Genomic DNA, 52,839 nt, shown 5'->3' with positions numbered 1-52,839 from the left:
AGAAGAGTTTCTTGTGTGGAACATGAGAAAGACACCGTCCTTTTCAGTCTTTCTTTTATTTTATTACAGGGGAATTGATATTTTAAGGGAAAAATAAAGGCTGTCGAGATTTTCTCGACAGCCTGAGGATAGACAGATGTCTATCCTTTTTTGTATGTAAGTTAGAGCGCTTCTCTCTCAGCAGGTTCGATGAAATTTTGGAATTTTTCAATGAGCTGTGATGCTTTTGTTCCTTCAACTACGATCAAATATTCCTTTTCATTATGAGCCATGCGGAACGTTTCAAGCTCAATTAAGCTTTTGATTTTGCACATCGTTTTCTTTGAATAAATATAAACCTCGTGGCTTCCGGAATGGCACATTTTATAAAGATGAATCAAATTTCTTAAAGTAAAGGCCTGTGCGGCTACTTTCAGAGACTTGATATTTTTCATGATCTTTCTCCTCCATCGATTGTTGTCTTATATAGCCTAAGTTCCCAAAGTTGACAAGTCGTAAACCTATTTTTGCACATTTATGATTTCCATTGCAGCGCACCGCCTCCGATGCGTTTGACACCGCGGATGGAGCTTAATTCATCCATCAAGCGGAGAAGCGCCTTGTCTTTCTGCTTTGCTTCAATCATGAAATCAATATTCGTTCCCCATTGCCTAAAGCGTTCCAACAGCGGCAGCAAAAAGTTGGCGTCAACATAATCGGCATGGCTGCGTATCGCTTGCTCCGATTTTGGGGAAGACAAGTGAACCTTTGGCTGAAGGCCGATCCGCTCCCACGTTTTGATCATGCGGGGCAGTGCTTCATTCAGGTCGGCGTGATCGTCTGGATTGGCGTAAAAATGATGAAAGTCAAAGACAAACGGAACATCCTCCTGCTCACAGACCTGAAGCGTTTCTTCCGTTGTATATGTTTTATCATCATTTTCAAGTGTCATCCGCTCTTTGATCTCCTGCGGTAGCTGTTTTATATTTTGATGAAATTGTGCAATGGCGGTGTCTTTATTTCCGTAAGCGCCGCCAATATGAATGTTGATAACGGAGCGATCAGCAATGCCCATGGCCTCAAGCATGCGGTAGTGATACGCCATATCGGTTACCGCATTTTTGGTGAGGGATTCCTTCGGGCTCGTAAACAGAGTGAATTGATTAGGATGAAAGCTTGTTCGCAGTTGATGGGTTTTAACAAGCTCTCCAATCTCCCGAAACTCTTTTTGAAACGGTGTTACAAAATCCCACATCACGTCGGGATGCGTAGCCAGCGGCACAATCGAACTGGAAAAACGATACAAAGGAATGCCGTGGCCGATGATATAGTGAAGGGTTCTCATCGTATTGCGCAAATTGGCTTTTGTCACAGTCAGAAGCGCTTCTTTTCTTTCAGTCTTTGAAAGCTTTGAATAACGCGCGAATGTCAATGTTTTAGCGGGAGACGCATCCCAAAGGCTCATCGCATTTGAAACGAACCCGAATCTGAAAATCATAGGAACTCTCCTTTATAAGAAATAAGATAATGCCCTGCCGAGCCATTCCGCCGGGCGCTGCCTGAATGTGCGCTTGCTGAAATCCTCCATCGTCAGCCGCTCCGACTTTTTCATATCCTCCTCAATCGTGGCATAGACTTCACTTGTAAACGCTTCGTCATCAATTTCGACATTCACCTCTTCATTTAAAAACATGCTTCGTTTATCGAAGTTGGCTGTTCCGATTATGCTGAGGTGGTCGTCTATGATGAGGGCTTTTACATGATAAAACCCTTGATAATAACGATAAATAAGACAGCCGGCATCCAAGAGCTCCGAATAATACGTAAAAGCCGCTTCTCGTACCAGCGGATGGTCTGATTTCATCGGTACAATGATTCTCACGGATACGCCGTTTTTTCTTGCGTTAATGAGGGCCTCTTGAAGCGGTTTTGATGGAATGTAATAAGGCGTGCAAACCGTAAGGCGATTCTTCGCTTGGGCAATATTGGCCAAGTATTTGTTTTCAAGGGAATAACCGTCGGTCGCATATATCTTGTGAGAAATAGTCCCTTGCTGAAGCTTTGGCCAAACATCCGAACCCAGTTGGATTCCGGTATTTCGTTTTAGATCAGAAGCAAAAAGCGTTTGAAGATCATGTACGCCTTCTCCCATCATGCGCAGATGATAATCCTCCCAATTGCCGAACTTCGCCTTCTTTCCAAGATATTCTTCGGCGATGTTAAACCCGCCGATATAACCAATTTTTCCGTCTATCACTGTAATCTTCCGGTGATTCCGTTTTTGCATGTGAAAAAAGAAAAAAGGAAAACGGGGACGATTCATCACATGGACATGGACGCCGGCATTTTTCATCGTCTGCAGCGCCGTTTTTTTAATTGCCCGGCAGCCAGCCCAATCCAGAAGCAAATAAACGGAGACGCCAGCTTGGGCTTTTGTTTTCAGCAAGGTATACATATTGTGGCTGACCTCATCATTTTTCATAATAAAAAACATCATGTGAACAGAAGAGGCGGCCTGGCGAATATCATTCATCATCCGCTCAACGAGATCAGCGCCGCAGTGGATCAATTCGATGTCACTCTTCTTTTTTGAAAAAACAGGCTCGTACGCCTTTTTTCTGTATCCGGCACGGCCCATGAAGATATCAAGCAGAATCAAGGCAAAGAAAATAACGACAATGATCATAATCACGATAAATACCTTCATACCGGCACTCCTTTCCGTAGTAAAGGTAGTGTGCCCGAACAGCAGGAATTTAATTATTGACTGAACACTCATTCATTATTTATCATAAAGATAATCTTATACAGATTCGGGGGTAGGGGATCGCGGTCTTTATCAGTAAAAAGGGGGAATTGGAATGAGCGGCTTTCTCATCGCAAATGCATTATTATTTCTGATTGTAACCGCTTACGCTGTCTATTTGTTTGTGTACTTGGTCAAAACGAGACTGGCCTATATCAAGTTCGGCCAGAAAGAACAATTTGATCAACGGTTCAAGGAACGGCTTCACGCCATATGGGTGAATGTATTCGGACAGAAAAAACTGCTCAAGGACAAGAAAAGCGGAATCATTCACGTCATGTTTTTCTACGGATTTATATTGGTTCAGTTTGGAGCTATTGACTTTATCATCAAAGGACTGGCTCCCGATCGGAATCTGCCGCTTGGCCCTGTCTATCCCGCCTTCACCTTTTTTCAGGAAATTGTTACGTTTCTCATTTTAATTGCTGTTGGGTGGGCATTCTACAGACGTTATATCGAAAAGCTCGTGAGGCTGAAACGCGGTTTCAAAGCCGGACTCGTTCTCATTTTTATCGGAGGATTAATGCTGACCGTTCTGCTTGGGAACGGGATGAATCTGATTTGGCATGAGCATGGGCTTTCTTGGAGCGAGCCAATTGCCTCAGGTATTGCGTTTATGCTTAGCGGTGTCGGGAAAACAGGCGCGGCGGTGATTTTCTATATCGCATGGTGGATCCATCTCTTATTCTTGCTTAGCTTTTTAGTGTACGTGCCTCAGTCGAAGCATGCCCATTTAATCGCCGGCCCGGCAAACGTCTTTTTCAATAGAATGGAATCTGCCGGAAAACTTGAAAAAATTGATTTTACCGACGAAACGAAAGAAAGCTACGGAGCAGGAAAAATTGAGGATTTCAGACAGTCTCAGCTGCTTGATCTGTACGCGTGTGTCGAGTGCGGCCGCTGTACTAATATGTGTCCTGCAACAGGCACCGGAAAAATGCTTTCTCCGATGGACTTGATTTTGCGTCTCAGAGACCATCTCACGGAAAAAGGCGCTGCCGTCACCTCGCGCTCCCCATGGGTGCCCGCAGCAGCGTTTCGGCATACTAGAGGCAATCAGCTGGCTGCTTCGTCAGCGGGCAGCGGATCGCAGGAAGCCGCAGCGGCGCTTGATTACAATCCAAGCTTGATCGGCGACGTCATCACAGAGGAAGAAATTTGGGCATGCACCACTTGCCGAAACTGTGAGGATCAATGCCCGGTCATGAATGAGCACGTGGATAAAATCATCGACCTCCGCCGCTACCTCGTACTGACAGAAGGAAAAATGGACAGTGACGCCCAGCGCGCAATGACAAGTATTGAGCGGCAGGGGAATCCGTGGGGACTCAACCGCAAGGAACGTGAAAATTGGCGTGACGAGGCGCCGGATGTTGAGATTCCGACTGTAAAAGAAATGAAAAAAGAAGGAAAAGAATTTGAGTACCTTTTCTGGGTAGGTTCCATGGGGTCTTACGACAACAGAAGCCAGAAAATCGCAATTTCCTTTGCCAAGCTGCTCAATCACGCGGGCGTGTCCTTCGCGATCCTCGGCAATAAAGAAAAAAATTCAGGAGACACGCCGCGCCGCCTCGGAAATGAATTTTTGTTCCAAGAGCTGGCTGAGAAGAATATTTCTGAATTTGAAAAAAATGATGTCAAAAAAATCGTTACGATCGATCCCCATGCATACAATTTATTTAAAAACGAATATCCGGATTTCGGATTTGAAGGCGAGGTTTATCATCATACAGAAGTGCTGGCCGAGCTTGTGAAAAACGGAAAATTAAAGCCGCAGCACCCGCTTCATGAGACGATTACCTTCCATGATTCGTGCTATTTGGGCCGGTACAATGAAGTCTATGATCCGCCGAGAGAGATTTTGAAAGCCATTCCGGGCGTGCAGCTTGTTGAAATGGAGAGAAACCGGGAAACCGGCATGTGCTGCGGAGCTGGCGGGGGATTAATGTGGATGGAGGAAGAAACAGGCAACAGGATTAACGTCGCCAGGACAGAGCAAGCGCTCGCAGTCAACCCATCGGTGATCAGTTCTGGCTGTCCGTATTGTCTCACAATGCTTGGGGACGGCACAAAGGCGAAGGAAGCCGAAGACCAAGTCAAAACGTACGATGTCGTCGAGCTTCTGGCTCAATCCGTTTTAGGCGCTGATCTGAAAATGGGGGAGAAGCAATGAATTTTTCATTATCAGAAGAACATGAGATGATACGAAAATTGGTGCGCGATTTTGCGAAGCATGAGGTGGCCCCGACAGCGGCAGAACGAGACGAACAAGAACGCTTCGATCGCGAGTTGTTTCGGGAAATGGCAAATTTGGGGCTGACGGGAATTCCGTGGCCTGAAGATTACGGCGGAATCGGAAGTGACTATTTAGCCTACGTCATCGCGGTGGAGGAGCTGTCAAAAGTGTGCGCCTCCACCGGAGTGACGCTTTCCGCCCATATCTCTCTTTGCAGCTGGCCGCTGTTTGCCTTTGGGACAGAGGAACAGAAGACAGAGTACTTAACACAGCTGGCCCTCGGAGAGAAAATCGGCGCATTCGCTTTGACCGAAGCAGGGTCTGGCTCTGACGCCGGCAGCATGAAAACAACTGCTGAACGAATCGGCGATGACTATGTGTTAAATGGTTCCAAAGTGTTTATCACAAACGGCGGCGTTGCTGATATTTACATTGTTTTTGCCGTCACCGATCCCGAGAAAAAGAAAAAAGGCATTACCGCTTTTATAGTAGAAAAGGATTTTGAAGGATTTTTTACAGGCAAGAAAGAAAAGAAGCTGGGCATCCGTTCTTCACCGACAACGGAAATCATGTTCGAAGATTGTGTAGTGCCCGCATCAAAGCGTCTCGGAGAAGAAGGAGAAGGCTTCAAAATCGCGATGAAGACGCTTGACGGAGGCAGAAACGGCATAGCTGCACAAGCCGTAGGCATCGCCCAAGGAGCGCTTGATGCGGCGCTTCAATATGCAAAAGAGCGAAAGCAATTCGGAAAATCGATCGCCGAGCAGCAGGGCATCGCTTTTAAACTCGCGGATATGGCGACAATGATAGAAGCTTCAAGGCTATTGACCTACCAGGCTGCGTGGTTAGAATCATCGGGCCTCCCATATGGAAAAGCTTCCGCCATGTCCAAACTGATGGCTGGAGATACGGCGATGAAGGTGACGACCGAAGCCGTGCAGATTTTCGGCGGCTACGGCTATACAAAAGATTATCCGGTGGAACGCTATATGCGTGATGCAAAAATCACGCAAATCTATGAAGGCACTCAAGAAATTCAAAGACTGGTCATCTCCAGAATGCTCGCGGATTAACGGAAAACATCTCTCAGTCGGATCACTCTTGTAAAATTATTTAAATTAACACTGTTAAGGGTAGCATATTCTGTTTTATTTTGTTTATAATGAGAGGTATGGTTTGTATAAGAACGATACAAAATCGCTTTCATTATTGATAAAACAGATACATATAAGTAATAGAAAGGGAGTGTCCGACCTTGGGTATCAAACAATATTCACAGGAAGAGCTAAAGGAAATGGCTTTAGTTGAAATCGCTCACGAATTATTTGAAGAACATAAAAAACCAGTTCCTTTTCAGGAGCTTTTAAATGAAATCGCATCTTTGCTCGGCGTGAAAAAAGAAGAGCTTGGAGACCGCATCGCTCAATTTTATACAGATTTAAACATTGACGGCCGCTTCCTGGCGCTTTCTGACCAGACGTGGGGACTTCGCAACTGGTATCCGTATGATCAGCTTGATGAAGAAACTCAGCCGACAGTCAAGGCGAAAAAGAAAAAAGCGAAGAAAGCAGTCGAAGAAGATCTTGATCTTGACGAGTTTGAAGAGATCGACGAAGACGACCTTGATTTGGATGAAGTTGAGGAAGAACTCGATCTTGAAGCCGACGATTTTGACGATGAAGATATTGATGAAGACGACGATGATCTTGAGATCGAAGAAGATATTATTGATGAAGATGATGAAGACTATGATGATGAAGAAGAGGAAATTAAATAGTATCAGATTTCATCTTCAAAACGATCTTGACTTTCATAGTCGAACTATGTAGTATGTATTTTGGGCTCTTCAAAAACGAAGAGAGAACATAGTACGTTATGCTCCCTTTCAAGAAATTGAAAGGGAGCTTTCTTATTTTCACCCCTCATTTTTCTTATAAATCATTTAAAAGGCTAAATGATTTTTTATAAAATAGTACATTTTAAAAATGTAGCTAAGAGCGAAGAGAGGAGTAAACGAAATGACGAAATATATTTTTGTAACCGGGGGAGTTGTATCCTCACTTGGAAAGGGTATTGTAGCAGCTTCATTAGGGCGTTTGCTGAAAAACCGCGGACTGAACGTGACGATTCAGAAATTCGATCCATACATCAACGTTGACCCGGGAACAATGAGCCCGTACCAGCACGGTGAAGTATTCGTAACGGATGACGGCGCTGAAACAGACTTGGACCTAGGTCACTATGAGCGTTTTATCGACATTAACCTGAATAAATTCAGCAACGTGACAACAGGTAAAATCTATTCAACAGTTCTTAAAAAAGAACGCCGCGGAGATTACCTTGGCGGAACCGTACAGGTCATTCCGCACATCACAAACGAATTGAAAGACCGTGTTTACCGCGCGGGGAAAGAGACAAACGCAGATGTTGTCATTACAGAAATCGGCGGTACTGTCGGAGACATCGAATCACTGCCATTCCTTGAAGCGATCCGCCAAATGAAGAGCGATATCGGCCGTGAAAACGTAATGTACATCCACTGTACCCTCGTACCTTACATTAAAGCTGCTGGTGAATTAAAAACAAAACCGACACAGCACAGCGTAAAAGAATTGCGCAGCTTGGGCATTCAGCCAAACATCATCGTCGTTCGTACAGAAATGCCGATTTCTCAAGATATGAAAGATAAAATCGCGCTATTCTGCGACATCGATACAAAAGCGGTTATTGAATGTGAAGATGCGGACAACCTTTACTCCATTCCGCTTGAGCTTCAAAAACAAGGGCTTGATAAGCTTGTTTGCGAGCACATGAAATTGGCATGCAAAGAAGCGGAAATGTCCGAATGGAAAGAGCTTGTTAACAAAGTCAGCAACCTGTCTCAAACGATTACAATCGGCCTTGTCGGCAAATACGTTGAGCTTCCTGACGCATACATTTCTGTTGTCGAGTCTCTCCGCCATGCGGGCTATGCGTTTGACACAGATGTAAAAGTGAAATGGATCAACGCGGAAGAAGTGACAGAAAACAATATCGCAGAGCTCACAAGCGGAACAGACGGCATCATTGTGCCGGGCGGATTCGGAGACCGCGGTGTTGAAGGCAAAATCGTCGCGACAAAATACGCGCGCGAAAATAACATTCCGTTCTTGGGCATTTGCTTGGGCATGCAGGTGGCGTCTATTGAATACGCACGAAATGTATTGGGCTTAAAAGGCGCTCACTCAGCGGAAATTGATCCGTCAACTCAATACCCGATCATTGATCTTCTTCCTGAACAAAAGGATGTTGAGGATCTTGGGGGGACGCTTCGTCTCGGCCTTTACCCTTGTAAGCTTGAAGAAGGCACGAAAGCCTTTGAAGTGTATCAGGATGAAGTGGTGTACGAGCGCCACCGCCACCGCTATGAGTTTAACAATGAATTCAGACAGCAAATGGAAGAGCAAGGCTTCGTATTCTCAGGCACAAGCCCTGATGGACGCCTTGTTGAAATCATCGAGCTGAAAGACCACCCTTGGTTCGTGGCTTCTCAGTTCCACCCAGAGTTCAAGTCAAGACCGACAAGACCTCAGCCTCTATTCAAAGGCTTTATCGGAGCGTCTGTCGAAGCTGCAAATCAGAAGTAATAAAAAAGACTTGCCGTTTGTCAAAAGCGGGCAAGTCTTTTTTATTTGTTTCCGGCAAGTTCCAGCATGTACAATAAGATATTATGCATACTCTTGCAGAATTTCTTTTAGTGTAAACGATAAAGCGTGATAGACATACAGTGCTGTCATTAAAGAGGGAAACCCGTAACGGGTGCCGTCTTCATCAGGCACAAGCGGCATTTTTAATTTAGAATCAATATGCACATCACAATACTGTTCTATTCCCGCACTGTCTTTGGCTGCGGGCGATACGCATACGACTCCCGCACCTTTTTCATAAAGCTCTTTTGCGAGCGCCTGTTCTTCGGCTGTGCCCGTCCCTGAGCAAAACATCAGCACCTTGTCGCTTTCTGTCACTTCCTCAGCGCTTTCTGGAAAGGCTTTGACAGATGGGAAGGGTTCTTTGCTTTCGGTGGCCTCATAAAAGACGCCCTGAAGCTCATTCGCTCCGTATAAATAAATGGAATGCCCGCTGATCACCGCTTGAGCAAGCAGCCGCGCCCCATCTTCAATCGCGTCAGATTCCTTATCCTGAATGCGGGAAAAAATACCTGTTAACTGCGTCGTGAATATTTTCAACATAAGTGAATCCTCCTTTATAACGTACAATATCAGTATACAACAAAAGAGAAAATGCTCAGAAAATGTCGTAAAGTAGACTATTATAATTAAAGGAAATAGGAAAATCAAACAGAATACATACAATACTGCTTACTTTTGACGAAAATCATAATATTGGGGTGTAAAATGATGAATGAAAAAATTTTAATCGTTGATGATCAATACGGCATTCGTATTTTGCTAAATGAAGTGTTCAATAAAGAAGGCTACCAGACGTTTCAGGCTGCGAACGGCCTGCAGGCGCTTGACATTGTGACAAAAGAACGGCCCGACCTTGTGCTTTTGGACATGAAAATTCCCGGCATGGACGGAATCGAAATCTTAAAACGGATGAAGGTCATTGACGAAAACATCCGGGTCATTATCATGACGGCATACGGAGAGCTCGACATGATCCAGGAATCGAAGGAATTGGGCGCTCTGACGCACTTTGCCAAGCCGTTTGACATCGACGAAATCAGAGACGCCGTCAAAAAATATCTGCCCCTGAAGTCTAACTGACAAAAAGAAGAAACAAATGAATCATGTCATTATGTTGCCGATTTGTCGAAAAGTTGGTATCCTAGTTATGGAGAAAAAGCGATCTGAGTATTTACATATGACAGCAATATATGGGTCATGCTAGGGTGGAAAGCTTTTTTCGCTAGAAGACAATCAGGCTACATAAGGAGGACATTCGACATGCCTTTAGTTTCTATGACGGAAATGTTGAATACAGCTAAAGAAAAAGGGTACGCTGTAGGACAATTTAACTTAAACAACCTTGAGTTTACTCAAGCGATTTTACAAGCAGCTGAAGAAGAAAAATCTCCAGTGATCCTTGGTGTTTCCGAAGGTGCGGGACGCTACATGGGCGGCTTCAAAACAGTCGTTGCTATGGTAAAAGCACTTATGGAAGAGTACAAAGTGACAGTTCCTGTTGCGATTCACTTAGACCATGGTTCAAGCTTTGAATCTTGTGCGAAAGCGATTCATGCAGGTTTCACATCTGTAATGATCGACGCTTCTCACCATCCATTTGAAGAAAACGTAGCAACAACTGCTAAAGTTGTTGAGCTTGCTCATTTCCACGGAGTATCTGTAGAAGCTGAGCTTGGGACAGTAGGCGGACAAGAAGATGACGTTATCGCTGAAGGCGTAATCTACGCTGATCCTAAAGAGTGCCAAGAGCTTGTTGAGCGCACTGGCATCGACTGCCTTGCACCTGCATTAGGTTCTGTTCACGGCCCTTACAAAGGTGAGCCAAACCTTGGCTTCAAAGAAATGGAAGAGATCGGAAAATCAACTGGTCTTCCGCTAGTTCTTCACGGCGGTACTGGAATTCCGACTGCTGACATCAAAAAATCAATTTCACTTGGTACAGCTAAAATCAACGTGAATACTGAAAACCAAATTTCTTCTGCAAAAGCTGTTCGCGAAACATTGGCAGCTAAGCCTGACGAGTACGATCCACGTAAATACCTTGGACCAGCTCGTGAAGCGATCAAAGAAACAGTTATCGGTAAAATGCGTGAATTTGGTTCTTCAAACCAAGCTTAATTCAATTGGAACTTTTTATAGCCGCCTGACAGCTTGACAGGCGGTTTTCCGTCTATCTTTAGAAAGCGCAATCATATTCGCAGTTCAGAAAATTTCTTAATCAGGGAGGCTTTTTGAAAATGTTATTCTTTGTTGATACAGCCAATATCGATGAAATTAGAGAAGCGAATGAATTAGGAATTCTCGCCGGTGTAACGACGAATCCTAGTTTAGTAGCAAAGGAAGCTAACGTATCATTCCACGACCGTCTTCGCGAGATCACAGACGTCGTGAAAGGGTCTGTAAGCGCAGAGGTTATTTCTTTGAAAGCTGAGGAAATGATCGAGGAAGGAAAAGAACTGGCGAAGATCGCTCCGAACATTACGGTGAAAATCCCAATGACGTCTGACGGTTTAAAAGCGGTAAGAGCACTTACTGACTTAGGCATCAAAACAAACGTTACATTGATCTTCAATGCCAACCAGGCGCTTCTTGCTGCCAGAGCGGGGGCAACATATGTATCTCCATTCCTGGGACGTTTAGATGACATCGGCCACAACGGGCTTGACCTAATTTCAGAAGTTAAACAGATTTTTGACATTCACGGCCTTGACACGCAAATCATTGCAGCGTCAATCCGCCATCCGCAGCACGTGACAGAAGCTGCTCTTAGAGGGGCTCATATCGGCACAATGCCGCTGAAAGTCATTCATGCGCTCACGAAGCACCCATTAACAGACAAAGGAATCGAACAATTCCTGGCAGACTGGAACAAATAATGAAAGGGGCGGCAAACAGCTGTATGCCTGTTTGCCGCGGCCTTTGTATTTCACCGACCTGATACAGCGGATCTTCAGATGCTGACGCCGCTTTACAGAGAAGGAATCATTGGGCTGCAGAAGCTGATATCGGAATGAAGGGTATGCGTACTGCTTTTGCCGGATGACGACGATGTCTCTCGAGCCGGCGGGTCTCTGTGCATCTTTTGAAACCTGTACCCCCCAAAGCTTCGCTATTTTCTTCCTGATATTTTACAATGTGTTGTATTCTTTCTCTTCGAATTGGCTAGATTTTGGACATGAGCTTTATTTGCAGAGACAGAATAAAATGACATTTTATTTAGCTCCGCAGCTATCTTCTTATGGAAGGAGACTATCATGGAAAAGTTGAATATTGCCGGCGGTGACTCGTTAAACGGTACAGTACATATCAGCGGCGCTAAAAACAGCGCTGTTGCGTTAATACCTGCAACCATTTTGGCAAATTCCGAGGTGACAATTGAAGGGCTTCCAGAGATTTCAGATATTGAAACGCTGCGTGACCTGTTAAAGGAAATTGGCGGCAACGTGCATTTTGAGAATGGGGAAATGGTTGTTGACCCTACGTCGATGATCAGCATGCCGCTTCCTAACGGGAAAGTAAAAAAGCTTCGCGCGTCATATTATTTAATGGGGGCGATGCTCGGCCGCTTCAAGCAGGCGGTCATTGGATTGCCTGGCGGCTGTCACTTAGGGCCCCGTCCGATTGATCAGCATATCAAAGGCTTTGAAGCACTCGGAGCTGAAGTAACCAATGAACAAGGCGCCATTTATTTGCGAGCTGAAAGGCTGAGAGGCGCACGGATTTATTTAGATGTCGTAAGCGTTGGGGCAACGATTAACATTATGCTTGCCGCTGTTTTGGCAGAAGGGAAAACGATCATCGAAAACGCTGCCAAGGAGCCTGAGATCATTGACGTCGCGACATTGCTTACTAGCATGGGCGCCAAAATCAAAGGTGCGGGCACCAATGTGATTCGAATCGACGGCGTGAAGGAGCTGCACGGCTGCAAGCATACGATCATTCCGGACAGAATTGAAGCCGGGACATTTATGATTGCAGGGGCTGCAATGGGCAAGGAAGTCATTATCGATAACGTCATTCCCACTCATCTAGAGTCGTTAACGGCAAAGCTGAGAGAAATGGGCTATCATATCGAAACAAGCGACGACCAGCTTCTCATTGTCGGCGGGCAGAAGAACTTAAAGCCGGTTGACGTCAAAACCCTCGTATACCCGGGGTTTCCGACTGATTTACAGCAGCCGATGACGGCGCTTCTGACAAGGGCGAAAGGGACGAGTGTCGTCACAGACACCATCTACTCGGCAAGATTCAAGCACATTGATGAGCTGAGACGAATGGGTGCCAATATGAAAGTAGAAGGCAGATCTGCCATCATCACAGGTCCTGTCGAGCTTCAAGGCGCAAAAGTGAAGGCGAGTGATCTGCGTGCCGGAGCCTGCTTGGTGGTAGCCGGACTGATGGCTGATGGTGTCACGGAAATTACGGGACTGGAGCATATTGACCGCGGTTACAGCAGCCTTGAGAAGAAGCTTGAGGGGCTTGGAGCGACAATTTGGCGTGAAAGAATGACTGACGAAGAAATAGAACAGCTTCAAAATTCATAATGGTTTCTTGTGAGAGGAGATCGTGTTGAAATGGAAAGAAGTTTATCAATGGAATTGGTACGTGTAACCGAAGCTGCAGCATTGGCATCAGCAAGATGGATGGGCCGGGGGAAAAAAGATGAGGCTGATGAAGCGGCAACAAGTGCAATGAGAGACGTTTTTGATACAGTGCCGATGAAAGGGACCGTTGTAATCGGTGAAGGGGAAATGGACGAAGCGCCGATGCTGTATATCGGGGAAAAACTCGGAAACGGGTACGGCCCTCGCGTTGATGTCGCAGTTGACCCTCTTGAAGGCACAAACATCTTAGCAAGCGGCGGCTGGAACGCGCTGACGGTGATCGCGGTCGCAGACCATGGCACGCTTCTGAATGCTCCTGACATGTATATGCAAAAAATCGCAGTCGGTCCGGAAGCGGTGGGCTGCATTGACATCGAAGCACCTGTCATTGACAACCTTAAAGCGGTGGCAAAAGCGAAAAACAAGGACGTTGAGGACGTCGTTGCCACAATTTTAAACCGAGAAAGACACGAAAAAATCATTTCCGAGCTTCGTGAGGCCGGCGCCAGAATCAAATTGATCAATGACGGCGATGTCGCAGGCGCCATCAACACGGCTTTCGACCACACGGGCGTTGATATCCTGTTCGGATCAGGCGGCGCTCCTGAGGGTGTGCTTTCCGCTGTTGCGTTAAAAGCACTCGGCGGAGAAATCATTGGTAAACTTCTTCCGCAAAGCGAAGAAGAAATCACTCGCTGTCACAAAATGGGCCTTGATTTAAGCAAAGTCCTTCGCATGGAAGACCTTGTGAAGGGTGATGACGCGATTTTTGCAGCTACAGGGGTTACTGACGGCGAGCTGTTAAAAGGAGTTCAATTCAAAGGCTCTGTCGGTACAACTGAAAGCTTAGTTATCCGCGCAAAATCGGGTACTGTCCGTTTCGTTGACGGCAGACACAGCTTGAAAAAGAAACCAAATCTTGTAATCCGTCCATAACAAACAGAAAAAGCGGGTGTGAGCCCGCTTTAACTTTTGCAGAAAAGCGTCAACTCTATCAATTCCGTGTCAAAACCTTATTTCAGTTGAATAATTTTTTGAAATAAGGTAAAAATAAAGAGTGCTGCGAATTTTACTGCGTAATACCTTCTTTTAAGCACTAGGAAAGTTTCAATTTCTACCGCATACAGACGATATAAGTATTGATCTTCTCATGTTTTTGTCCTCGCTTCCTTCAAAACTCATTAAGACAATCCTTTTAACAAAAGCGCCGATCATGGGTGGAAGTGTTACCGATAGAAGTTCCTTTATGTTAAAAAAAGAATGTGCTTTGGCGGATGTTGTGCAAAAGCAGCAGATGACATGTTCAGAGTAAGATATTGACTATGAAAAGCGTGGTGTTTTTATGAAAGACGTATCTATTTCCTCTTTGGAAAATATGAAATTGAAAGAGCTTTATGAACTTGCAAGACATTATAAAATCTCCTATTACAGCAAACTGACAAAAAAAGAACTCATTTTCGCCATTCTGAAAGCGAATGCAGAACAGGAAGATCTGCTGTTTATGGAAGGCGTTCTCGAGATCATCCAGTCTGAAGGTTTCGGATTCCTGAGACCGATCAACTACTCTCCAAGCTCAGAAGACATTTACATCTCAGCTTCACAAATCCGCCGTTTCGATTTGCGGAACGGAGACAAAGTATCTGGCAAGGTTCGCCCGCCAAAAGAAAATGAGCGTTACTATGGACTTTTGCACGTTGAAGCAGTAAATGGGGATGATCCCGAATCTGCAAAAGAGCGTGTGCATTTCCCGGCTCTTACGCCACTTTATCCGGATCGTCAAATGGTGCTTGAAACAAAGCCGAACTTCTTGTCTACAAGAATTATGGACATGATGGCGCCGGTTGGATTTGGGCAGCGCGGATTGATTGTTGCGCCGCCGAAAGCCGGAAAAACGATGTTGCTGAAGGAAATTGCCAACAGCATTACAGCGAACCAGCCTGAAGCAGAGCTGATCGTGCTTTTAATTGACGAAAGACCTGAGGAAGTAACCGATATCGAGCGCTCTGTAGCTGGGGATGTCGTCAGCTCAACGTTTGATGAAGTGCCGGAAAACCATATCAAAGTGGCCGAGCTTGTGCTTGAACGTGCGATGCGTCTCGTGGAACACAAAAAAGACGTCATTATCCTGATGGACAGCATCACACGGCTTGCCCGCGCCTACAACTTAGTGATTCCGCCAAGTGGAAGAACGCTTTCCGGGGGGATTGACCCAGCGGCGTTCCACCGTCCGAAACGCTTCTTCGGGGCTGCGAGAAATATCGAAGAAGGCGGCAGCTTAACCATCCTTGCTACGGCTCTGGTCGATACAGGTTCACGTATGGATGATGTCATTTATGAAGAATTCAAGGGAACAGGCAACATGGAACTCCATCTTGACCGCTCTCTTGCCGAGCGCCGCATCTTCCCTGCCATCGATATCCGCCGTTCAGGAACGCGCAAAGAAGAGCTGCTTGTGCCTAAAGAGCATCTTGATCGTTTATGGTCTATCCGCAAAACGATGTCTGATTCACCTGATTTCGCCGAAAAGTTCATGAGAAAAATGAAAAAAACCAAAACAAACCAGGAATTTTTCGATATTCTCAATCAAGAATGGAAACAGGCAAATCTATCATCTGCAAGAAGGTAAATTGTATTTGCAAAAGAAGTAAATCACTGATATAATTTTCTCATATGCGTTTCGGACAATGCTCCGAAATAATAACTCTGTTTCCACACGGGATTCAGGGCGGAAGGAGATGGATACGATGAAAGCAGGAATTCATCCTAATTTCAAAAAAGCAACAGTTAAATGCGCTTGCGGAAATGAATTTGAAACAGGCTCAGTAAAAGAAGAGGTACGCGTTGAGATTTGCTCTGAATGCCACCCATTCTACACTGGCCGTCAAAAATTCGCTTCTGCTGATGGTCGTGTTGATCGCTTTAACAAAAAATACGGTCTTAAGTAATAATAGATTTCTCAACAGGCAAGCAGCAGTCTTGCCTGTTTTTTATATTGTCTAAAACACAGCTGGCAGAGAGAGGGGAGCGAAGCCTATGTACATAATGAAACAAAGCGGGTGGCTTGAGCTGATTTGCGGCAGCATGTTCTCGGGGAAATCTGAAGAGCTGATCAGAAGAGTGAAGAGAGCAACTTATGCCAAGCAGGAAGTCAGGGTATTTAAGCCTGTAATTGATAACCGATACAGCGAAGCTGCTGTTGTCTCCCATAATGGAACATCGATGACGAGCTATGCCATTTCGTCTGCTGCGGACATTTGGGATCACATCAGTGAAAGTACAGATGTGATTGCGGTTGATGAAGTGCAGTTTTTTGATCAGGAAATTGTTGAGGTTTTATCATCTCTTGCCGATAAAGGCTACCGTGTGATAGCAGCAGGCCTTGATATGGATTTTAGGGGAGAGCCGTTCGGTGTCGTCCCGAATATCATGGCGATTGCGGAAAGTGTGACAAAGCTGCAAGCCGTCTGTTCTGTTTGCGGATCACCGGCGAGCAGAACACAGCGCCTCATTGACGGCAAACCTGCTTCTTATGATGATCCGGTCATTTTGGTTGGTGCATCTGAATCATATGAAGCAAGATGCAGACATCATCACGAAGTCCCAGGAAAATCTAAAAAATAGTCCAAAACATGGGTATAAAGATAGAATGCACCGGCTAAAAACACCGGTGTTTTTTTTATATTCTGATAATATCCAATTAAAAAATTTAAATAAGTATATTAAAAAATTAAGTAATTTTCTTCCCTTGAATTTTGATTTTGACAGGCATACAATAGCTTACGTAATGTAAATAGTTTTGAGACATTGTTCGAATAATTGTCACAAAGTCGCATAAAGATCATGATCGGTCATATTTTAGATGGGTTATTACTTAACTTGGTTAACTATTTCAAGAAAGAAGGAGATTTGCTTGAATAACATAAAAAAAACGAAAGAAGGCCACTTAGAAACAACTCTTAGAGGAAAAGAAGTTTTATCTATTCCTACTTTAAATAAAGGCGTTGCTTTTTCACTAGAAGAAAGACAAGAACTCGGCTTAGAAGGACTTCTGCCGCCAACTGTACTTTCTCTTGATCAACAAGCACAACGCGCGTACGAGCAATTCCAAGCGCAGCCTGACCGCCTTCGTCAAAATGTTTACTTAAGTGATCTTGCAAACCGTAACGAAGTTCTTTTCTATAAATTGCTGAAAAACCATCTTCGCGAAATGCTTCCTGTTGTGTACACGCCAACAGTTGGTGAAGCGATTCAGGAATACAGCCATGAATATAGAAGACCTCAAGGAATCTACTTGTCAATCGATAACATTGACGGTATTGAAAAAGCGTTTGAAAACCTTCATGCGACAGCAGGCGATATTGATCTTATCGTTGCTACTGACTCCGAAAGCATTCTCGGTATCGGTGACTGGGGTGTAGGCGGTATTAATATCGCAATCGGTAAATTGGCTGTTTACACTGCTGCAGCTGGTATTGATCCTAGCCGTGTTATCCCGGTTGTGCTTGATGTCGGTACGAACAACGAAAAACTTCTAAACGATCCTTTATATATTGGTAACAAGCATGAACGTGTTCAAGGTGAACGCTACGAAGCTTTCATTGACGCTTATGTAAAAGCTGCATTGAAATTCTTCCCTAAAGCGCTTCTTCACTGGGAAGACCTTGGCAACAAAAATGCACGCAACATCATGAAAAAATACAATCATGAAATCCTGACATTTAATGATGATATTCAAGGTACTGGCGCGATTACACTTGCAGGTGTGCTTGCCGCTATGAAGAAAACCGGCGCTTCTATTAAAGATCAGCGTGTTGTTATCTTCGGTGCTGGTTCTGCTGGTATCGGTATTGCTGACCAAATCCGTGACACAATGGTGCTAGCCGGATTATCTGAAGAAGAAGCTAACAAACGTTTCTACACACTTGATTACAGAGGCTTGCTGACTGAAGACATCGAAGGCATCCTTGATTTCCAAAAACCTTACCTTCGCAATGCGGATGAAGTGAAAGACTGGAAGCGCGATGAAAAAGGTCAAATTCCATTCGATGAAGTGGTTCGTCAAGCGAAACCAACGATCTTAATTGGTACTTCAGGGGTTTCAGGTGCATTCACAGAGGAAATTGTAAAAGAAATGGCATCTCACGTAGACCGTCCGGTTATCATGCCGATGTCTAACCCGACTCACCTTGCTGAAGCTGTTCCTGAAGATCTGTTCAAATGGACTGACGGAAAAGTGCTTATTGCAACAGGAAGCCCATTTGACAATGTAGAATACAACGGTGTTTCTTATGAAATCGGACAATCTAACAACGCATTCGCGTTCCCTGGCCTTGGACTTGGTTCAATTGTAGCTGAAGCGCGTATCATTACACCTGCTATGTTTGCTGCAACTGCTGATGCGATTGCTGAAATGGTTGATCTTGAAACACCTGGAGCAGGATTGCTTCCAAGCATTGATAAGCTTCAAGAGGTTTCTATCCAAGTTGCGATTGCCGTTGCTGAAGCAGCAATTAAAGATGGCGTGGCAAATCGTCAGCCTGAAGATGTGAAACAAGCGGTACTTGATGCAATGTGGACACCTGAATACAAAAAAGTCATCGCGAAATAATTAGCGAGTAAATTTTTCTGTCCGAGGGAAAGCTTTTTGTAAAGCTAAAGTATACGGACATAGGATTTGGAGGAGAATATTTTGAGCATCTTAGATATCTTAATCCTCCTGGCGCCGATCTTCTTTGTTATCGTGCTGGGTTGGTTTGCAGGACATTTTGGAAGTTATGATGCCAAGTCGGCAAAAGGGGTAAGTACGTTAGTAACGAAATACGCACTTCCAGCTCACTTTATCGCTGGTATTTTGACAACTTCCAGAAGTGAATTTTTATCACAAGTACCTTTAATGATTTCTTTAATTATTGGGATTGTTGGTTTCTATATCATCATTCTTTTGGTTTGCAGATTTATTTTCAAGTATGATTTAACGAACTCATCTGTATTTTCTTTGAACTCTGCACAGCCGACATTCGCATTTATGGGTATCCCGGTATTGGGAAGCTTATTCGGAGCGAATGAAGTTGCGATTCCGATCGCGGTCACAGGTATCGTGGTTAACGCGATTCTTGATCCGCTCGCGATCATTATCGCTACTGTTGGTGAGTCTTCTAAGAAAAACGAAGAGAGTGGCGACAGCTTCTGGAAGATGACAGGAAAATCAATCCTGCATGGTCTTTGTGAGCCGCTTGCAGCTGCTCCGTTAATCAGTATGATCTTGGTGCTGGTTTTCAATTTCACTCTTCCTGAGCTGGGTGTTAAAATGCTTGATCAGCTTGGAAGCACAACATCTGGTGTTGCTCTCTTTGCTGTCGGTGTTACCGTTGGTATTCGTAAAATTAAACTCAGTATGCCGGCTATCGGTATTGCGTTACTAAAAGTTGCGGTTCAGCCTGCATTAATGTTCCTGATTGCTCTTGCTATCGGACTTCCGGCTGACCAAACAACAAAAGCAATCCTTCTTGTTGCATTCCCTGGTTCTGCCGTTGCAGCCATGATTGCGACTCGTTTCGAGAAACAAGAAGAAGAAACTGCAACTGCGTTTGTGGTCAGTGCGATTCTGTCATTGATTTCACTTCCAATCATTATCGCGCTTACTGCGTAACAAAAAAAGCTCCCTTTACGGGGAGCTTTTTGCTTTAGGTTTGAAATTTGAACAGTGACAGCAGCGGTTTTTTTCTTGTTTTGGTTTTTTCAGAAGCAGCAGCGGTCTCGGGGATCGGCTGAGCGGTGAATTCTTTCATTTGTGAGGTCAGTGATTGCAGATCTGCAAGAATATCATCGATTTCTCTGCGGTGCTGAAGCAGCTGGTAAGATACACCTTCATCGGCTTTTTGTTTCAGCTGGCGTTCCAGTTCCGACATCCTTGCCATCAATTCACTTTCGTCCTGCCTTTGCTGTAAAAGGGTGTCCAGCTTTTGTTCAAGCTGCTCGATTCTTCGTTCTGTGTCGCTATTTGTTTTTTGGACAAAAAAGCCTGTGCGCTTTTTAGCGCTTTTCGGCAGATGAATATCCTGAATCGCCGTGCCTTCAGAGATTTGTTTTTGAACGGATTTTAGAACCTTCACGTCTTCTGCCGTGAACGAATAGTGTCCGAGCTCATTGCGTTCGGCCGGAAGATTCAGCTGCTTCACCCACCGCTGCACCGTTTTTGCGGAGACGCCGAGTTCACTTGCTACCATATTTGTATTCATGATCCCATACCTCCTTTTAAGCTAGGTATTCGACCATAGAATGCGGTTCCCTTCCCGTTAGACAAAACAAGAAAAGATTCGGCAAAGAAAGTGGGTATCTCCTTTTTTTCTTCAAAAACTGTTATTGTTCATACAGTTCTAATGGAAGCTGGTCAGGATCAAAAAAGAAGGTGAAACGCTTGCCGGTCAGCGGATCTGTTCTGATTGGCTCTGTTTCGATTCCTTTTTCATGAAGCTCCTGAACCGCTTTATCCAAGTTGCCGACTGTAAAGGCGAGGTGGCGCAGGCCTGCGGCTTCAGGCCGGGTTTGTCGTTCGGGCGGATCGGGAAACGAGAACAGCTCAATGACATACGAGCCGTTAAGCGACAAATCAAGCTTATAGGAGCCGCGCTCTTTGCGGTACGTTTCTTGAATCACCTGAAAACCAAGCTTATGTACGTAGAAAGCTTTCGACTTTTCGTAATCTGAACATATGATTGCAATATGATGTATGGATTTCAGCAACATCATCCCTCCTCGAATTCCAGTATAGCAGAGGGAGCTTTTCCAGCTGGGATTGAAATGCTTTTGACTGGGGTTAATCACTATACTATAATGAGAATGTTACGCACAGGAAAACAGAGGTGAAGACCGTGTTAGACCGTTTAAAATCAATTGAAGAACGATACGAGAAATTAAATGAGCTTTTGAGCGATCCAGAAGTAGTCAACGATCCGAAAAAGCTAAGAGAATATTCAAAAGAGCAATCTGATATACAAGAAACAGTTGACGTATATAGACAATACAGAGATGCGTCAGAACAGCTGGCTGATGCAAAAGCGATGCTTGAAGAGAAGCTGGATGCTGAGATGCGCGACATGGTGAAGGAAGAGATTTCTGAACTTCAGAAGGAAACGGAAACACTGTCAGAACGGCTGAAAGTGCTCCTGATCCCGAAAGATCCTAATGATGATAAAAACGTTATTATGGAGATCCGCGGAGCCGCGGGAGGCGAGGAAGCCGCTTTATTCGCGGGCAACCTGTACAGAATGTATTCCCGTTATGCCGAGCTTCAGGGCTGGAAGACAGAGGTCATGGAAGCGAATGTAACCGGAACAGGCGGCTACAAAGAGATCATCTTTATGATTACGGGAAGCGGCGCGTATTCTAAACTCAAATATGAAAACGGCGCCCACCGCGTACAGCGTGTTCCGGAAACAGAATCAGGCGGACGCATCCATACATCCACTGCAACAGTAGCATGTCTTCCTGAGGCAGAAGAGGTAGAGGTTGACATCCATGAGAAGGATATCCGCGTCGATACGTTTGCTTCAAGCGGACCGGGCGGACAAAGCGTTAACACAACAATGTCTGCGGTTCGTCTGACTCACTTGCCGACAGGTGTAGTTGTATCATGCCAGGATGAAAAATCTCAAATTAAGAACAAAGAAAAAGCAATGAAGGTTCTCCGTGCCAGAATCTATGATAAATTTCAGCAGGAAGCCCAGGCTGAATATGATCAAACACGGAAATCAGCAGTCGGATCTGGTGACCGCTCTGAGCGTATCCGCACATACAACTTCCCGCAAAACCGTGTGACGGATCACAGAATCGGTTTGACGATTCAAAAGCTTGATCAGATTCTTGAAGGAAAACTTGACGAAGTGGTTGAAGCGCTGATTGTTGAAGATCAGGCAAGCAAGCTTCAGCAGTCGGAAGGTTAAGATGAAGACGATATTCGAAGCCCTGAAATGGGCTTCTTCTTATTTAACCGAAGCGGGAAGAGAAGAAAATGCTGCCGAGCTCCTATTGCTTTATGATACCGGAATGGAGAGAAGCAAACTGCTCGCAAGCTTACAGGAACCGATTGGTGAAGACGAGCTGTATCGCTTTAAGCGTCACGTTGAGATGCATAAAGAGGGCGTGCCGGTTCAATACATTATAGGAAAAGAGTTTTTTTATGGACGGGAATTTATGGTGAATGATGATGTGCTGATCCCGCGGCCGGAAACTGAAGAAGTTGTCTTTCATTTGCTTGAAAAATATCGGAGTGTCTTTTCTGAAGACGGCAAGCTCGAAGTTGTTGACGTTGGTACAGGGAGCGGCGCAATAGCCGTCACGCTTGCGCTTGAAAACCAAAACTTTTCTGTGTCGGCGGTCGATATTTCGAAAGAGGCGCTGCAAGTCGCCTCTGCCAATGCAGAAAAACTCGGAGCAAATGTGCGCTTTTATCAGGGCGATCTGCTTGAGCCTTTTATTAAGGCGGGAAAAAAAGCGGATATCATTGTCTCAAACCCGCCATATATTTCAGAGGAAGAACTGGCTGATCTATCGGAAATTGTCCGTTTTCATGAGCCGCTGCACGCGCTCACCGATGGCGGAGACGGGCTGAAATTTTATAAGCGGTTTATGGAAGACATTCCGCTTGTCATGAAGGATAAAGTATTTGTCGTTTTTGAAATCGGCTGGAAACAGGGAGCGGCGGTCAAAGACCTGATCCTCAAGGCGTTTAAGGGGGCGGAAGTGGAAGTGCTGAAAGATATTAATGGAAAAGACAGAACCATATGCGCTCTGATTCATAAAAATAAATAAGCAGCTTGCTGGCGAGTGAATGGATCAAGCTGTTTAACACCAGCAAAGGGGATGTAAACATGAAAAAGGCCCTGACAGCAGGAATCCTGCTCATTGCGATTGAGAGCATGATTGGCACCATTTTTCCGCAGGCTCTTTCATATGAAGCGATTTTTGGCGTTGCGTCTCTCGTTTTAGTGGGGCTCGCGATCATTACATCGGGTTTGGCTGTAAGCGGAAGCGATCAGCGGGCAAACTACCATTCAGAAACCAAAGAAGGCCGTACATCTCGCATGAAAATGGCGGCCGCTTTCTTTGTTGCGGCGATACCTTCCATTCTATGTTATTTGCTGACGATTTTGTTTTAATAAAAAAGGAAGCCTCTTAGGCTTCCTTTTTTTGCAGTAAAACAGAGTCCCATATCCAATAGATAAGAGCTGTTAATACAGCGAAAAGATAGAAGGCTGTATTTTGAAACAAAGATTGTCCCGAAGGCTGAAGCACGACGAAAATGATCGCGTTGGCAATAAAAGCAGCGACAAGGTAATACAGCAGATACAAAGGGCTGAACCGTTTCGGCTTTTTATTCATCATGATTTGAAGCGGCAGTGCGAAGATCAAATAAGGAAACAGAAAATAAAATGCCATTGTGATGAGAGCGGCAATGTTAAATGAATGAATATAAATTACTGAATAAAGAACGGACATCGTGAATGCTGATAACAGCACTGTATAATTGTATTTCATCTTAAACCTCCTAAAACACTATCGTACCATAAATAAGATTAACAGCTTGCTAGATTTTTTTCACCCTGCACGTTTACCCCCGGCTCTCCTTGTCCATAATAGGGCTAGAAACAAAGCACGGAGAGGAACGGTGGGGACCGATGAAAAAAACAGTAATCATTTGTATATATATCTTTCTTTTATTATCTGGAGCGCTCGTAGGGCTGGCAAAAGAAGAGACGGCACAAAAATCGGAAAATCAGCCGGTGGTCATACCGGATCAGGCGATTCGTTTGAGAATATTGGCAAACAGCGATAGTGATCAAGACCAGCAATTAAAACGTCATATAAGAGACGCGGTGAATAAAGAAATCACAGCTTGGGTAAAGGATATTACTTCTATTGAAGAAGCGCGTCGCGTGATTCGTTCAAAGCTGCCTGAAATCAAAGCAATTGCAAAGGAAACAATGGAGAAAGAAGGAGCGAATCAGTCGATATCCGTTGATTTTGACAAAATCTCGTTTCCGACAAAGCTTTACGGCAACATGGTATATCCCGCTGGTGAGTATGAAGCGATTTTGATTACGCTTGGAAACGGAGACGGCGCCAACTGGTGGTGTGTGCTATTCCCGCCCCTCTGCTTTCTTGATTTTTCTAACGGGGAAGCCGTCAAAGAACAAGAAGATAAAGAAGCCTCAAAAAAGCAGACTGAAAAAGTGCTTGAGGACGTAACCGCTAAAGCGGAAAAAGCCAAAAAAGAAGAGAATGAAGAAAAAGAAGACGGCACAGAAGTGAAATTCTTTTTAGTCGAATGGATTTCCGACCTTTTTTCCTAATCATCTGGTCTAAAAATAGATTTGCCTCATAGATTGGAAGAAAGAACGCAAAAACGGGGTGAACGGATGTTTTATCAACTGCGGGTGGCAAGGGAAAAAGACGGAGATGTGCTCGAGGCATTTTTAAAACAGGCAAAAACCAGCTATGAAGGCGTGAAAGAAGGCTTCACTCAATTTCTTATGCTGGAGGACAGTGAGAAAAACATTGCCGGATGCCTCGGTATTGAAAAAATAAGCTGTGACCAGGGGCTGCTGCGATCACTTGTCATATCGGACAAGCTTCACCAAGGCCACATCGTCACGCTTTTTCAAAGCATGGAGGTGCTGTGCGAAAAGCATCAGATCAAAACCGTGTACCTAGTAGCAAATCAGCATTCCTCTGCGGACTTTCTGATGGCCATGGGTTTTGAAAGAGCTGAGAGTGTACCGGAGGAGCTGTTTTCTTCTGATCACTTCTGTGAATCGCGGCAAACAGAAGGAGCCGTTTTAATGAAAAAAGCGTCTGGATAAGTGCAGTTTATACACATACTTATCCACTTCTTTATTAGCGTTGTCCACAATTTGTGGATAACGCTTGTTTTATTACAGGACATCTTTTATACTTTCAAAAGGATTACACGCGTAAAACAATCGTTTTATTGTTGTGAATAAGGAGTTTGGTTAGAAATGAAAACGAAAAGATGGTTTGTGGATGTAACTGACGAGTTATCCACAAATGATCCACAAATTGCACAAGCAGCCGCTTTGCTCCGAGAAAATGAGGTCGTTGCCTTTCCGACAGAAACAGTATATGGCCTAGGCGCAAACGCAAAAAATACGGATGCCGTCAAAAAAATATATGAGGCGAAAGGGCGGCCGAGCGATAATCCCCTGATTGTCCACATTGCGGATATCAGCCAGCTTGAGGATTTAACGGGCCCGGCGTCGGAAAAGGCGAAAACATTGATGAAACGGTTTTGGCCGGGAGCACTTACGCTCATTCTGCCTTGCAAACCTGATGCGCTTTCACCTCGTGTAACGGCAGGTCTTGAAACGGTTGCCATTAGAATGCCGGATCATCCGCTTGCCCTTGCATTGATTCGCGAATCGGGACTGCCGATTGCAGCACCGAGCGCCAATCTATCAGGCAAGCCAAGTCCCACAAAAGCGGAGCATGTGGCTCACGACTTGGATGGCCGCATAGCTGGTATTATGGATGGAGGCCCTACCGGAATCGGGGTCGAATCAACCGTGCTTTCATGTGCGGACGACATCCCTGTTCTCTTGCGTCCTGGCGGCATTACGAAGGAACAAATTGAAGCGGTGATCGGGCCGATCCATGTGGATAAAGGGCTCAGCGACCAAAACGAGAAGCCGATTTCTCCAGGGATGAAATATACACATTATGCGCCGACAGCGCCTCTTGCCATTTGCGAAGGCAGCCCAGAGCGCATTCAGCACCTCATTCAAGAATATCAACAGGGCGGAAGACGGGTCGGTGTCCTGACGACAGAAGAAAACGCGGGCGTTTATTCCGCTGATTATGTGAAGAGCTGCGGAAGACGGGCTCAGCTTGAGACTGTTGCGGCAGGGCTGTATGATGCTTTGCGCAGCTTTGATGAGAATAAGGTGGATTTCATTATAGCGGAATCCTTTCCGGATACAGGTGTCGGTCTTGCTATTATGAACAGGCTGATGAAAGCCGCCGGAGGAAGAGTGATTCGCTGAAAGCAGTCAGATGTTCTAACCCTTTTTGGACACGCATAGGCTAAAAAAGCGGGGCGTGTCCAAGGGGGTTATTTATGTATGTCGGATTTGTTTATAGGCGAACTGATTACATTAAGCATCATGGCGTTTGCTTTAGGGATGGATGCTTTTTCTGTCGGCCTTGGAATGGGAATGGTCAAACTTAGAAAGAAGCAGATATTCTATATTGGTTTCATCATCGGCCTCTTTCACGTCATCATGCCTCTCGCAGGGATGGCGGCCGGTAACATGCTGTCAGGGCTCCTCGGCGTGTTAGCGGTTTATATCGGTGGGGCGCTGCTTTTTGTTCTTGGGGTTCAAATGCTTATGGCCTCTTTTAAACAGTCAGAAGAACGATTCATGTCACCGGCAGGACCGGGATTATTGCTGTTTGCCATCGGCGTCAGCCTTGACAGCTTTTCCGTCGGCTTGAGCTTGGGGATATACGGCTCGCATCCGCTCCTCACAATTACCCTGTTCGGGCTGTTCAGCATGATGTTGACATGGCTGGGCCTGCTGGTCGGAAAACAAGTGCAGTCTTGGCTTGGCACATACAGCGAAGCGCTCGGGGGCATCATATTAATCGTGTTTGGATTAAAGCTGCTTTTGCCAATTTAATATACCAATAAAAGAAACGAAGTCGCCGTTTCTTTTTTCTTCATATATAATAGAGAAAAATAAGGGGTGACTGACATGGATATTATTTTTGTCTGTACTGGAAATACGTGCCGCAGCCCAATGGCTGAGGCGCTTTTTAAATCAATTGCAGAAATGGAAGGGCTGAATGTCAATGTCCGCTCTGCAGGCGTGTTTGCTTCACCTAATGGGAAAGCGACGCCTCATGCAGTCGAAGCGCTGTTTGAAAAACACATTGCCCTTAATCATGTGTCTTCTCCATTAACTGAAGAACTTATGGAATCGGCTGATTTGGTTCTGGCTATGACCCATCAGCACAAACAGATCATTGCCAGCCAATTTGGACGTTATCGTGATAAAGTGTTTACGTTAAAAGAATATGTTACAGGCAGCCATGGTGATGTCATCGATCCGTTCGGCGGCTCAATTGACATCTATAAACAAACGCGAGATGAGCTTGAAGAGCTTCTTCGGCAGCTGGCAAAACAGCTGAAAAAAGACCGCAGATAAGTTGTCAGAAAATCTGCAAACAGGTCATTTGCAAATCCTGCGTGAAGGAGTAGAATATAGTGAAAAGCACATCATATGGTGTGAATCAAAGAGCGGACAGGCTGCGCGGTCAATAAAGCGGGCGGGCCGCATCACACACGCTGGGAGGAAAAGCAGATGAAAGTAGCCATTGCATCGGATCATGGCGGCGTTCACATTCGTAATGAAATCAAAGAGTTAATGGACGAATTGCAAATTGAATATATTGATATGGGCTGTGACTGCGGCAGCGGCTCTGTCGATTATCCGGATTATGCTTTTCCGGTGGCCGAAAAAGTGGTTAGCGGCGAAGTTGACAGAGGCATTTTAATTTGCGGGACAGGCATCGGCATGAGCATTTCCGCTAATAAAGTAAAAGGGATTCGCTGCGCGCTGGCGCACGATACCTTCAGCGCGAAGGCGACGAGGGAGCATAATGACACAAACATCCTTGCGATGGGTGAACGGGTGATCGGACCTGGTTTGGCTCGGGAAATCGCAAAAATCTGGCTGACTACTGAGTTTACCGGGGGAAGACACCAAACGCGTATTGGGAAAATCTCAGATTATGAAGAGAAAAACCTGTAGGGGTGCTGTTTAATGAATGAGTTGAAACAAACGTGGAAGACGATGCTGTCTGAGTTTCAGGACCAAGCGGAATTGAAACAAGATCAGCTCTTCGTCCTTGGATGCAGCACGAGCGAAGTGGCCGGCAGCCGGATCGGCACATCGGGCAGTGTAGATATCGCTGAAAGCATCTACAGCGGACTTGCTGAGCTCCGGGAAAAAACGGGAATCCATCTGGCGTTTCAATGCTGCGAGCATTTAAACAGAGCGCTTGTCGTCGAAGCAGAAACAGCCAAGCTGTTCAGGCTTCCAACCGTTTCTGCCGTGCCCGTTCCAAGAGCGGGCGGAGCGATGGCGTCTTATGCGTTTAAGCAGATGAAGTCTCCTGTTCTTGTTGAAACCATTCAGGCTGACGCCGGGATTGATATAGGCGATACGTTTATCGGCATGCATCTGAAGCCGGTGGCTGTCCCTGTGCGTGTCTCTCAAAACAGCCTCGGTTCAGCTCATGTGACATTGGCGCGTACACGGCCGAAACTAATCGGCGGAGTGCGGGCGGTTTATGAGTGCGAATGAAAGGACTGCATAGCCAGTCTTTTCTTTTATTTTAAGACAGTGAAATAAATTCCGAACTTTAAATTAAATTTAAGTTATTAATATTCGTTTTTACCAATAAAAATTTAGATTTTTTAAAAATAATCTTTTACATCGGCCTTAAAAACCATGTACAATAGTGATGGTAAAAACAAAGAACAGGATACGGATAGGAGAGGATCTCGCTGATGAAACATTTACCTGCGCAAGACGAACAAGTGTTTAACGCCATTAAAAATGAGCGTGAACGCCAACAGACTAAGATCGAATTGATTGCTTCTGAGAACTTTGTAAGTGAAGCGGTTATGGAAGCACAAGGATCTGTTTTGACAAATAAATACGCAGAAGGATATCCGGGCAAACGCTACTACGGCGGATGCGAGCACGTCGATGTCGTTGAAGATATCGCTCGTGACCGCGCGAAGGAAATCTTTGGAGCGGAGCATGTAAACGTTCAGCCTCATTCAGGCGCACAAGCAAACATGGCAGTGTACTTCACGATTTTGGAGCAAGGCGATACTGTACTTGGGATGAACCTCTCCCACGGCGGCCATTTAACACACGGAAGCCCAGTCAACTTCAGCGGTGTTCAATATAACTTTGTTGAGTACGGCGTAGATAAAGAAACTCAATATATTGATTACGATGACGTGCGTGAAAAAGCCCTCGCTCATAAACCGAAGCTTATCGTAGCAGGAGCAAGTGCGTATCCTCGTACAATCGACTTTAAGAAATTCCGTGAAATTGCTGATGAAGTCGGCGCTTACTTCATGGTGGATATGGCACATATCGCAGGACTTGTTGCGGCAGGCCTTCATCCAAACCCGGTTCCTTACGCTGATTTCGTTACAACAACAACACATAAAACACTTCGCGGTCCTCGAGGCGGTATGATCCTTTGCCGTGAAGAGTTTGGCAAGAAAATTGATAAATCGATCTTCCCTGGAATTCAAGGCGGCCCGCTGATGCACGTTATTGCCGCAAAAGCTGTTTCATTCGGTGAAGTATTGCAGGACGATTTCAAAACATATGCAGAAAACGTCATTTCAAACGCGAAACGTCTGGCTGAAGCCTTAACGAAAGAAGGCATCAAGCTCGTTTCAGGCGGAACAGACAACCACCTTATCCTTGTTGACCTTCGTTCGCTCGGACTGACTGGTAAGGTTGCAGAGCATGTACTTGATGAAATCGGTATTACGTCTAACAAAAACGCGATTCCATATGATCCTGAAAAACCTTTCGTAACAAGCGGCATCCGTCTTGGAACAGCTGCTGTAACCAGCCGCGGTTTTGACGGAGACGCATTAGATGAAGTCGGTGCTATCATTGCGCTTGCATTGAAAAACCACGAAGATGAAGGAAAACTTGAAGAAGCAAGACAGCGTGTAGCTGCTCTGACTGATAAATTTCCTTTATATAAAGAATTAGATTATTAAGATCCTAAAACCCGCTGGGGCTTATGCCCGGCGGGTTTTTTGACGATGTTCTTGAAACTCAATGTCTTTTTTTGTAGAATCAATAGAAGTGTGTAATTGTTGATGGGACAATAAAAAAGGAGCTGAAACACAGTATGGGAAAGGTTTATGTATTTGATCATCCTTTAATTCAGCACAAGCTGACATATATACGGAATGAAAATACAGGTACGAAGGATTTTAGAGAGTTAGTAGATGAAGTGGCCACACTCATGGCATTTGAAATTACCCGCGATCTTCCTCTGGAAGAAGTGGATATCAATACACCGGTTCAGGCTGCGAAGTCGAAAATCATCTCAGGGAAAAAACTCGGAGTGGTTCCTATCCTCAGAGCAGGATTGGGAATGGTTGACGGCATTTTAAAGCTGATACCTGCAGCAAAAGTGGGACATGTCGGCCTTTACCGTGATCCAGAAACCTTAAAACCCGTGGAATACTATGTCAAGCTTCCTTCTGATGTGGAAGAGCGTGAATTCATCGTGGTTGACCCGATGCTCGCTACGGGCGGTTCCGCAGTTGAAGCCATTCACAGCCTTAAAAAACGCGGTGCGAAAAATATCCGTTTCATGTGTCTTGTAGCAGCGCCGGAGGGTGTGGAAGAATTGCAGAAGCATCATTCGGACGTTGATATTTACATTGCGGCGCTAGATGAAAAATTAAATGAAAAAGGATATATTGTTCCAGGTCTCGGAGATGCGGGTGACCGCATGTTTGGAACAAAATAAAAAATGAAATCCCCAAAAGGGGGTTTCATTTTTTTATCCAGTTTTTTGCTATTCGGTGAATCTGTATACAATTATAGGTGAAAATGTGAACATTCTGTGGAGACGTAAAGTATAAAAAGTTTTTTAACTTTAAACAGATTGACACATGTTAGGGGCTATTGTATGCTAAACGAGGGTATTATGAGAAGGTTTTCATAGCTTTCATTATAGTCCTCATCCTCAATGTAAATCCTCTCAGCAAACCCGTATTATGAGGATTTATTTAAGCGAATGAAACAGCATCCCTGCAAGGCTTGCGGATGAATGATTTTTTCGAACAGGCCCGTTTTGCCGGTCAAAAAAGGTCTTCTACTAAGGGTTAACCGCTGATTTTTGCCGTATCCAAGCTATACATTATTTTTTCATCAGGAGACAGATAATTGATGGACGATCCCAAGCTTACATTTAGCAGACAACGCAAATATTTATTGTTCATTTTGGCAGTGTATGTACTGGGTTATGGTTTAACAGCGTATAAAACCGTTTTTTTAGGCCTTATTCTGGGAACTGTTTTCAGTTTGTTTAATTTTTTACTGCTCGTCAGGAGAATGAATGCTTTTGACAGAGCTGTTGAGAAAGGAAAGTCCATACGATCTCTCGGGAGCGCAGCGCGGTGGTGCAATGCGATTCTTGCTGTGGCTGTTGCCTATAAAAATCCCGAATACTTTCATATGGCAAGTACAGTTATTGGATTAATGACAATATACCCTGTCATTATGATAGATTCCTTTATCCAGCTTAAACGTTCATCAATGGAAGAGAGGTGAAAACCCTTTGAATCATGGTTACAGAACTATAGAATTTCTAGGTCTTACTTTTAATCTGACAAACATTCTGATGATTACTGTGGCGAGTGTGATTGTTTTATTGATTGCTATATTGACGACAAGAACGCTTTCGATCCGTCCCGGAAAAGCCCAGAACTTTATGGAATGGATTGTTGATTTCGTCCGCAATATTATTGGCAGTACAATGGATTTAAAAACAGGGGCTAACTTCTTGGCACTTGGTGTCACATTGCTGATGTACATATTTGTGTCGAATATGCTGGGGCTGCCGTTCTCTATTACAATCGGACATGAGCTCTGGTGGAAGTCTCCGACAGCCGATCCTGCCATTACATTAACGCTAGCCGTGATGGTTGTTGCTTTAACCCACTACTATGGTGTGAAGATGAAAGGGCTCAAGGAATATTCCAAAGACTATTTAAGACCTGTTCCATTCATGCTCCCGATGAAAATCATCGAAGAGTTTGCGAATACGCTGACTCTAGGTTTGCGGCTGTATGGTAACATCTTCGCCGGTGAGATTCTTCTCGGTCTGCTTGCGGGATTAGCAACAAGCCATTATTCGCAAAGCGTGGCTCTCGGTCTTGTCGGTACAATCGGTGCCATTCTGCCGATGCTGGCATGGCAAGCATTCAGTTTATTTATTGGTGCTATCCAGGCATTTATCTTTACAATGCTGACGATGGTGTACATGTCTCATAAAATCAGTCATGATCATTAAAACATTATATCCAAACGGATAACATTTTAAAGGAGGAACTTTTTCATGAATTTAATAGCAGCTGCGATTGCAATTGGTTTAGGCGCACTTGGTGCAGGTATTGGTAACGGTTTGATTGTTTCACGTACGGTAGAGGGGATTGCCCGTCAGCCGGAAGCAGGTAAAGAACTGAGAACTCTTATGTTCATGGGTATCGCATTAGTTGAAGCCCTTCCTATTATCGCTGTCGTTATCGCATTCTTAGCGTTCTTTGGCTAAGCATAAAAGCCTTATATGAACTAAAAATGGCGAAGATCATTCCAAGAGAACCTTCGCCATTGCTTTATGTCTGATAAGCATCCCGCCTTGCCGGCTGAAAAGAGACAAGTGCGGCTGCTGGATCAGCAAAGAAAAACCTGCAGAAGGGAGTTGCCGTAGTAGATGTCTCAATTACCACTTGAACTAGGATTGTCGTTTAACGGCGGAGATATCCTGTTCCAACTGTTAGCTATGTTAATCTTATTAGCGCTTCTGAAGAAATACGCTTTAGGGCCGCTATTAAACATAATGAAACAGCGTGAAGACCACATCGCTGGAGAAATTACGTCTGCTGAAGAAAAAAATAAAGAAGCGCAGCAGCTGATTGAAGAGCAGCGCGTTCTTTTAAAAGAAGCAAGACAGGAATCCCAAACTCTTATCGAAAACGCAAAGAAACTGGGAGAGAAGCAAAAAGAAGAGATTATTCAGGCTGCACGTGCAGAATCTGAACGTCTGAAAGAAGCAGCAAGAACTGAAATCGTGAAGGAAAAAGAACAGGCGGTTTCTGCTCTCCGTGAGCAAGTAGCGTCTCTTTCTGTCATGATTGCGTCGAAAGTGATCGAAAAAGAACTGGATGAACAAGCGCAAGAGAAATTGATCCAGGACTATCTTAAAGAGGTAGGAGAAAGCCGATGAGTGGATCAGCTGTCTCTAAACGATATGCATCAGCTCTTTTTGATATAGCCAATGAGTCCGCTCAGCTGAATCAAGTAGAAGAAGAGCTAACTGTTGTAAAACAAGTATTTCAAAATGAAAAAGCGCTTAATGATGTGTTGAACCATCCGAAGGTGCCGGCTGCGAAGAAAAAAGAGCTGATCCAAAATGCATTTGGCTCTTTGTCACAGTCCGTGCTTAATACGATTTTTCTTTTGATTGACCGCCATCGTGCCGCGATTGTGCCTGAGCTCACAGATGAGTTTATCAAACTCGCAAATGAGGCCCGTCAAACAGAAGACGCAATCGTATATTCAGTGAAACCGCTGACGGATGCTGAAATTTTACCATTATCACAAGTGTTTGCAAAAAAAGCCGGAGTCGCTTCACTGAGAATCAGAAATGAAGTGCAGACGGATTTAATAGGCGGCATTAAAGTCCGCATTGGAAACCGGATTTATGACGGCAGCGTAAGCGGGAAGCTTCAGCGCATTGAACGTCAATTAGCCGGGGAAAATCGATAGAAGGGGTGAAACCTAAGTGAGCATCAAAGCTGAAGAGATTAGCACGCTGATAAAACAGCAAATACAAAATTATCAATCTGATATTGAAGTTCAAGACGTAGGTACAGTCATCCAAGTCGGTGACGGTATTGCACGTGTGCACGGCCTTGACAACTGTATGGCCGGTGAACTTGTCGAATTTTCAAACGGTGTTTTGGGTATGGCTCAAAACCTTGAGGAATCAAACGTAGGTATCGTCATCTTAGGACCTTTCAGTGAGATCCGTGAGGGAGACGAAGTAAAAAGAACAGGCCGCATCATGGAGGTTCCTGTTGGTGAAGAGTTAATCGGCCGTATTGTAAATCCGTTAGGCCAGCCGGTAGACGGACTTGGCCCGATCCTTACAAGCAAAACTCGTCCGATTGAGAGCCCTGCACCAGGCGTTATGGACCGTAAATCCGTTCATGAACCGCTTCAAACCGGTATCAAAGCGATCGATGCACTGATTCCAATCGGCCGCGGCCAGCGTGAGCTGATCATCGGTGACCGTCAAACAGGTAAAACATCTGTTGCGATCGATGCGATCCTTAACCAAAAAGACCAAGACATGATCTGCGTATATGTTGCGATCGGTCAAAAAGAATCAACAGTCCGCGGCGTAGTAGAAACATTGCGTAAACACGGCGCGCTTGATTATACAATTGTTGTAACGGCGTCTGCGTCACAGCCGGCACCGCTTCTGTACCTGGCACCGTATGCTGGGGTTACAATGGCAGAAGAATTTATGTACAGCGGCAAGCACGTTCTTGTTGTATACGATGATCTTTCTAAACAAGCGGCTGCTTACCGTGAGCTGTCCTTGCTTCTTCGCCGTCCGCCAGGCCGTGAAGCGTTCCCTGGGGATGTATTCTATCTTCATTCCCGTCTGCTTGAGCGTGCAGCAAAGCTTAGCGACGCGAAAGGCGCAGGATCAATTACAGCTCTGCCGTTCGTAGAAACACAAGCCGGAGATATCTCTGCTTATATTCCGACGAACGTCATTTCCATCACCGACGGACAGATCTTCCTGCAATCTGATTTGTTCTTCTCAGGCGTACGTCCAGCGATCAACGCCGGATTGTCTGTATCCCGTGTCGGCGGCTCAGCGCAAATCAAAGCGATGAAAAAAGTATCAGGTACTTTGCGTCTTGACCTTGCGTCATACCGTGAGCTGGAAGCATTTGCTCAATTCGGTTCTGACCTCGACCAAGCGACTCAGGCAAAACTGAACCGCGGTGCGCGTACAGTTGAAGTGCTGAAGCAGGATCTGAACAAGCCGCTTCCGGTTGAAAAGCAAGTAGCCATTCTTTATGCGCTGACAAAAGGATATCTCGATGATATTCCTGTGGCGGATATCAGACGTTTTGAAGAAGAGTACTACATGTACCTTGACCAAAACCATAAAGACCTGCTTGACGGAATTGCAAAAACAGGAAACCTTCCTGCTGATGAAGACTTCAAAGCTGCAATCGAAGGCTTCAAACGCACATTTGCACCAAGCAACTAACTCGAATGCTGATGAGAGAAAAAGGTTCTCTTTTTCTCTCTTTTTACGCAGATGAAGAGAAAAGGTGGTGAAATCTTTGGCCTCATTACGCGATATTAAGTCAAGGATCACGTCAACGAAAAAAACAAGTCAGATTACAAAAGCCATGCAGATGGTATCTGCGGCTAAGCTGAATCGTGCTGAAAACAATGCAAAATCATTTGTGCCATATATGGATAAAATCCAAGAGGTTGTGTCAAACGTCGGAAGAGTTTCCGGCAACGTGAAGCACCCGATGCTTCTCAGCAGAGAAGTGAAAAAAACGGCATACCTTGTCATTACGTCTGACCGCGGTCTTGCCGGCGCTTTTAACAGTTCGGTTTTACGGAGTGCTTATCAGGCCATGCAAGAACGTCATCAGTCTAAGGATGAGTATGCGGTGATTGCCATCGGAAGAGTGGGCCGTGATTTCTTTAAGAAACGTGAGATTCCGATCATTTCCGAGTTAACAGGACTTGGGGATGAAGTAACGTTTACAGAAATTAAAGATCTTGCCCGTCAAACGATCCAAATGTTTATAGACGGTGCGTTTGATGAATTGCACCTTGTTTATAACCATTTTGTCAGCGCCATTACTCAAGAAGTAACGGAGAAAAAACTTCTGCCGTTATCTGATTTGGGCAGCGGCGGCGGAAAAAGAACGGCGTCTTATGAATTTGAACCATCTGAAGAGGAGGTTCTGGAGGTTTTGCTTCCTCAATATGCAGAAAGCTTAATCTTCGGTGCGCTTCTTGACAGTAAAGCAAGTGAGCACGCTGCAAGAATGACGGCGATGAAAAATGCGACAGACAACGCGAAGGAACTTATCGATTCACTTTCGCTTTCTTACAACCGCGCTCGCCAAGCAGCCATCACACAAGAAATTACGGAAATTGTCGGCGGAGCAGCCGCTTTAGAATAGAAAGATTTTGTCAGGAGGGATAGCGATGAAGAAAGGACGCGTTAGCCAGGTATTAGGACCGGTCGTCGACGTGCGTTTTGAAGACGGTCACTTGCCTGAAATTTATAATGCGATTAAAATTTCACAGCCAGCTGCAAGTGAAAACGAAGTAGGTATTGATTTAACGCTTGAGGTCGCTCTTCATTTAGGTGATGATACAGTCCGTACAATCGCAATGGCATCTACAGATGGTGTTCAGCGCGGTATGGAAGCTGTAGATACAGGAGCGCCAATCTCAGTACCGGTTGGTGATGTAACACTTGGACGTGTATTTAACGTTCTCGGAGAAAATATTGATTTGAATGAGCCGGTTCCTGCGGATGCGAAAAAGGATCCGATTCACAGACAGGCGCCTTCATTCGATCAGCTTTCAACAGAAGTTGAAATTCTTGAAACAGGTATTAAAGTTGTTGATTTGCTTGCTCCTTACATTAAGGGTGGTAAAATCGGATTGTTCGGTGGTGCCGGTGTAGGTAAAACCGTATTAATCCAGGAATTAATCAACAACATCGCGCAAGAGCACGGCGGTATCTCTGTATTCGCCGGCGTAGGAGAGCGTACTCGTGAAGGAAACGACCTTTTCTACGAAATGAGTGACTCTGGCGTAATCAACAAAACAGCCATGGTATTCGGACAAATGAACGAGCCGCCGGGCGCACGTATGCGTGTTGCTTTGACAGGCCTTACAATGGCTGAGCACTTCCGTGATGTACAAGGACAGGACGTACTGTTCTTCATCGATAACATTTTCCGTTTCACACAAGCGGGTTCAGAGGTTTCAGCCCTTCTTGGCCGTATGCCTTCAGCGGTTGGTTATCAGCCGACGCTTGCAACTGAGATGGGTCAGCTCCAAGAGCGTATCACGTCTACGAACGTTGGATCAGTTACATCTATCCAGGCGATCTACGTGCCTGCCGATGACTACACTGACCCGGCGCCGGCGACAACGTTCGCTCACTTGGATGCGACAACAAACCTTGAGCGTAAATTAACTGAAATGGGTATTTACCCTGCGGTTGATCCGTTGGCATCTACATCACGCGCCCTTGCTCCTGAAATTGTCGGAGAAGAGCATTATGCGGTTGCGCGTGAAGTACAGTCAACGCTTCAGCGTTACAAAGAGCTTCAAGATATCATTGCGATTCTCGGTATGGATGAATTAGGCGAGGAAGACAAACTTGTCGTTCACCGCGCACGCCGTATCCAGTTCTTCCTTTCTCAGAACTTCCACGTGGCTGAACAGTTCACTGGACAAAAAGGTTCTTACGTGCCTGTAAAAGAGACGGTACAAGGCTTCAAAGAAATCTTAGCCGGTAAATACGACCATCTTCCAGAAGATGCGTTCCGTCTTGTAGGCCGTATCGAAGAAGTTGTTGAGAAAGCAAAAGAAATGGGTGTAGAAGTTTAATCTGGTCCTAGGAGGGTAAAAGCATGAAGACCGTTAAAGTCAATATCGTTACTCCCGACGGCCCAGTATACGATGCGGATATCGAAATGGTGAGTGTGAGAGCCGAAAGCGGCGATCTCGGTATTTTGCCAGGCCATATTCCAACCGTGGCTCCTCTTAAAATCGGCGCTGTCCGTCTGAAAAAAGACGGGCAGACTGAAATGGTTGCCGTCAGCGGCGGATTTGTCGAAGTCCGTCCTGATCAGGTCACCATCCTTGCCCAGGCTGCCGAGACAGCAGAAGGCATCGATAAAGAGCGCGCTGAAGCTGCACGCCAGCGGGCGCAGGAGCGTTTGAATTCTCAATCAGATGATACTGACATTCGTCGGGCTGAGCTTGCGTTACAGCGGGCTTTGAACAGATTGGATGTAGCAGGGAAATAAGAAAAAATCCTTCTCTTTATGAGAAGGATTTTTTTATGAACGCACAAGAGAATCAAACAGCGATAACAGCGGGCGATCCTCTTTTTGGCGCAGGTATAAACCATCACAGGCATTCATTGTATGCCACAATTTGCGATGTCTTCTAAAGCCAAGTGTATAAGCGCCGTCTTTATAGGGGTAAGGTTTTACAACCCATTCAGCATCTTCATGGCGGGCAATCACGCAATCTATAAGATAAACACTGATCATTTTCTCGAATTCTTCAATAGGAAGATTCCAATCAGCAAGCAAAAGCTCTTGTATACTTTGAAAATAAAGGTTTTCAAGCTCTTCAAGGCTTTCTCTCGTATAGGTAAGAGAAATGTTAAAAAACTGACACAATTCATTCAGTTCTTCAATCTGTGACTGTCTATAATCATAATAGAATGCAATTGCTTCCCATTCCTGATCAAAAATTGGCAGGTCCTCACCATATTGCTTTTCAGGCTGAAAAAAAGAATGATTCACATTTGCCAGCTCCTTTCCAATAAAGTATACCATGTAAAAGAATCGCACTTTAAGCGGGGATTAGCCCTAGATTTGGGTGATTATTCCGTTCTGTATAAAATGTATCATCTTTATCTGTGCTTCTTATATAATAAGAAAGGGTATGAACGCAGAGAAAGGAGTGTAATAGATGAGTGTATTGGGACAGCAGGCTGCAATCGGCATTGTCGTTCACCTGATTTTTATAGCAGTGACTTGGTGGGCGTTGCAAGCCGTCAATATAGATCCGTTAATCAAAAAAGGCAAAGTCGTGCAGACTAGACTCCTGATGATTTTGCTGACAATCGCCATTGGAACGGCCGTTGCCAATTTCTTTTTAGATTATCTCAATTATTCACAGCAGCTTCCCTATCTATTTTAATAGGTTTTGAATATAAATGGTTGGGAGAAGCGGGTTGAAGCGAATAGCTCGAGTTTTGACGAAGATTTTTACGTATGGCGCCTCTTGCCTCCGGTAAAACTGGGGATAAGGGGGAGAGATGAACATGAAGAAAAAACAAGTAAGCCACGCTATTATCATTTCCGTCATGTTAAGCTTCGTCATTGCTGTTTTCCATACCATTCATGCGAGTGAATTAACGCCGTTAGCACAAATGGCAGAGGGGATGGAACGCCAAGATGTGTCAATAGATAAGTGGACATTGCATGCAAAACAAAACATGTCACTGACCGAAAAAGAATTTTATCAAAAAGTGCAACGTTTAAAATCAGAGTATCGTCAATATGATTGGGTGATTGCACGGGAAGATAAAATGATAAAGGCAATTGGCACATATACTGACAAAAAAAATCGTACTTCTTTTAGACTGCAGCTTGTCACAACCCTCAAAAAACACAATCCAACTTCGTATTTATTATATGAGCAAATGAGTCTAGAGACACCGGATAGCTGGAATGATACATATGAACAGTTTGAACGGGAGACACTTGGGATATTCCAAGAAAAAGTAGTTATTTTTACTTGTCTAAATGGTCACTTAGATGATAATATGAATATTGTTTTGCAAAAAAAAGCAAATCAGTTATTAAATGAATTTCAAGCAAGATCAGTAGAACATGTAGTTGAGCCAAATTTCGTTTCTATTTCTGCGTTTACAGATGAGTGGGAAGAGTACATTATGACCTCGAAACATAAAATGAATTTGCAAATTGCACTTAGAAGTGCAGGAATGGGCGGAAAACATACCGTTACGGTTGGCACACCAATCGTTACGACTGAATATTAATATAGAGAATTTAGGGACGCGGAGGGGAATACCTTGGAAAAAATCATCGTCCGCGGCGGTCAGAAGTTAAACGGCACAGTCAAAGTTGAAGGCGCTAAAAATGCCGTTTTACCTGTTATCGCTGCATCTTTATTAGCAAGTGAAGAAAAAAGCGTAATTTGTGATGTACCTACGCTCTCCGATGTATATACAATTAACGAAGTGTTGCGTCATTTAGGAGCAGATGTGCATTTTGAAAATAATGAAGTGACTGTAAATGCTTCATACGCTTTGCAAACTGAAGCACCTTTTGAATATGTTCGTAAAATGCGTGCGTCTGTGCTTGTCATGGGGCCGCTTCTTGCGCGTACAGGTCATGCAAGAGTTGCACTTCCGGGCGGATGCGCAATTGGTTCCAGACCGATTGATCAGCATTTAAAAGGTTTTGAAGCAATGGGCGCAGAAATCAAAGTCGGTAATGGCTTCATTGAAGCTGAAGTAAAAGGCCGACTGCAAGGCGCAAAAATTTATCTGGACTTCCCAAGTGTAGGAGCTACAGAGAACCTGATTATGGCAGCCGCTCTAGCTGAAGGAACAACAACGCTGGAAAACGTGGCAAAAGAACCCGAAATCGTTGATTTAGCAAACTATATCAACGGCATGGGCGGAAAAATCCGCGGAGCTGGCACCGGCACCATCAAAATTGAAGGAGTCGAAAAGCTTCACGGCGTAAAACACCATATTATTCCTGACCGTATTGAAGCGGGCACATTTATGGTTGCTGCTGCAATCACTGAAGGAAACGTATTAGTAAAAGGAGCGGTTCCTGAGCACCTCACCTCTTTAATTGCAAAAATGGAAGAGATGGGTGTAACAATTAAGGATGAAGGTGAAGGCCTGCGTGTCATCGGCCCGAAAGAACTTAAACCGATTGACATCAAAACAATGCCTCACCCGGGCTTCCCGACTGATATGCAGTCACAAATGATGGCGCTTCTGCTTCGTGCAAGCGGCACAAGCATGATTACAGAAACCGTTTTTGAAAACCGTTTTATGCATGCGGAAGAATTCCGCCGTATGAATGGTGATATCAAGATTGAAGGACGTTCTGTCATCATTAACGGTCCTGTACAGCTTCAGGGAGCTGAAGTTGCAGCGACTGATTTGCGTGCAGGTGCAGCGCTGATTCTTGCGGGGTTAGTGGCTGAAGGTCACACACGTGTTACTGAATTGAAGCACTTAGACCGCGGTTACGTTGATTTCCATCAGAAGCTTGCCGCTCTGGGCGCAGACATCGAACGTGTAAATGATGAGTCTGCTTCTGAGCAAGAGAATAAAGAAGTCGTTTCTGACTTAAATGCATAAACTTACTTGAAAATCAGTATGTCACTCTGGCATACTGGTTTTTTATTTTTTGTGTATTATCATCATTATGCGCAAAATAGCAAAAAAGAATACGTAAATGACAAATAAAGTTTCTGTCCAAAACGAGAGTCATATTAGCTTGTCCCTGCCCATAGACTAGACTAGAGTCGAATCCCGAGCAGGAGGCAGCTGAATATGAAACAATTCGCAATCACACTATCCGTACTATGTGCATTGATTCTCTTGGTTCCCACACTCTTGGTTATACCATTCCAGCATAATAAGGAAGCGGGGGCCAGCGTAGAATCAGAAAAGACAGCAGTCAGCACGAAACCAGCATCGAAAGGAGCAGAAACATTGAAAGCATCACCTGTTTCTATTCCCGTCTATCGAACCGCAAATCAATCCGTAGAAGACATTCCGCTTGAAGAGTATGTGATTGGAGTCGTCGCCTCCGAAATGCCGGCAACCTTTGAATCTGAAGCACTGAAAGCCCAGGCCCTCGCCGCCAGAACATTTATTGTCAGACTGATGGTGTCGAATTCAGCGGTTGAGGCTCCTAAAGGCTCATTGGTGGATGATACACAGATGTTCCAGGTGTATAAAAACAAAGCGGAGCTGAAAAAACAGTGGGGCACAAGCTATGAGACAAAACTGAAGAAAATCACAGCTGCGGTAGCCAGTACGCAAGGCAAAATCTTAACGTACAACAACCAGCCGATTGAAGCCTCCTTTTTCTCCACAAGCAACGGCTACACAGAGAATGCAGAAGCTTATTGGACAAGTGCTATCCCATATTTAAAAAGTGTCAAAAGCCCATGGGATAAAAAGTCTCCGAAATATAAGGCAACGAAAACCTTTACAGCGGCAGAATTTCAGCAAAAGCTTGGCGTCAAGCTGGATGGATCTAGCGCAGTAGGGAAGATTACCGGCGAGACACCGGGCCATCAGGTCGCAACTGCCGTCATTAACGGCAAGACGCTGAAAGGAAGAGACATACGTGAAAAGCTGGGTCTCAACTCCGCCGATTTTGAATGGAAACGAAATGGAGACACAATTACAGTCACGACGAGAGGATTTGGCCACGGTGTGGGGATGAGCCAATACGGAGCGAATTTTATGGCCAAAGAAGGCAAAACGGTTGATGACATTGTAAAGTACTATTACCAAGGCACACAAATTTCTGAGGCAGATGCGTTTTTGAATAAATATATGGCGAAAAAGTAGAAAAAGACGCTCATTGGGCGTCTTTTTCTGTTCCTGAATATCTTTTATCTAAGAGCAGCTGAAACGGTTTAGAGGAGCTTCTGACCGTATTTAAGATCAGTCCTTTTTTCCTGATTTCAGGCTTTGAGATTGTGGTAAAGTCATCCACATTTGTCGACAGACTTCGACAGACTCATATAACGAAAGCCGAAAGGCGGACAATCTTCTCTTTTCATAGGGGCGTTAGGTGGAAATCACTAATAAAAACATAGGTTTCTATGCAAAAGTAAACAACAGCAATGGGGAAGCCCGCCCTATTTATTTCTCGGTTTTTGTTGATTACGATAGATTATGTTCAGCGTTGAACATCTGCACGCAGAAACAAATTGGTAAAGGGGTACGAGCATGAAGAAAAGATTTTCACTGATCATGATGACAGGATTGCTTTTTGGATTAACTTCACCTGCTTTTGCAGCTGAAAAGACAGAAACGGAGGCTAAAGCGCCGGCGAACGTGGCGGTCTTGCTTGATGCCAGCGGAAGTATGGCGAAAAGAATAGATGGTGTATCTAAATTTAATTCAGCCAAAAAAGAAATTTCAAAGTTTGCGAGCTCATTGCCAGAAGGAACTCAGGTGAAAATGAGCGTGTTTGGCTCTGAAGGAAACAATAAAAATTCCGGAAAAGTTCAGTCATGTGAAGCCATTCGCAACGTATACGGCTTCCAAAGCTTTAACGAGCAAAGCTTCCTCAATTCTCTCAATACAATTGGGCCGACTGGCTGGACACCAATTGCCAAAGCGCTGAACGAGGCGAAATCTTCTTTTGACCAGCTTGATGCAAAAGGGGAAAAAGTGGTGTATCTGTTGACAGACGGTGAGGAAACGTGCGGAGGAAACCCGATTAAAACAGCAAAGGAACTGCAAAAAGACAATATCACTGTTAATGTGATCGGCTTTGATTATAAAGAGGGATACAAAGGCCAGCTGAACGCAATTGCGAAAGTAGGCGGTGGTGAATACTTCCCGGCTTATACCCAAAAAGATGTTGAGAAAATTTTCACTCAGCAATCACTAATGTTATCTAAATAAGAAAAAAGAGGCTGGTGATGGTCAGCCTCTTTTTGTATGTAACAAAAACTTCAAAACTAATTAGCTGTCTGCCTGTAGCATAGTAGCAGATTTCCGTTTTTCTGTCATAATCAAGGCGAAAAAAGAATGAATGATCACACAATCTGTTGAAGCTTTCTGGGCGGAAATGGCTAAAAATGAACGGCATTTCAAGCGATTTTGGACAGATCGTGAAAGCAGTACAAAAGGCAGCATGTCCTATATCTTTTTGCATTTTCGTATTCTAGCATAAAGAAGAATCCAACATATAGTTGGAAAATATGAAAAAGAAAGGAAGTAATTATATGAAAAAGTTGCTGGCTGCCGGTATCATTGGATTGTTGACTGTTTCCATTGCCTCCCCGTCTTTTGCCGCTGAGAAACAGGCTGATACAAATGTAGCTGTTTTGTTTGACGGAAGCGGAAGCATGGTTCAAAAAACAGGAGGAGAGCGCAAAATAGACATTGCCAAAAAATCAGTAAAATCTTTTGCCGAACTTCTTCCGAAGGATACAAATCTTATGCTTCGCGTTTTCGGGCATGCAGGGAATAATAAACTGTCCGGTAAAGCCCTTTCGTGCAGTACGACGGAAACCATTTACGGCCTTCATCCATATGAAGGGTCTCTGTTTGACAATTCATTGAGTGAGCTCAAGCCGACTGGATGGACACCGATTGCCAAAGCACTTGCAGACACAAGAAAAGAATTTGAAGCATTTGACGCAGACGGGAAAAACGTGGTGTATTTAATCACTGACGGTGAAGAAACGTGCGGCGGAGACCCTGCGGCGGAAATCGAAAAGCTCCGTGCATCAAATGTGGATACGATTGTAAACATCATTGGCTTCAACTTTGATGTCAAGGGTAATGAAGAGATGAAACAAGCAGCTGTCGCTGGCGGCGGAGAATATATTTCAGCGAACAGTGCGGATGAGTTCGAACAGGCTTGGGAAAAAGAAGCACAAAAATTTACTGAGTAAGGAACCTAAAGATCAGGCGCTCCCCCAGGCGCCTTTTTTTATTGGTTTAAAAACAGTTTGGGCGGGAATGATACCCTAAAAAGGGGTTGAACATATGAAATTATTCGGAATGATTTTTCTTATAGCCACCGTTGCATTCATATTGCTTGGTGTTCTTCTAAAACTGGCAGCCTTCTTTTTTGTCAGCATTCTCACCTTGATCGCAGCTATTGTGCTGTTTACGGTTCTGAAAAAGAATCAGCATAATCAAACATAGAGTCCTTTATGCAGAGGTGTCTCAGCGTGTCGACAAGCCCAGCGTTCGTTGTAAATGCACATTGGTAAAAGGAATGGCGGCTAAATGCTTAGGCGCCCTGCCAAAACACCGCCGTCATCACATCCTGTGAAAGCCCTTTATATAGAGGGCTCTTTTTGTGTCTCAGAATTCGACAAAATCCGAGGAGTGTGAAAAAATATAAAGGCAGGAACATTGCGGAGGGGAAGAGACATTGAACGATAAAGTAACTGCGGTCAGGGATGTATGGCGCTATGAACAAGGGGAAATAAGGAAAGTAGAAGACCGGATGGTGACGGAATTCCCTTTGACAGTGATACTGAATGGCAGTGAATTTGTGACGCTTGTTTGTACGCCTGAGCATATCGAAGAGCTTGTCATCGGATTTCTCGCATCAGAGGGTGTTATACGATTTCAAAAAGAAATTAAAAGGTTTACAATAGATGAAAGTCTCGGTTTTGTATATGTCGACCTCGTTCACCCTGAGACATTGGATCAAAAGGATTATACGAAACGGGTGATCGGCTCATGCTGCGGAAAGGGCCGTCATTTTTATTTTCAGCAGGATGTCAAAACAGCCAAGACGGCTGTCAGCCAAATCAAGATATCGCCTGAGGCATGTTTGGCGCTTATGAAAGACATGCAGCAAGGGAGCGAGACGTTTCAGGATACGGGAGGCGTCCATAATGCGGCGCTTTGCGACACAGAGAAGCTTCTGTTGATGCGCACCGATATCGGTCGGCACAACGCACTTGATAAACTATACGGACACTGCCTTCTAAACGGGATGTCCGTACGTGACAAACTGATTGTGTTCAGCGGCAGAATCTCATCAGAGGTCCTGTTAAAAGCGGCCAAAATCGGCGTGTCGATTGTCATTTCCAAATCGGCCCCGACGGAGCTTGCGGTTCAAATGGCTGAAGAATTGAATATCACAGCGATTGGATTTGTCAGAAACGGATCATTTAATGTATATACACACCCTGAGAGAATCAGGGGATAGGAAGGGGCTGTAGCTATGATTACAGAGTCGCGTCAGATGTTGGATAAAAGAAACAGACCGCTGAGAGACCTTCGCATTTCTGTTACAGACCGCTGCAACTTCCGATGCACGTACTGTATGCCCGCCGAATTATTCGGCCCGGATTATCCTTTTTTAAAGAAAGAGGAGCTGCTTTCATTTGAGGAGCTGGAACGGCTTGCGACATTGTTTGTCACAAGATTTGGCGTTGAAAAAATCCGCCTGACCGGCGGAGAGCCCCTCATGAGAAAGGATATGCCGGAGTTAATCAAAAAACTGGCCCGCATACCGGGTATTCGTGACATCGCGATGACGACAAACGGATCACTGCTGCCTGTTTATGCAAAGAGGCTCAAGGAGGCTGGGCTGAAAAGGGTTACGATCAGCCTTGATTCTTTAGAAGACGAGCGTTTTAAGAAGATAAACGGGCGCGGTGTTTCTGTCAGCAAGGTGTTGGAAGGCATTGAAGCGGCGAAGCAAGCGGGGCTAGGTGTTAAAATCAATATGGTCGTTCAAAAGGGCGTCAATGAAAAAGATATACTGCCTATGGCCCGTTATTTTAAAGAAAAAGGGCATATCCTGAGATTCATTGAATTTATGGACGTAGGCAACACCAACCAATGGGAAAAGAAAGACGTCATGACAAAGGCGGAAATCATAGATTTGATCAATAAACACATGCCGGTTGAGCCGATAGCGCCTAATTATATAGGAGAAGTGGCTTCCAGATTCCGCTACTTGGACGGCTCCGGAGAAATCGGTGTTATATCATCTGTATCTGATGCGTTCTGCGGATCTTGCAACAGAGCCCGTCTTTCTGCGAGAGGAGAGCTGTTTACCTGCTTATTCGCTTCAAGCGGATTTGACCTCAGAGCTCCGGTTCGCCAGGAATTAAGTGATGACGAACTATCAGAAATGATCGGGACAGTATGGAAAAATCGGATCGATCAGTATTCAGTCGATCGTACGCTATCAAAAGCATCTGGCAAAAAGAAAGTGGAAATGTCTTATATTGGCGGTTAATTTGAAGTCAAAAGCTTATCGGCACTGTCCGGTAAGCTTTTTTATTAGAATCCGAGTGCAAAAAATACGTATAAAAACCGAAATATATAAGGATAGGCATAAAGAAGGAATCATTGTAAGAAAATTTAATTCCAAAGCCATACATTATGATAAAATATAACCAATTAGAAAATAGAAAGGGTTGGAGGGGCATGGCCGCGTACGAGATCCCGTCATCTCAAGTAGGAGTGAAAATCAATAAGTGGTATAAGCACATTTTAGCATTTCAAGTGGCTGATGCCGTAAAGCTAAAGGAAGAAATTGATCTAGATATAGAACAGATGGAAGAGGATCAGCTGCTTCTCCTGTATTATCAGCTGATCAGCTACCGGCACCAAATTATGCTGGATTATGTAAAGCCTGACCTGCACGAGGAATCTCAGCTTCAATATCGTGAATTGATCAAAACGCTGGAAAGCAATCAGGACAGCATCTCCGGATTATCTGAGTATTATTTTCACTTGTTTAGAGGAATGTACGAATTTGAACAGAACAATTACATCTCGGCTATATCCTTTTATCGGAAAGCTGAGAAGATGCTTGCGTTTGTAGAAGATGAAATTGAAAGAGCGGAATTTCATTTTAAAGTGGCGGAAGTCTTTTATATTATGAAGCAGACGCACTTTTCCATGAACCACGCCGTACAGGCGCTGGAGACGTATAAGGCTCACGATTTTTACAGAGTCAGAAGAATTCAATGCCATTTCGTCATATCAGGAAACTACATTGACTACAGAAATTATGAAAAAGCGCTTGAACATTTAGATGACGCGTATCGCCTTGCTTTATTGGAAGGACAGCCCCGTTTGATCGGATCAGCCCTTTATAACATTGGGAATTGCTATGATGACAAGGGGGAGCTGGATCAGGCCGCCGAATACTTTGAAAAAGCGCTTCCTGTCTTTGAGGATTATCAGCTGGAACAGCTTCCAAAAGCGCTCTTCAGCCTGACTCGCGTTCTTTTCAAAAAACAAGATAGCCAAGCCGCGATGCGGTACTATGAAAAAGGGATTGCCATTGCCCAAAAACGAAACGACTTCTTCAGTTTGGCAAAATATAAATTTCTGCAGGCCTTATATGTGGAATCTGTCAATTTGGGTATGATTCAAGAAGTATTTGATTATATGGAAGAAAAGGGCCTGTACGTATATATTGAAGAATTTGCTTTAGATGCTGCCTCCTATTTCAGTCATCGCGAACAATATAAAGAAGCGGTGTATTTTTATGAAAAAGCGGTCAGCATGAGAGAGATGATTCAAAGGAACGATTGCTTATATGAAGTATGAGACAAAACCATCTGCTGGCAGATGGTTTTTTTATGCAAAAAATGGGGAGCATCGGAACGTTTATTTCCGGGGAGAACAGGAAAAATCGCTACAGCACTGTTTTTTGAAAAAAGCCGTTTTGGGATGCAGATATGCATGTGAGGGGGAATTCAATGTTTGGTTTTAATGATATGGTGAAGTTTCTGTGGTCTTTCCTCATTGTTCTGCCGCTTGTACAGATTATACATGTTTCAGGGCACAGCTTTATGGCTTTTATTTTTGGCGGAAAAGGATCGTTGGATATAGGCATGGGAAAAACGCTGCTTAAAATTGGACCCATACGGTTCAGAACGATTTATTTTATCGATTCTTTTTGCCGGTACGGGGAGTTGAAAATTGACAATCGATTCTCAAATGCACTCGTGTATGCAGGGGGCTGCTTGTTTAACCTCATCACGATTTTTGCAATCAATCTGCTGATTATACACAGTATATTAAAGCCGAATGTGTTTTTCTATCAGTTTGTCTATTTTTCTACGTATTATGTGTTTTTTGCCCTGCTGCCGGTCCGATATTCGGAGAAAAAGTCATCAGACGGGCTGGCGATATACAAGGTGCTCCGTTACGGAGAGCGCTACGAAATCGATAAATAACATTAGAATGTTTATTGCCTCTCAGATCGGGAAGGTAACAAGTACACACATAATTGAGAGGGGAGAATTAACATGGGTAACGATAGTGTAAAAGACAAAATGAAGGGCGGATTCAATAAAGCCAAAGGAGAAGTGAAGGATAAAGTCGGAGATATGGCTGACAGAACGGACATGCAGGCTGAAGGCAAAAAAGATAAAGCAAAAGGCGAAATCCAAAAGGATATCGGGAAAGCCAAGGATAAATTTTCAGATAAAGATTAATCGTACGGAAGAGGCAGGAAACGAAATGTTTCTTGTCTTTTTTTGTTCGATTTTTCTGATGTGAATAAATATAACAAAAAAAGAAGCTGATTTGGTCAAGGTAACTAAATTTATTAAATATTCTTTGAATTAATAGACCTCTTCTATATAATAATGACATAAGTTGTAAACTTTTATTACATCATTTGAGAAATCAAACAAAGGGGTTTTGATGACGGAATGTACTGCACCGAAGAAAGTGTCGGAAGCCACGGGAGTGCGAAAAAACAGTTGATATCGACACAAGCGGGGGTTCATTCAATGAAGGCCGAAATTCTTCACTCGTTAAGAGGAACGGTGGCGATCAGCGAAGTGACCGTCCATGATGCGGAGTTAATGGCAATAGTCGGGTTCTCGGTATCGTGGAGGACGGCGCCTCAGACTGGCCTCCATGCCATGCTTCCGGTTGCGGAGCAAAACAACGGGCTGCCATCAGGAATGTAACGTCTGGTTATGATCAATCGATGGTTTAGCACAGCCTCAGCATGGAGGTTCACCCGGGGCAGATTGTCGCTGTATTAGGCCGACTCCGGCTAAACAGGGGGGCTATTTGTTTTAATCAAACGTTTGTTCAAAACGAAAAGGCGGCCAACAGCAGCAGCTTGCAATTGCCAGAGCGCTGATGGTAAATCTGAAAAATATTTTACTTAATGAACAATTGGAAGGAATTCAGATTTTAATTGTCGAACTAGTCAGACAAGTTATTATAGAAATTTCCAGAAAAAAGACATTTCTGTTATCTTGGTCGAGCGCAGTCTGGAAAACGCGTTAATCTGTGCTGACTATCTTTCTGTGATCGACAGGGGAACGGTTGTTGACCATGGCAAGGCTGATGAAGAAACGGCATGTCGCTTTGAAAGGCATCTTTCCGTATGACCCCCATTCTCGAAGAAAGGGAGGTGATGTCCCGCCTGACTGTTCCGCAAATTCGTAGTAGCCGCATCTGCTTTATATGACAAAAGAAGGAGGACTACAGATGAAACTGACACCGGTTGAACAAGAGAAATTGCTCATTTTTGCAGCGGGGGAATTAGCCAAACAGCGAAAGGCGCGGGGCGTTCTGCTGAACTATCCTGAGGCTGCTGCTTATATCACCTGCTTTATTATGGAAGGCGCACGTGATGGGAAGGGAGTAGCAGAGCTGATGGAAGCCGGCCGCCATGTATTAACGGAAAAAGATGTGATGGAGGGTGTCCCTGAGATGCTTGACAGCATTCAGGTGGAGGCCACATTTCCGGATGGAGTAAAGCTTGTTACGGTACATCAGCCAATTTCTGCGGAGGTGAAGTCATGAAGCCGGGAGCATTTCAAATTGCTGAGGGAACCATTACGATTAATGAAGGGCGTGAGATACGGGAGGTAACGGTAAAAAACACCGGATCGCGCTCCATTCAAGTCGGTTCGCATTTTCATTTTGCGGAGGCCAACGGGGCTTTATTATTTGACCGTGAGCTGGCGATCGGCATGCGTCTTGATGTTCCATCAGGCACGTCAGTCCGTTTTGAGCCGGGAGAGCAGAAAACGGTCTCACTAGTGGAAATCAGAGGACGCAAGACAATTAGAGGGCTGAACGGAATGGCCGACACGTTTATCGATGAACGCGGCAAAGAAAAAACGTTGGCCAACTTAAAACAAGCCGGCTGGATGGAGGGTGTAATCCGATGAAAATGTCACGGGAGGAATATGCGGAACTGTTTGGCCCGACAACGGGCGATAAAATCAGATTGGGCGACACGGATTTATGGATCGAAGTCGAAAAGGATTTCACAGTATATGGTGAAGAAATGATCTTTGGCGGCGGAAAAACAATCCGCGACGGCATGGGCCAAAACGGCAGAATCACAGGGAAGGACGGCGCTTTGGATTTGGTTATCACCAACGTCGTGCTATTGGATTACACAGGCATTGTCAAAGCGGATGTCGGTGTGAAAGACGGCCGGATTGTCGGTGTCGGAAAAAGCGGAAATCCTGATATCATGGATGGAGTCGATCCGCACATGGTCATCGGAGCGGGGACAGAGGTGATTTCCGGTGAAGGCAAAATTTTAACAGCCGGGGGAGTGGACACGCACATTCATTTTATTTGTCCTCAGCAGATGGAAGTTGCGCTTTCTTCAGGTGTGACAACCCTTTTGGGAGGCGGAACAGGACCCGCTACAGGAAGCAAAGCGACAACATGTACATCCGGCGCGTGGTATATGGGAAGGATGCTGGAAGCGGCCGAGGAGTTTCCGATCAATGTCGGCTTCTTAGGGAAAGGGAATGCATCCGATAAAGCGCCGCTGATCGAGCAGGTGGAAGCAGGCGCCATCGGCCTTAAGCTTCATGAAGACTGGGGCACGACGCCAAGCGCCATTAAAACGTGTATGGAAGTCGTGGACGAGGCTGATATTCAAGTTGCCATCCATACCGATACGATTAACGAAGCGGGCTTTTTGGAAAACACGCTCGACGCGATCGGGGACCGGGTCATTCATACTTATCACATTGAAGGTGCAGGCGGCGGCCATGCCCCGGATATTATGAAGCTCGCCTCTTACGCGAACATTCTGCCGTCATCTACAACGCCAACCATTCCTTATACCGTTAATACGATGGATGAGCATCTTGACATGATGATGGTCTGCCACCATTTAGATGCGAAAGTGCCTGAAGATGTGGCGTTCAGCCATTCCAGAATCAGGGCTGCGACGATTGCCGCGGAGGATATTCTCCATGATATCGGTGCGATCAGCATGACATCATCGGATTCCCAAGCGATGGGGCGGGTCGGTGAAGTGATCATCCGAACATGGCAGGTAGCCGATAAAATGAAAAAACAGCGCGGCGCTCTTGCCGGCGAAAACGGAAATGACAATGTGCGCGCAAAACGGTACATTGCCAAATACACGATTAATCCGGCAATTACGCACGGGCTCAGCCATGAAGTCGGCTCGGTGGAAAAAGGGAAGCTTGCTGATCTCGTTCTGTGGGACCCGGTATTTTTCGGCGTAAAACCGGAACTGGTCTTAAAGGGCGGCATGATTGCACGTGCGCAAATGGGAGATCCGAACGCGTCCATCCCGACTCCTGAACCGGTTTTCATGCGCCAAATGTATGCGTCTTACGGAAAAGCCAACCGCTCAACCTCGATTACATTTATGTCTCAGGCAAGCATAGAGCGTGGTGTGGCGGAAAGCTTAGGGCTGGAAAAAAGGATTTCTCCAGTCAAAAATATCAGAAAGCTGAGCAAGCTGGATATGAAGCTGAATTCGGCTTTGCCGAAGATTGAGATTGATCCAAAAACCTATCAGGTCTTTGCTGACGGGGAGGAATTGTCTTGCCAGCCTGTCGATTATGTCCCACTTGGACAAAGATATTTCTTATTCTGATAAGACGCGGCCGGAGTGCATCCGGCCGTTCTATTGACTAAAAACGGTGCACAAAACCCGTGTATTTAGTGTATATTAGATGTTGACAAACGAATCAAATGTAACTATTATAGTTACAACGGTGGTGAAAAAACATGATTAACAGCCGTCTTGCTGTTGCCATTCATATTTTATCCCTCATCTCGATGGATGAAAAAACATCTTCAGAAATC

The 52,839-nt window shown here is 44.8% G+C and carries 62 protein-coding genes and 1 pseudogene (1 of these 63 running past the window's edge); 55 read left to right on the top strand and 8 right to left on the bottom strand.

Features of this window, described 5'->3' with window-relative positions; all coding sequences use genetic code 11:
• Nucleotides 1-161: 161 nt before the first annotated feature.
• The 3 genes from WA279_RS15840 to cls form a co-directional block, all read right to left on the bottom strand.
• Complete coding sequence (locus tag WA279_RS15840) at nucleotides 162-434, bottom strand: hypothetical protein (RefSeq protein WP_086344433.1); 273 nt, start codon at nucleotides 432-434, stop codon at nucleotides 162-164.
• A gap of 80 nt (nucleotides 435-514) precedes the next feature.
• Entirely contained in the window at nucleotides 515-1,477 is a 963-nt protein-coding gene (gene uvsE / locus WA279_RS15835) for a UV DNA damage repair endonuclease UvsE (RefSeq protein WP_336155945.1), read from the bottom strand.
• A gap of 12 nt (nucleotides 1,478-1,489) precedes the next feature.
• The gene (gene cls, locus WA279_RS15830; RefSeq protein ID WP_072175622.1) at nucleotides 1,490-2,686 is read right to left on the bottom strand and encodes a cardiolipin synthase; all 1,197 of its coding nucleotides are present in this window, start codon (nucleotides 2,684-2,686) and stop codon (nucleotides 1,490-1,492) included.
• Between the two features lie 154 nt (nucleotides 2,687-2,840).
• On the opposite strand from cls, the gene WA279_RS15825 reads away from it, so the two are divergent.
• The 4 genes from WA279_RS15825 to pyrG all read left to right on the top strand — a co-directional run bounded on the left by WA279_RS15825 (nucleotide 2,841) and on the right by pyrG (nucleotide 8,647).
• Nucleotides 2,841-4,958 carry a heterodisulfide reductase-related iron-sulfur binding cluster gene (locus WA279_RS15825; protein WP_336155944.1) on the top strand — a complete coding sequence of 706 codons (2,118 nt, stop codon included), beginning with the start codon at nucleotides 2,841-2,843 and terminating at the stop codon, nucleotides 4,956-4,958.
• Nucleotides 4,955-6,094: an acyl-CoA dehydrogenase AcdA gene (gene acdA / locus WA279_RS15820; RefSeq protein WP_014478272.1), complete on the top strand. Its 1,140-nt coding sequence runs from the start codon at nucleotides 4,955-4,957 to the stop codon at nucleotides 6,092-6,094. Before WA279_RS15825 ends, acdA begins: the two co-directional genes overlap by 4 nt.
• Nucleotides 6,095-6,276: 182 nt before the next feature.
• Complete coding sequence (gene rpoE, locus WA279_RS15815) at nucleotides 6,277-6,798, top strand: DNA-directed RNA polymerase subunit delta (RefSeq protein WP_336155943.1); 522 nt, start codon at nucleotides 6,277-6,279, stop codon at nucleotides 6,796-6,798.
• Nucleotides 6,799-7,039: 241 nt separating this feature from the next.
• Nucleotides 7,040-8,647 (top strand): glutamine hydrolyzing CTP synthase, encoded by a 1,608-nt coding sequence (gene pyrG, locus WA279_RS15810; RefSeq protein ID WP_003227612.1) that lies wholly within the window; start codon nucleotides 7,040-7,042, stop codon nucleotides 8,645-8,647.
• Nucleotides 8,648-8,728: 81 nt separating this feature from the next.
• Here the strand turns inward: pyrG and WA279_RS15805 are convergent, their stop codons facing one another.
• Nucleotides 8,729-9,250, bottom strand: coding sequence for a DUF2529 domain-containing protein (locus WA279_RS15805; RefSeq protein ID WP_336155942.1), 522 nt, complete (start codon nucleotides 9,248-9,250; stop codon nucleotides 8,729-8,731).
• A gap of 165 nt (nucleotides 9,251-9,415) precedes the next feature.
• Between WA279_RS15805 and spo0F the strand changes: the two genes are divergently transcribed.
• The 11 genes from spo0F (at nucleotide 9,416) to WA279_RS15750 (ending at nucleotide 19,963) form a co-directional block, all read left to right on the top strand.
• Nucleotides 9,416-9,790, top strand: coding sequence for a sporulation initiation phosphotransferase Spo0F (gene spo0F, locus WA279_RS15800; RefSeq protein ID WP_003227621.1), 375 nt, complete (start codon nucleotides 9,416-9,418; stop codon nucleotides 9,788-9,790).
• Nucleotides 9,791-9,970: 180 nt separating this feature from the next.
• Nucleotides 9,971-10,828, top strand: coding sequence for a class II fructose-bisphosphate aldolase (locus WA279_RS15795; RefSeq protein WP_003243339.1), 858 nt, complete (start codon nucleotides 9,971-9,973; stop codon nucleotides 10,826-10,828).
• A 119-nt stretch (nucleotides 10,829-10,947) separates the two neighbouring features.
• Entirely contained in the window at nucleotides 10,948-11,586 is a 639-nt protein-coding gene (fsa, locus tag WA279_RS15790; protein WP_003227626.1) for a fructose-6-phosphate aldolase, read from the top strand.
• Between the two features lie 378 nt (nucleotides 11,587-11,964).
• Complete coding sequence (locus WA279_RS15785) at nucleotides 11,965-13,254, top strand: UDP-N-acetylglucosamine 1-carboxyvinyltransferase (protein ID WP_003227628.1); 1,290 nt, start codon at nucleotides 11,965-11,967, stop codon at nucleotides 13,252-13,254.
• 30 nt (nucleotides 13,255-13,284) lie between these two features.
• The gene (gene glpX, locus WA279_RS15780; RefSeq protein WP_014481197.1) at nucleotides 13,285-14,250 is read left to right on the top strand and encodes a class II fructose-bisphosphatase; all 966 of its coding nucleotides are present in this window, start codon (nucleotides 13,285-13,287) and stop codon (nucleotides 14,248-14,250) included.
• A 214-nt stretch (nucleotides 14,251-14,464) separates the two neighbouring features.
• Nucleotides 14,465-14,626: a hypothetical protein gene (locus tag WA279_RS15775; protein WP_003227632.1), complete on the top strand. Its 162-nt coding sequence runs from the start codon at nucleotides 14,465-14,467 to the stop codon at nucleotides 14,624-14,626.
• Nucleotides 14,627-14,656: 30 nt separating this feature from the next.
• Nucleotides 14,657-15,940 carry a transcription termination factor Rho gene (gene rho, locus WA279_RS15770; RefSeq protein WP_003221939.1) on the top strand — a complete coding sequence of 428 codons (1,284 nt, stop codon included), beginning with the start codon at nucleotides 14,657-14,659 and terminating at the stop codon, nucleotides 15,938-15,940.
• Between the two features lie 118 nt (nucleotides 15,941-16,058).
• Nucleotides 16,059-16,259, top strand: a complete 201-nt coding sequence (gene rpmE, locus WA279_RS15765) for a 50S ribosomal protein L31 (RefSeq protein WP_003151132.1) — start codon at nucleotides 16,059-16,061, stop codon at nucleotides 16,257-16,259.
• A gap of 88 nt (nucleotides 16,260-16,347) precedes the next feature.
• The gene (locus tag WA279_RS15760) at nucleotides 16,348-16,935 is read left to right on the top strand and encodes a thymidine kinase (protein ID WP_014478269.1); all 588 of its coding nucleotides are present in this window, start codon (nucleotides 16,348-16,350) and stop codon (nucleotides 16,933-16,935) included.
• 289 nt (nucleotides 16,936-17,224) lie between these two features.
• A complete protein-coding gene (gene malS, locus WA279_RS15755) occupies nucleotides 17,225-18,922 on the top strand; it encodes an oxaloacetate-decarboxylating malate dehydrogenase (protein WP_003244309.1) in 1,698 nt (565 codons plus the stop codon).
• Between the two features lie 81 nt (nucleotides 18,923-19,003).
• Nucleotides 19,004-19,963 (top strand): AEC family transporter, encoded by a 960-nt coding sequence (locus WA279_RS15750; RefSeq protein ID WP_003242497.1) that lies wholly within the window; start codon nucleotides 19,004-19,006, stop codon nucleotides 19,961-19,963.
• A 34-nt stretch (nucleotides 19,964-19,997) separates the two neighbouring features.
• Here the strand turns inward: WA279_RS15750 and racA are convergent, their stop codons facing one another.
• Nucleotides 19,998-20,552, bottom strand: coding sequence for a chromosome-anchoring protein RacA (gene racA, locus WA279_RS15745; RefSeq protein ID WP_336155941.1), 555 nt, complete (start codon nucleotides 20,550-20,552; stop codon nucleotides 19,998-20,000).
• A 121-nt stretch (nucleotides 20,553-20,673) separates the two neighbouring features.
• Nucleotides 20,674-21,060: an SMU1112c/YaeR family gloxylase I-like metalloprotein gene (gene gloA2, locus WA279_RS15740; protein ID WP_336155940.1), complete on the bottom strand. Its 387-nt coding sequence runs from the start codon at nucleotides 21,058-21,060 to the stop codon at nucleotides 20,674-20,676.
• Between the two features lie 125 nt (nucleotides 21,061-21,185).
• On the opposite strand from gloA2, the gene prfA reads away from it, so the two are divergent.
• The 3 genes from prfA to WA279_RS15725 are packed head-to-tail and all read left to right on the top strand — an operon-like array spanning nucleotide 21,186 to nucleotide 23,471.
• On the top strand, nucleotides 21,186-22,256 hold the full coding sequence (gene prfA, locus WA279_RS15735) for a peptide chain release factor 1 (RefSeq protein WP_003227645.1): 1,071 nt from the start codon (nucleotides 21,186-21,188) through the stop codon (nucleotides 22,254-22,256).
• A 1-nt stretch (nucleotide 22,257) separates the two neighbouring features.
• Nucleotides 22,258-23,124 (top strand): peptide chain release factor N(5)-glutamine methyltransferase, encoded by an 867-nt coding sequence (gene prmC / locus WA279_RS15730; RefSeq protein WP_336155939.1) that lies wholly within the window; start codon nucleotides 22,258-22,260, stop codon nucleotides 23,122-23,124.
• Between the two features lie 59 nt (nucleotides 23,125-23,183).
• The gene (locus WA279_RS15725) at nucleotides 23,184-23,471 is read left to right on the top strand and encodes a DUF5316 family protein (protein ID WP_003244050.1); all 288 of its coding nucleotides are present in this window, start codon (nucleotides 23,184-23,186) and stop codon (nucleotides 23,469-23,471) included.
• Nucleotides 23,472-23,487: 16 nt separating this feature from the next.
• Here WA279_RS15725 and WA279_RS15720 read toward each other — a convergent pair whose 3' ends face one another.
• Nucleotides 23,488-23,850 carry a UPF0715 family protein gene (locus tag WA279_RS15720; RefSeq protein ID WP_336155938.1) on the bottom strand — a complete coding sequence of 121 codons (363 nt, stop codon included), beginning with the start codon at nucleotides 23,848-23,850 and terminating at the stop codon, nucleotides 23,488-23,490.
• Nucleotides 23,851-23,990: 140 nt separating this feature from the next.
• Here WA279_RS15720 and spoIIR point away from each other — a divergent pair, with 140 nt between their 5' ends.
• The 18 genes from spoIIR to WA279_RS15630 all read left to right on the top strand — a co-directional run bounded on the left by spoIIR (nucleotide 23,991) and on the right by WA279_RS15630 (nucleotide 38,272).
• A complete protein-coding gene (gene spoIIR / locus WA279_RS15715) occupies nucleotides 23,991-24,665 on the top strand; it encodes a stage II sporulation protein R (RefSeq protein WP_336155937.1) in 675 nt (224 codons plus the stop codon).
• A 66-nt stretch (nucleotides 24,666-24,731) separates the two neighbouring features.
• Complete coding sequence (locus WA279_RS15710) at nucleotides 24,732-25,175, top strand: hypothetical protein (protein ID WP_336155936.1); 444 nt, start codon at nucleotides 24,732-24,734, stop codon at nucleotides 25,173-25,175.
• Nucleotides 25,176-25,331: 156 nt separating this feature from the next.
• Nucleotides 25,332-26,372: an L-threonylcarbamoyladenylate synthase gene (locus tag WA279_RS15705; protein WP_336155935.1), complete on the top strand. Its 1,041-nt coding sequence runs from the start codon at nucleotides 25,332-25,334 to the stop codon at nucleotides 26,370-26,372.
• A gap of 78 nt (nucleotides 26,373-26,450) precedes the next feature.
• Nucleotides 26,451-27,008 carry a manganese efflux pump MntP gene (locus WA279_RS15700; RefSeq protein ID WP_003227661.1) on the top strand — a complete coding sequence of 186 codons (558 nt, stop codon included), beginning with the start codon at nucleotides 26,451-26,453 and terminating at the stop codon, nucleotides 27,006-27,008.
• Nucleotides 27,009-27,083: 75 nt separating this feature from the next.
• Nucleotides 27,084-27,536 (top strand): protein arginine phosphatase PrpB, encoded by a 453-nt coding sequence (prpB, locus tag WA279_RS15695; protein WP_014481190.1) that lies wholly within the window; start codon nucleotides 27,084-27,086, stop codon nucleotides 27,534-27,536.
• Between the two features lie 156 nt (nucleotides 27,537-27,692).
• On the top strand, nucleotides 27,693-28,142 hold the full coding sequence (gene rpiB / locus WA279_RS15690) for a ribose 5-phosphate isomerase B (protein ID WP_003221910.1): 450 nt from the start codon (nucleotides 27,693-27,695) through the stop codon (nucleotides 28,140-28,142).
• A gap of 12 nt (nucleotides 28,143-28,154) precedes the next feature.
• On the top strand, nucleotides 28,155-28,697 hold the full coding sequence (locus WA279_RS15685) for a TIGR01440 family protein (RefSeq protein ID WP_336155934.1): 543 nt from the start codon (nucleotides 28,155-28,157) through the stop codon (nucleotides 28,695-28,697).
• A gap of 206 nt (nucleotides 28,698-28,903) precedes the next feature.
• Complete coding sequence (glyA, locus tag WA279_RS15680; RefSeq protein ID WP_336155933.1) at nucleotides 28,904-30,151, top strand: serine hydroxymethyltransferase; 1,248 nt, start codon at nucleotides 28,904-28,906, stop codon at nucleotides 30,149-30,151.
• Between the two features lie 134 nt (nucleotides 30,152-30,285).
• Entirely contained in the window at nucleotides 30,286-30,915 is a 630-nt protein-coding gene (upp, locus tag WA279_RS15675) for a uracil phosphoribosyltransferase (protein WP_336155932.1), read from the top strand.
• A gap of 422 nt (nucleotides 30,916-31,337) precedes the next feature.
• Nucleotides 31,338-31,721 (top strand): ATP synthase subunit I, encoded by a 384-nt coding sequence (gene atpI / locus WA279_RS15670; RefSeq protein ID WP_003243159.1) that lies wholly within the window; start codon nucleotides 31,338-31,340, stop codon nucleotides 31,719-31,721.
• Nucleotides 31,722-31,728: 7 nt separating this feature from the next.
• A complete protein-coding gene (gene atpB / locus WA279_RS15665; RefSeq protein ID WP_003242621.1) occupies nucleotides 31,729-32,463 on the top strand; it encodes a F0F1 ATP synthase subunit A in 735 nt (244 codons plus the stop codon).
• Between the two features lie 45 nt (nucleotides 32,464-32,508).
• The gene (atpE, locus tag WA279_RS15660; protein WP_003151167.1) at nucleotides 32,509-32,721 is read left to right on the top strand and encodes a F0F1 ATP synthase subunit C; all 213 of its coding nucleotides are present in this window, start codon (nucleotides 32,509-32,511) and stop codon (nucleotides 32,719-32,721) included.
• 162 nt (nucleotides 32,722-32,883) lie between these two features.
• The gene (atpF, locus tag WA279_RS15655) at nucleotides 32,884-33,396 is read left to right on the top strand and encodes a F0F1 ATP synthase subunit B (RefSeq protein WP_003244051.1); all 513 of its coding nucleotides are present in this window, start codon (nucleotides 32,884-32,886) and stop codon (nucleotides 33,394-33,396) included.
• Complete coding sequence (locus tag WA279_RS15650) at nucleotides 33,393-33,938, top strand: F0F1 ATP synthase subunit delta (protein ID WP_003227679.1); 546 nt, start codon at nucleotides 33,393-33,395, stop codon at nucleotides 33,936-33,938. The genes atpF and WA279_RS15650 overlap by 4 nt, the downstream gene beginning before the upstream one ends.
• Nucleotides 33,939-33,954: 16 nt before the next feature.
• Entirely contained in the window at nucleotides 33,955-35,463 is a 1,509-nt protein-coding gene (atpA, locus tag WA279_RS15645) for a F0F1 ATP synthase subunit alpha (protein ID WP_014478256.1), read from the top strand.
• Nucleotides 35,464-35,539: 76 nt separating this feature from the next.
• Nucleotides 35,540-36,403 (top strand): ATP synthase F1 subunit gamma, encoded by an 864-nt coding sequence (atpG, locus tag WA279_RS15640; protein WP_003244388.1) that lies wholly within the window; start codon nucleotides 35,540-35,542, stop codon nucleotides 36,401-36,403.
• Nucleotides 36,404-36,428: 25 nt separating this feature from the next.
• Complete coding sequence (gene atpD, locus WA279_RS15635; protein WP_003227686.1) at nucleotides 36,429-37,850, top strand: F0F1 ATP synthase subunit beta; 1,422 nt, start codon at nucleotides 36,429-36,431, stop codon at nucleotides 37,848-37,850.
• A gap of 23 nt (nucleotides 37,851-37,873) precedes the next feature.
• Entirely contained in the window at nucleotides 37,874-38,272 is a 399-nt protein-coding gene (locus WA279_RS15630; protein WP_014478254.1) for a F0F1 ATP synthase subunit epsilon, read from the top strand.
• A gap of 33 nt (nucleotides 38,273-38,305) precedes the next feature.
• Here WA279_RS15630 and WA279_RS15625 read toward each other — a convergent pair whose 3' ends face one another.
• Nucleotides 38,306-38,779 (bottom strand): hypothetical protein, encoded by a 474-nt coding sequence (locus tag WA279_RS15625; RefSeq protein ID WP_100505929.1) that lies wholly within the window; start codon nucleotides 38,777-38,779, stop codon nucleotides 38,306-38,308.
• A 169-nt stretch (nucleotides 38,780-38,948) separates the two neighbouring features.
• Here WA279_RS15625 and WA279_RS15620 point away from each other — a divergent pair, with 169 nt between their 5' ends.
• The 19 genes and pseudogenes from WA279_RS15620 to WA279_RS15530 form a co-directional block, all read left to right on the top strand.
• Nucleotides 38,949-39,179 (top strand): DUF1146 family protein, encoded by a 231-nt coding sequence (locus WA279_RS15620; RefSeq protein ID WP_336155931.1) that lies wholly within the window; start codon nucleotides 38,949-38,951, stop codon nucleotides 39,177-39,179.
• A 124-nt stretch (nucleotides 39,180-39,303) separates the two neighbouring features.
• Nucleotides 39,304-40,044: a YwmB family TATA-box binding protein gene (locus tag WA279_RS15615; protein WP_015483817.1), complete on the top strand. Its 741-nt coding sequence runs from the start codon at nucleotides 39,304-39,306 to the stop codon at nucleotides 40,042-40,044.
• A gap of 33 nt (nucleotides 40,045-40,077) precedes the next feature.
• Nucleotides 40,078-41,388 carry a UDP-N-acetylglucosamine 1-carboxyvinyltransferase gene (gene murA, locus WA279_RS15610; RefSeq protein ID WP_003227695.1) on the top strand — a complete coding sequence of 437 codons (1,311 nt, stop codon included), beginning with the start codon at nucleotides 40,078-40,080 and terminating at the stop codon, nucleotides 41,386-41,388.
• A gap of 195 nt (nucleotides 41,389-41,583) precedes the next feature.
• Nucleotides 41,584-42,615, top strand: coding sequence for a stage II sporulation protein D (gene spoIID, locus WA279_RS15605; protein WP_015714866.1), 1,032 nt, complete (start codon nucleotides 41,584-41,586; stop codon nucleotides 42,613-42,615).
• A 384-nt stretch (nucleotides 42,616-42,999) separates the two neighbouring features.
• Nucleotides 43,000-43,683: a vWA domain-containing protein gene (locus tag WA279_RS15600; RefSeq protein WP_003227700.1), complete on the top strand. Its 684-nt coding sequence runs from the start codon at nucleotides 43,000-43,002 to the stop codon at nucleotides 43,681-43,683.
• A gap of 130 nt (nucleotides 43,684-43,813) precedes the next feature.
• Complete coding sequence (locus WA279_RS15595; RefSeq protein ID WP_336155928.1) at nucleotides 43,814-43,954, top strand: hypothetical protein; 141 nt, start codon at nucleotides 43,814-43,816, stop codon at nucleotides 43,952-43,954.
• 52 nt (nucleotides 43,955-44,006) lie between these two features.
• The gene (locus tag WA279_RS15590) at nucleotides 44,007-44,681 is read left to right on the top strand and encodes a vWA domain-containing protein (protein WP_003243553.1); all 675 of its coding nucleotides are present in this window, start codon (nucleotides 44,007-44,009) and stop codon (nucleotides 44,679-44,681) included.
• 94 nt (nucleotides 44,682-44,775) lie between these two features.
• Nucleotides 44,776-44,937, top strand: a complete 162-nt coding sequence (locus tag WA279_RS15585) for a hypothetical protein (RefSeq protein ID WP_003227706.1) — start codon at nucleotides 44,776-44,778, stop codon at nucleotides 44,935-44,937.
• A gap of 232 nt (nucleotides 44,938-45,169) precedes the next feature.
• On the top strand, nucleotides 45,170-45,958 hold the full coding sequence (fdhD, locus tag WA279_RS15580) for a formate dehydrogenase accessory sulfurtransferase FdhD (RefSeq protein WP_326208728.1): 789 nt from the start codon (nucleotides 45,170-45,172) through the stop codon (nucleotides 45,956-45,958).
• A 15-nt stretch (nucleotides 45,959-45,973) separates the two neighbouring features.
• Nucleotides 45,974-46,999, top strand: a complete 1,026-nt coding sequence (gene moaA / locus WA279_RS15575) for a GTP 3',8-cyclase MoaA (protein ID WP_003243488.1) — start codon at nucleotides 45,974-45,976, stop codon at nucleotides 46,997-46,999.
• 191 nt (nucleotides 47,000-47,190) lie between these two features.
• Nucleotides 47,191-48,324, top strand: a complete 1,134-nt coding sequence (rapB, locus tag WA279_RS15570; protein ID WP_327828402.1) for a response regulator aspartate phosphatase RapB — start codon at nucleotides 47,191-47,193, stop codon at nucleotides 48,322-48,324.
• A 152-nt stretch (nucleotides 48,325-48,476) separates the two neighbouring features.
• On the top strand, nucleotides 48,477-48,956 hold the full coding sequence (locus tag WA279_RS15565) for a hypothetical protein (protein WP_336155925.1): 480 nt from the start codon (nucleotides 48,477-48,479) through the stop codon (nucleotides 48,954-48,956).
• Nucleotides 48,957-49,028: 72 nt separating this feature from the next.
• Nucleotides 49,029-49,217, top strand: coding sequence for a stress response protein CsbD (csbD, locus tag WA279_RS15560; RefSeq protein ID WP_003227718.1), 189 nt, complete (start codon nucleotides 49,029-49,031; stop codon nucleotides 49,215-49,217).
• A 300-nt stretch (nucleotides 49,218-49,517) separates the two neighbouring features.
• Entirely contained in the window at nucleotides 49,518-49,700 is a 183-nt protein-coding gene (locus WA279_RS20905) for a hypothetical protein (protein WP_442894666.1), read from the top strand.
• 178 nt (nucleotides 49,701-49,878) lie between these two features.
• Nucleotides 49,879-50,038, top strand: a pseudogene (locus WA279_RS15550) (hypothetical protein).
• A gap of 194 nt (nucleotides 50,039-50,232) precedes the next feature.
• On the top strand, nucleotides 50,233-50,550 hold the full coding sequence (ureA, locus tag WA279_RS15545; protein ID WP_003227724.1) for an urease subunit gamma: 318 nt from the start codon (nucleotides 50,233-50,235) through the stop codon (nucleotides 50,548-50,550).
• Nucleotides 50,547-50,921, top strand: coding sequence for an urease subunit beta (gene ureB / locus WA279_RS15540; RefSeq protein ID WP_003227726.1), 375 nt, complete (start codon nucleotides 50,547-50,549; stop codon nucleotides 50,919-50,921). The genes ureA and ureB overlap by 4 nt, the downstream gene beginning before the upstream one ends.
• Complete coding sequence (ureC, locus tag WA279_RS15535) at nucleotides 50,918-52,627, top strand: urease subunit alpha (protein WP_336155923.1); 1,710 nt, start codon at nucleotides 50,918-50,920, stop codon at nucleotides 52,625-52,627. Before ureB ends, ureC begins: the two co-directional genes overlap by 4 nt.
• A gap of 134 nt (nucleotides 52,628-52,761) precedes the next feature.
• A protein-coding gene (locus tag WA279_RS15530) for an Rrf2 family transcriptional regulator (protein ID WP_003235720.1) crosses the window boundary here: on the top strand, nucleotides 52,762-52,839 show its 5' portion. Its footprint extends 324 nt past the window's final position; only the first 78 of its 402 coding nucleotides appear in the window; its start codon is at nucleotides 52,762-52,764; its stop codon lies off the right edge, out of view.

The sequence above is a fragment of the Bacillus sp. 204(2023) genome (assembly GCF_037027505.1).
Lineage (GTDB): Bacteria > Bacillota > Bacilli > Bacillales > Bacillaceae > Bacillus > Bacillus subtilis.
Note: the sequence above shows the minus strand (reverse complement) of the source record. Positions and strands in the feature narration are given on the sequence as shown.

Bases quoted from the DNA above. Each gene is read 5' to 3' on its own strand.
- WA279_RS15840 (WP_086344433.1), bottom strand. From the start codon at position 434: ATGAAAAATATCAAGTCTCTGAAAGTAGCCGCACAGGCCTTTACTTTA.
- uvsE (WP_336155945.1), bottom strand. From the start codon at position 1,477: ATGATTTTCAGATTCGGGTTCGTTTCAAATGCGATGAGCCTTTGGGAT.
- cls (WP_072175622.1), bottom strand. From the start codon at position 2,686: ATGAAGGTATTTATCGTGATTATGATCATTGTCGTTATTTTCTTTGCC.
- WA279_RS15825 (WP_336155944.1), top strand. From the start codon at position 2,841: ATGAGCGGCTTTCTCATCGCAAATGCATTATTATTTCTGATTGTAACC.
- acdA (WP_014478272.1), top strand. From the start codon at position 4,955: ATGAATTTTTCATTATCAGAAGAACATGAGATGATACGAAAATTGGTG.
- pyrG (WP_003227612.1), top strand. From the start codon at position 7,040: ATGACGAAATATATTTTTGTAACCGGGGGAGTTGTATCCTCACTTGGA.
- WA279_RS15805 (WP_336155942.1), bottom strand. From the start codon at position 9,250: ATGTTGAAAATATTCACGACGCAGTTAACAGGTATTTTTTCCCGCATT.
- spo0F (WP_003227621.1), top strand. From the start codon at position 9,416: ATGATGAATGAAAAAATTTTAATCGTTGATGATCAATACGGCATTCGT.
- WA279_RS15795 (WP_003243339.1), top strand. From the start codon at position 9,971: ATGCCTTTAGTTTCTATGACGGAAATGTTGAATACAGCTAAAGAAAAA.
- fsa (WP_003227626.1), top strand. From the start codon at position 10,948: ATGTTATTCTTTGTTGATACAGCCAATATCGATGAAATTAGAGAAGCG.
- WA279_RS15785 (WP_003227628.1), top strand. From the start codon at position 11,965: ATGGAAAAGTTGAATATTGCCGGCGGTGACTCGTTAAACGGTACAGTA.
- glpX (WP_014481197.1), top strand. From the start codon at position 13,285: ATGGAAAGAAGTTTATCAATGGAATTGGTACGTGTAACCGAAGCTGCA.
- WA279_RS15775 (WP_003227632.1), top strand. From the start codon at position 14,465: ATGTTTTTGTCCTCGCTTCCTTCAAAACTCATTAAGACAATCCTTTTA.
- rho (WP_003221939.1), top strand. From the start codon at position 14,657: ATGAAAGACGTATCTATTTCCTCTTTGGAAAATATGAAATTGAAAGAG.
- rpmE (WP_003151132.1), top strand. From the start codon at position 16,059: ATGAAAGCAGGAATTCATCCTAATTTCAAAAAAGCAACAGTTAAATGC.
- WA279_RS15760 (WP_014478269.1), top strand. From the start codon at position 16,348: ATGTACATAATGAAACAAAGCGGGTGGCTTGAGCTGATTTGCGGCAGC.
- racA (WP_336155941.1), bottom strand. From the start codon at position 20,552: ATGAATACAAATATGGTAGCAAGTGAACTCGGCGTCTCCGCAAAAACG.
- gloA2 (WP_336155940.1), bottom strand. From the start codon at position 21,060: ATGTTGCTGAAATCCATACATCATATTGCAATCATATGTTCAGATTAC.
- prmC (WP_336155939.1), top strand. From the start codon at position 22,258: ATGAAGACGATATTCGAAGCCCTGAAATGGGCTTCTTCTTATTTAACC.
- WA279_RS15725 (WP_003244050.1), top strand. From the start codon at position 23,184: ATGAAAAAGGCCCTGACAGCAGGAATCCTGCTCATTGCGATTGAGAGC.
- WA279_RS15720 (WP_336155938.1), bottom strand. From the start codon at position 23,850: ATGAAATACAATTATACAGTGCTGTTATCAGCATTCACGATGTCCGTT.
- spoIIR (WP_336155937.1), top strand. From the start codon at position 23,991: ATGAAAAAAACAGTAATCATTTGTATATATATCTTTCTTTTATTATCT.
- WA279_RS15710 (WP_336155936.1), top strand. From the start codon at position 24,732: ATGTTTTATCAACTGCGGGTGGCAAGGGAAAAAGACGGAGATGTGCTC.
- WA279_RS15705 (WP_336155935.1), top strand. From the start codon at position 25,332: ATGAAAACGAAAAGATGGTTTGTGGATGTAACTGACGAGTTATCCACA.
- WA279_RS15700 (WP_003227661.1), top strand. From the start codon at position 26,451: ATGTCGGATTTGTTTATAGGCGAACTGATTACATTAAGCATCATGGCG.
- prpB (WP_014481190.1), top strand. From the start codon at position 27,084: ATGGATATTATTTTTGTCTGTACTGGAAATACGTGCCGCAGCCCAATG.
- rpiB (WP_003221910.1), top strand. From the start codon at position 27,693: ATGAAAGTAGCCATTGCATCGGATCATGGCGGCGTTCACATTCGTAAT.
- WA279_RS15685 (WP_336155934.1), top strand. From the start codon at position 28,155: ATGAATGAGTTGAAACAAACGTGGAAGACGATGCTGTCTGAGTTTCAG.
- glyA (WP_336155933.1), top strand. From the start codon at position 28,904: ATGAAACATTTACCTGCGCAAGACGAACAAGTGTTTAACGCCATTAAA.
- upp (WP_336155932.1), top strand. From the start codon at position 30,286: ATGGGAAAGGTTTATGTATTTGATCATCCTTTAATTCAGCACAAGCTG.
- atpI (WP_003243159.1), top strand. From the start codon at position 31,338: ATGGACGATCCCAAGCTTACATTTAGCAGACAACGCAAATATTTATTG.
- atpE (WP_003151167.1), top strand. From the start codon at position 32,509: ATGAATTTAATAGCAGCTGCGATTGCAATTGGTTTAGGCGCACTTGGT.
- atpF (WP_003244051.1), top strand. From the start codon at position 32,884: ATGTCTCAATTACCACTTGAACTAGGATTGTCGTTTAACGGCGGAGAT.
- WA279_RS15650 (WP_003227679.1), top strand. From the start codon at position 33,393: ATGAGTGGATCAGCTGTCTCTAAACGATATGCATCAGCTCTTTTTGAT.
- atpD (WP_003227686.1), top strand. From the start codon at position 36,429: ATGAAGAAAGGACGCGTTAGCCAGGTATTAGGACCGGTCGTCGACGTG.
- WA279_RS15630 (WP_014478254.1), top strand. From the start codon at position 37,874: ATGAAGACCGTTAAAGTCAATATCGTTACTCCCGACGGCCCAGTATAC.
- WA279_RS15620 (WP_336155931.1), top strand. From the start codon at position 38,949: ATGAGTGTATTGGGACAGCAGGCTGCAATCGGCATTGTCGTTCACCTG.
- WA279_RS15615 (WP_015483817.1), top strand. From the start codon at position 39,304: ATGAAGAAAAAACAAGTAAGCCACGCTATTATCATTTCCGTCATGTTA.
- spoIID (WP_015714866.1), top strand. From the start codon at position 41,584: ATGAAACAATTCGCAATCACACTATCCGTACTATGTGCATTGATTCTC.
- WA279_RS15600 (WP_003227700.1), top strand. From the start codon at position 43,000: ATGAAGAAAAGATTTTCACTGATCATGATGACAGGATTGCTTTTTGGA.
- WA279_RS15595 (WP_336155928.1), top strand. From the start codon at position 43,814: ATGATCACACAATCTGTTGAAGCTTTCTGGGCGGAAATGGCTAAAAAT.
- WA279_RS15590 (WP_003243553.1), top strand. From the start codon at position 44,007: ATGAAAAAGTTGCTGGCTGCCGGTATCATTGGATTGTTGACTGTTTCC.
- WA279_RS15585 (WP_003227706.1), top strand. From the start codon at position 44,776: ATGAAATTATTCGGAATGATTTTTCTTATAGCCACCGTTGCATTCATA.
- moaA (WP_003243488.1), top strand. From the start codon at position 45,974: ATGATTACAGAGTCGCGTCAGATGTTGGATAAAAGAAACAGACCGCTG.
- rapB (WP_327828402.1), top strand. From the start codon at position 47,191: ATGGCCGCGTACGAGATCCCGTCATCTCAAGTAGGAGTGAAAATCAAT.
- WA279_RS15565 (WP_336155925.1), top strand. From the start codon at position 48,477: ATGTTTGGTTTTAATGATATGGTGAAGTTTCTGTGGTCTTTCCTCATT.
- csbD (WP_003227718.1), top strand. From the start codon at position 49,029: ATGGGTAACGATAGTGTAAAAGACAAAATGAAGGGCGGATTCAATAAA.
- WA279_RS20905 (WP_442894666.1), top strand. From the start codon at position 49,518: ATGAAGGCCGAAATTCTTCACTCGTTAAGAGGAACGGTGGCGATCAGC.
- ureA (WP_003227724.1), top strand. From the start codon at position 50,233: ATGAAACTGACACCGGTTGAACAAGAGAAATTGCTCATTTTTGCAGCG.
- ureB (WP_003227726.1), top strand. From the start codon at position 50,547: ATGAAGCCGGGAGCATTTCAAATTGCTGAGGGAACCATTACGATTAAT.
- ureC (WP_336155923.1), top strand. From the start codon at position 50,918: ATGAAAATGTCACGGGAGGAATATGCGGAACTGTTTGGCCCGACAACG.